We start from the raw sequence: 57,671 nt of genomic DNA, 5'->3' as shown, positions 1-57,671 counted from the left end.
GAAAATAACCCCGACTCAGGTAAAAATCCAGATTATCGCCAATCATTGTTCGTCGCTTATTTTAGTAACCCTTACCGTCTTTCACAACCCGTTTATCGCCCGCAAACCCTTTCGTTCAGGCCGTTGCCCGTACAAAAGCCATCGGCTTTACAGGGCTTCAGAGAAATTTATATAATTTATCCCGGGTGGAATGTCTCTACAAAGTAAGCGATTAGAAATTTATTCTGCGTTTTAAGTGTAAGCCAATAGTATTAATTGTTAGACGGCTAAATGACCACTGTTTTATTTCTTTCCTATTTTTGTGCGCGAAATAGGAAAGAAATCAGATTAGTTTCTGCCAGGCGAGCCTTCGACCCTTATTCATCCTGCCGAAAACAGCGGGAATAAAATGCACAAATTCATTTCTCTTATCTTTTTTATCAACAAGCGAACACCCACTCTAATTGTACTTTTCATGGAAAAAATAAAATCGCACTGGCTTTTGTGGGCACCCCTGGTTGCCCTGCTGCTGGCAACGCCTGGTCTGGCCCAGCGAAAAGCAAAAGCAGTTACCAAAAGCCGTACCGCACAATCGACAGACAGCCTGTTCAACGGGTTGCGGTGGCGCAACATCGGGCCGTTTCGCGGGGGTCGGTCGCTGGCCGTAGCGGGGCACGTTAGTCAGCCGTTGACGTATTATTTCGGAGCCACGGGCGGGGGTGTCTGGAAAACCACCGACAGCGGGGCCAACTGGGCATCCATCTCCGACAGCACGTTCAAATCCAGTTCCGTCGGCGCGGTGGCCGTAGCCCCCTCCGACCCGAACACGATTTACGTCGGTATGGGTGAAGCCGACATCCGCAGCAATATTTCCAACGGCGACGGTATCTACAAATCGACCGATGCCGGGAAGACCTGGAAACACAGTGGTCTGAAGAAAGCCGATGCCGTCAGTAACATCGAGGTTCACCCGACCAATGCCGATGTTGCCTACGTAGCCGCTCTTGGCAACCCGTTTGCGCCGAACAAAGAGCGCGGGGTATTCCGCACCACCGACGGTGGCAAAACCTGGAAACAGATTCTGGCCAAAAATGACAGCACCGGTGCCATCGTCGTTAAACTCGACCCGACCAACCCCAGCATCGTGTACGCGTCCATGTGGCAGGCGTACCGCAACAGCTACACCATGAGCAGCGGGGGCAAAGGATGCGGCCTGTTCAAATCCACCGACGGGGGCGATACCTGGACCAGCCTGAGCGAAAAACCCGGTATGCCCAAAGGACTGCTGGGCAAAATCGGCATCACGGTGTCACCCGTCAATCCGAACCGGCTCTACGCCATGGTCGAAAATGCAAAGGGGGGCCTGTACCGCTCCGACGATGCGGGCGAGTCGTGGCAGCTCATCAACGAAGACAAAAATCTGTGGCAGCGGCCCTGGTACTACATGATGCTGGCCGCCGACCCGCAGGACGAAAACGGCCTGATTGTGCTGAACGTGAACGCCCAGAAATCGTACGATGGGGGTAAGACCTTTAAAACCATCCCCGTCCATCACGGCGATACGCACGACATCTGGTGGAACCCCAAAAACCCACTGAACTACATCATCGGCGACGATGGCGGGGCCGAAGTCACCTACAACGGTGGGGCTACCTTCTCCGATGTCGATATTCCTACAGCGCAGTTTTACCACGTAGCCGTCGACAATGATTTTCCGTATAACCTCTACGGGGCACAGCAGGACAATTCCTCCATTCGGATTGCCAGCCGCACGACGGATTACGCCATCGGACCGGGTGCCTGGTACTCGGTGGCGGGGGGCGAATCGGGCTATATCACCCCCGACCCCACCAACCCACTCGTTACGTACGGAGGCAGTTACGACGGACTGATTACGCGCTACGACAAAGCCACCGACCAGAATCAGCGCATCAACGTGTACCCCGAATACTTTATGGGTTCCCCCTCGTCGGCCCGGAAGTACCGGTTTCAGTGGACGTACCCCATCGTTTTCTCCCCCCACGATCCAAAGACGTTATTCATTACCTCGCAGTACCTGCACCGCAGCACGGATAACGGTCATTCCTGGGAGGACATCAGCCCCGACCTGACCCGAAACGACCCCAAAACGCAGGGCGATGTGGGTGGTTTGATTACGAAAGACAACACCGGGGCTGAAACTTTCCCGACTATTTTCACCTTTGCCGAATCGCCGGTGGAGAAGGGTGTTTTCTGGACCGGTTCCGACGATGGGGTGATGCACATCAGCCGCGACGGCGGGAAAAACTGGACCAGCATCACGCCCCCGGCCTCCATGCTGCCCGAGATGGCCATCATGAGCATCGTACACCCTTCCGACCACACGGCGGGCAAAGCCTACCTGGCCGCCAAGCGGTACATGCTGGGTGACACGAAGCCTTACCTGTTCAAGACGACGGATTACGGCAAAACCTGGACCAGCATCACCAGCGGCATCCCGGCAGACGAGCATTGCCATGTGGTGCGCGACGATCCTAACAAGCCGGGACTATTGTATGCTGGTACGGAGCGGGGCGTTTATGTGTCGTTCAATGACGGCGGCTCCTGGCAGAAACTGAGCCTTGACCTGCCCGTTACACCCGTCCGCGATTTGCAGATTCACAAGCGCGAAAAAGACCTGGTTATCGCTACGCACGGCCGTTCGTTCTGGATTATGGACGATATCACGCCCCTGCACGAACTGATGGACCTAGAAACGGCGGGCAAAACAGCCGCCAGTATGCACCTGTTCAAGCCCCGCCATGCCTACCGCATGGAAGGCGGAGCGGGTAACCCCCGGCGCGGTCGGGCGGCCGCCACCGACCAGGGCGAAAATGCCCAGAATGGCGTGATTACGCGGTACTACCTGAAAAATAAGCCCGCCAAAGAATTACGGCTTATTTACATGACTCCGTCGAACGACACACTTATCAGCTACTCCAGTACCAAAGACAGGAAAGGACAGCCGCTAAAAATAGCGAAGGAGTTCTATCAGGACGAAACGGACGTGCGGCCCGGCAGCATTCCGGCGCTACCTGGCATGAACGTGTTTGTGTGGGACATGCGCTACCCGGATGCGGCCGCCGTTGAGGGTACCAACGTGATGTGGACGGGCCGGGGAACGGGCACCAAAGTAGTGCCGGGGATGTACAAAGTACGGATGCTGCTGGGTGATTCGTTGGTGGCCGAACAGCCCATCGAAATTCGGAAAGACCCGCGTCTGGCCATTACAGCCGCTGAGTATCAGGAGCAGTTCGACCTGTTACAGAAGATAAACAACAAACTGTCCGAGACGCACAAGGGTATCAATCAGCTTCGCCAGATTCGGACGCAGATTGAAGGGTACACCAAGAGTGTGAAAGACCCCAAAGCCGCCGAGAAGTTCAAGAAAGCGGCCAAGCCAATGCTGGACGAACTGGAAAAACTGGAGTCGACGCTGATGCAACCCAAATCCAAAGCCCCGCAGGATGCGCTGGCCTATCCGATTCAGTTGAACGACAAGATGGCGGGAGTAGCCTCGGTGGTTTCGTCAGCCGATACAAAGCCGACAAAGTCGTCCTTTACAGCTTACGATGATTTGGCCAAACAGATAGACACCGCGCTCGATAAGCTCAAGGAAATTGTCAATACGCAGGTTCCGGCCTTCAACCGCATGGTGACCGAGCAGCAGATTCCGGCCATCATTCCGAATTAATTAATCCAGCTTCCGTACCCCGCTTCCGTCAGCCCCGGAATTAATTCCGGGGCTGACGGAAGCGGAACGGCATTGACGGGTCTTTCACCAGTCCTTTTTTCCCATTAGCTCCGGAATCAATTCCGGGGAATACGTATGATTTCTGATAAAACCGTTTACAAGCTGCACCGCATTTCCGGATTAGTGGGTGGCCTGTTTATCCTGATTATTACCATTACCGGGTCTATTCTGGTTGTTGATCGGCAGGTCGACAATCTCCTGAACCCCAGCCAGACACAGGTTGAACCCGTTGGTCAGCCTATGAACTATGGTCAGGTATCGACCACTATTCATCGTCAGTTTCCGGATGCACAGGTCAGAGGGGTTCGTCTGCCGGAAACGGAGAATGAAGCCTTGCGGGTCGACATCAGTAACAAGGGCGTGTGGCAATGGATAACCATGAATCCGTACAGTGGGGCGATTACGAGCATCCGCAATACGGAGACCACCTTCGTTCGGCGGGCGCGGGAGTTGCACGAAAACCTGCTGCTGGAGCCCGTGGGGGGCTACGTGATGGGCCTGGCCGGTATCTGTCTGCTGGGGTCGGTGCTGACCGGAACGTGGTATTACCGGCGGTCCCTACTGAGCGTGTTCAAAATAGGAGTACGATGGAACAAACCAGCCCGCATCGTGTATGCCGACATCCACAAATGGCTGGGTGTAGTTGCTTTACTGTTCATGCTGATGATGAGCGCGACGGGTATTTTTTTCCATTGGGAGCAGCTGGAGCGGCAGTTCGGCGGAGGGGGCAGTCAGCCCCGGTCTCCATCGGCTGATTTATCATACCGCACCATTCCGCTTGATACAGCGCTGAGCAATGCTACAGCATCCATAAGCGATTTTCAGCCCCGGCAAATCGATTTTCCCAAACCGGGCGATACGACGCTGGTCATTCGGGGAAATCGGCCCAACAGTATTCGGTTGCTGGGTAAGTATACCATAGCGGCTACGCTGGATGCCCGTGATGGGCACTACATCAGCGGTTTTGATGCGCAGGATGCCGGTCTGGAATACATAGCCGAACACATTTTCGAAGAGTTGCATTTCGGTCGGTATCTCGGCTGGGTATCGCAGGTTATTTACATCCTGCTAGCCCTGTCTACCGCCGTTGTTACGCTGACGGGCCTGTTTATCTGGTGGCTGAAACGGTAAAAATCCAGTCATTGCTCTCAGGTCGGTTACGGTCCAGACTGTCAGTATATCCTTGCCTATAAGCCCTGACATCAGGCCAACCGGCTGTTTTTTTGCATCCCGGACGCTTCCAGGGCCAGCATTGGGTTAATTTTTGAGTAATCTATACCCATTAGTTTATATTATTTACCTAATTTGGTATCTGAGTCGAGTGAACGCCCGATACCTACGAATGGACACCGAATGATTTCCATTACCCCGGCCACTGAGAGTCAGCTATCCATTGTTCAGACGATTGCGTACCAGACATGGCCCGATACGTTCGCAGCTATCTTGTCGCCGGAACAGATTGACTATATGCTGGCGATGATGTACAGCGATGAGGCACTGAAAACGCAGGTGACCGAAAGAAACCACGTCTTTCTGCTGGCTCAGGAACGTGACAATGGGAGTTATCTTGGGTTTCTGTCGTACGAACTGAATTACAAAGGCGTTCCCCAAACCAGGATTCACAAGATTTACCTGTTGCCCGCCAGTCAGGGTAAAGGGGTAGGAAAACAGTTGATTGACAAGGTAACTACATTGGCGAAAGAAACGCAGAATGATACACTGTCGCTGAATGTAAACCGGCATAATAAAGCGATTCAGTTTTACGAACGACTGGGATTCAGGCACGTTGCCAATGAACAGATTGACATCGGGAATGGCTTCATCATGGATGATTATGTGATGGAAAAACCGTTATAGTACTAAGTACACTACTTCATCAGACTCAACAAACGCATTTGAAACCGTTCTTTTTCACCCGCATCCAGTACACCTCCGGCGATTGGGAAACCGACCAGCGGATGCCGTCAAACCTGATGCACTCGCTGGTTGAATACACCACCCTACCCGTCGACCAGAAGGAAAAGGTGGTTCAGCTGGGCAGCCCCGACTTGTTCAAAAGTCCGTTCTGTTACCTCAGCGGGCATAAACTGGTGGAGTTTTCGGCGGTGGAACGGGACAACTTCAAGCGCTACGTACAAAACGGCGGCTTTGTGTTTGTGGACGATTGCAACCACGATGTCGATGGGCTGTTTGCCAAATCGTTCGAGCAGGAGATGACCCGGACGTTCGGGCCGAAGGCGTTACAGAAAATCCCGAATACCCATCCTATTTACACCTGCTTTTTCAAGTTTCCAGAAGGGCCACCCACCACCTCGTTCGAGCTGAATGGCTGGGGCGACGATCTGGTGCATGATTACCTCAAAGGCATCACCGTTAACGGTCGCCTGGGTCTTTTGTACAGTAACAAGGATTACGGCTGCGAGTGGGATTACGACTTCCGGAACAAGCGCTTCCTGGCCGAAGACAACACTAAATTCGGCGTAAACATCGTAACCTACGCCCTGACAGCTTAGATGAATGATGAATGATGAATGATGAATGATGAATGATGAATGATGAATGATGAATGATGAATGATTTTACAACATACAATTCATAATTAATAATTTATCATTCATCATTAAACACGTACAACCTGAACGGATTAACTATTGGAATCTAACGAATTAGCCCACTACAAAGCGCTGGTAGGCAAGTTGCCTCAGCTACGAAACGAAATTGGCAAAGTAATCATCGGACAACAGGAGGCCATTAGCGAAGTACTTATTTCGTTGCTGGCGGGTGGACATTGCCTGCTTGAGGGGGTACCTGGATTAGCCAAAACACTCATGGTCAGCACGATGGCCCGTGCCCTTTCCATGCGTTTCAAACGAATTCAGTTCACCCCCGACCTGATGCCCGGCGACATTGTGGGTACGGAGGTGCTGGAAGACGACCACGAAACTGGTCATAAGGTGTTTGTCTTTAATCGGGGGCCGCTATTCGCGAATGTCGTGCTGGCCGACGAAATTAACCGGACGCCACCCAAAACGCAGGCCGCCATGCTCGAAGCCATGCAGGAGTACAAGGTCACGTACAATGGTACCGACTATGAGCTGCCTAAGCCTTTCCTTATCATTGCGACCCAAAATCCCATTGAGCAGGCGGGTACCTATCCCCTACCAGAAGCGCAGCTCGACCGGTTTCTGTTGTATATCAAACTCAGCTATCCTTCGGAACAGGAGGAGCTTACGGTCCTGAAAAGTACCACCGGCACCAACCGCCCGGTCCTGAATACGATTCTCTCCGACGAAGAAATTCTCCAGTTGCAAACGCTGACCCGGCAGGTACACATCAGCGACGAACTGATTGATTACATCAACCGGCTGGTGCGGGCCTCCCGGCCTCAAACCTCCCCTTCGGCGTTTGTGAAGCAGTGGGGCGAATGGGGGGCGGGCCCACGCGCCGGGCAGGCACTGGTCCTTTGCGCCAAGGCCCGGGCGGTACTGAACGAACGGTTCTCGGTTATTCCCGACGATATTCAGCTGCTGGCATACCCTATCCTGCGCCACCGAATCGCGCTGAATTTCCGCGCCGAAGCCGAAGGCATTACTACGGATAAGGTAATTGACGAATTATTAAAGTGTGTGAAGTAGGTATTCTGTTTAACGTATTCAGTTTACGGTTTGCTGGCGGCTAGCGGACCGGTATCATCCAGTCTACGCGTCAGCCAACCGAATACCACAAACCAAAAACCGTAAACCGCCCCCATGCTCACTATCGACCTCATCAAACTCAACAACCTCCAGCTGTCCGGCAAGCTGGTCAGTGATGAATCGTTTCTGGGCATTCAGACCAGCAAACGGTCTGGGATCGGGACGGAGTTTGAGCAGTACCGGCATTACGTTCCCGGCGACGACCCGAAGCGTATCGACTGGAAGCTATTCGCCAAAACGAACCACTACCTGGTGCGCGAATCGGCGACGGAAAGCAATCAGCAAATCCGGTTGTTGCTCGATTTATCGGGGTCGATGAATTACGAAGAAGCGGGCGTTAGTCGGTTGCAGTATGCTAAAATCCTGCTGGCTTCGCTGGCCTACCTGAGCAACCGGCAGGGCGACCAGTTGAGTTTGTACGCGCTGCAACAGGGCGCTGTTCAGCCACTGGTACCAGCGGGGAAACAGGCCTTTCAGAAAATAGTTTCAACGCTGCAAACGGCAACGGCGACCGGTGCGTGGGAAAACCGGGCGGGCTCGGTGCCGGAGTTCAGCCGGAAACAGGCCGAAATGCTCATTATCGCGTCGGATTTTTTGCAGGTTAGTGACGAGTGGATACGGCTGATTCAATCCGTAGCCGGACCACGCCGGGAAATTGTCCTGTTTCAGCTACTCGGCGACCAGGAAGTTGATTTTTCCCTACGGGGTTTTTACCGCTTTCAGGACCTGGAAACGGGCGCTACCCTCGAATTACAGGCCGATGCCATTCGGGAAACCGTCCGCGAACGGGCTACGGATTACCTGACCAACCTGGAAGAAAGTCTGCGCATACCGCACGTCCGGCTCATTCGCGTTCGACTAAGCGACCCGATTGCGCTGGTATTGAAGCAGTTTTTATTGACATGAAATCTGTTTGTAGTTTGTTGTTAGACGTTTGTTGTTGCGGTCCTCCCCTACTAAAAACGTCAAATAACAAACTACAAACATCAAACTACATAAATGCCCTTTATTGAGCCATTATTTTTGTGGGGTGCGCTGGCGGTCGTTATTCCGATTGCCATTCATTTCTGGCACCAGAAGCAGGGGAAGCCCCTGCCCTGGGCAGCCATGCAATGGCTCACCGAAGCGCGGCAACAGCAGAGTCGTGGGCTACGGCTGGACAACATTCTGTTACTCATTATTCGCTGTTTAGTCCTGGTGCTGCTGGCTATTCTGCTGGCAAAACCACTGCTGAACTGGTCTACCCAGTCGCCAACGATTCAGCGCGTGCATCTGGTACAGCCCAGTCAGGCCGTGCTGGACAACTTCCGGTTTGAGCTGACCGACGCACAGAAAAAAGGGGAGCGCGTTATCTGGGCCAATCAGGAACTGGCTCCCCTGACAGCAGAAACCAAATTGCCGGAGTCCCAAACAGCGTTCGGACCATTGTCCCTGCAAACGGCTATCAATCAGCTCGATGGCAGGAATACGGTGTTGCATCTATACCTCACCACTACCCAGACCCTAAGCGATGTACCGGCAATAACGGTTCCCCTCCGGTTTCGGTTGCACACGGCTATTGACTCAACGACTCAGCTTGGAGCGTACTTACCGGCAACCGGCAACCGAAACGTATTCATCAACCGGGCGGGCAAACTTATCGTTAGTCCGGCACTGGATGCAAGCCTGAAATTCCGGTCCGCACCCGCTCATTCCGGCCCTATCCAAACGGTAATTCAGTATCGGGATAAAGCGGAACAGCAAACGGTGGAAGCCGCGCTAACGGCCCTGACCGATGTGTATGGCCTTACTGTAGCCGTGACTAAAACGCCGGTAAAAAACCAACCCTACAACCTGGTCCTCACCGACCAGCTACCAGCCCAAGCATCACCACAAACGCTTTACATTGTTTCGGCGGTGCAGCAGTCAACCTGGCCGAATGTTGTTTTCAGCAATGAAACGCTGACGCCCCAAACCTCCGACCGGGTAGCAGCCGGGCAACTACCGGAGTGGCTGGGCGAACAGATTTTACGGCATTACGGGCTGGAAAAAAACACGAAGCCACTAAACAAACAGGAACTGGATGCCCTGTTTGTTCCAACTGATACGCCCCCAAAACAGCAGCACGCGGGCATCCAACAGGCATTATTGCTCCTGCTTATCGGTTTACTGATTTTCGAACGCTGGCTGGCACTGACCAAAAACGCATGAACGAACTCAAACGCCTTATCGCATCGGTTACCTACCAGTTGTATGCCAACGCTCTATTGCGCTGCCTGTTGCTGGCCGCAACGGTCTACTTGTTGGTAGCCACTTTTCTCGGCCCCTCCGGTTGGGCACTCGTGCTGAGTGTGGCCGGTTTCGGTGCGGGTGTTTTCCTGAGCCGGTTGTATCAGGACAAAAAGCCGCAGGCCGTTCGGCTGATTCACCAGCACGTGGGCGATGCCGAATACAGCCTGCCCCTTCTTACCAAACCAACCCTGAATCTGGCCGAACAACTCCAGCTCGACCGGTTGAATCAGCAGATTCAGCACGTGCCAACGCCGGTAGTTATCTGGTCGAAGGCGGGGTTGTACAGTTTATTTCTGCTGGCCGCACTGACCGTTTACGTCGGGTACCCGCTGATAGCGAAGACGCCAAAAGACAATCCCCGAAAGAAAGGCTTTCTGGCGGCCATCATGCCTGACAGGAAGCCTGAAGCACCTGCATTCCGGCGGGCTACGTTACGCATTCAGCCCCCCGCCTATACGCGGCTTCCGGTAACGAATTCAACCAGCCTGAATGCCGCATCAGTGGTGGGTTCTTCGCTGACCTGGCGGGTACAGTTCAGCGATAATCAAAACCTGACCGTGAAATTAGTGGGTAGCCGGGGTCAGGCCCTGGTGTTCAAAAACACGGGCGATGGGTTCACCCACCAGGACCGGCTTATCAATTCGGGCCTGTACGCCATCAAAGCCTACTGGCGGATGGAAAACAACCGCGACTCGCTCATATATCAGTCTGATTTTTACCGACTCGAAGCCCGGCCCGACCTGGCCCCCAAAATTGAGCCGACCTCAAAAGAACTGTACACCTATCATTACCTGAAAGACCCGAAAGCGCTGACCGTTTCGGCCCGCATCTCCGACGATTTCAGCGTGTCGCAGGCGTACATCGTCGCCACCGTAGCGCGGGGTTCGGGGGAAAATGTCAAGTTCCGCGAAATGAAATTCCCGCTGGGGCAGGCCAATTTCAAGGCAGCTAAACTCACCAAAACGCTCGACCTGAAGGCGTTGCAATTCGCCCCCGGCGATGAGCTGTACTACTACTGGGCCGCATTCGACAACCGCCGGCCGGAACCAAATTTCACCAAGTCCGACTCGTATTTTGTGGTATACAAAGACACGACCAAACTGGAAGAAAGCGAGTTGGCCACGATGGCGGTCAACATCATGCCGGAGTATTTCCGGAGTCAGCGGCAGATTATTATCGACACCGAGAAATTAATTGCGGGGAAGAAAAAAATGGCACTCAAAGCCTTCCAAAGCCAGTCGAACGAAATTGGGTTCGACCAGAAGGCACTGCGGCTACGCTACGGTCAGTTTCTGGGCGAGGAGTTCGAGAAGTCAATCGGGGGCGGTGGTGGCCCGCCCGACGGCGATGCCACGTCGGGGCTGGCGGCTTCAGTGGATTCCTACATGCACAAACACGACGAGGGCGAGGGTGACCACGGGGCACCCGCTGCCCAGCACGAAGACGAACACGGCCATGACCACGGTGGCGGGTCGAGTGCCGACGATGCTAAAGACCCTATTGCGGCCATGATGGAGCAGTATGTGCATAGCCACGATGATGCAGAGACCAACACCTTCCACGAACAATCGACGCGGGCGCTGCTGAAAATGGCCCTGGAGAACATGTGGCAGTCGGAGTTGCACCTGCGGCTGTACGAACCCGAAAAAGCCCTGCCTTTTGAACAGGAAGCCCTCAAATACCTGAAACAGTCGCAGCAGAAAGCCCGCTCCTACGTGAAGAAAACCGGCTTCGACCCGCCCCAGACGAAAGAAAAAGAAACCCGGCTCACCGGCGAGTTCAAGAACGTAACGGATCAGTTTACGCAGGAACGCACCTACAGTCAGGAACGACTGGCAATGCTGGTTTCCCGCGTACTGGGGTATCTGGAATTACCCCGACTTTCGGCACAGCAAAAGCAGGAAACGCTGCAACTCGGCAATGTGCTGGCCAATCGGGTGATGAACAGTAGGATAGCCAACTGGTCGGTGTTGGGTACCTTACAGAAACTGGCCTCTGGTAAACCGATTTCCCCAACTGAGAAAACGGGCTTAAAAACGAAATTGTATGCCCTGACGAACGCATCGGAACGAACCGGCCCGTCGTACGTCAGTGACCGAACGCTGGAAAAAGCCTTTTGGCGGCATTTGAACTAACCTGTATGCACACAACCGTCAACTGGAGCACCCCATTAACCTGGCTCATTGCCGCAGCTCTTTTTATCCTGCTGATGGTTCAGGTCTGGTTCGTCGTTCGCAATCAATCGCTCACGCCCGCCCGCAAAGGGGTTCGGCTGGGGTTGAATGGGCTGCTATGGCTCGTGCTGGCCGGGTATTTTGCCAACATTCACTGGGCCATCGACCGACCGGCCACGCACGTCCTGCTGGCAGGTAACGACGTACCCTCAGCGGTAGCGCAAAAACTGGCGGATAGCCTGCACATCCGGGAGCGGTTTTCCAGCAAAAACCTCGACGCGGTGTATGATTCGGTAACGCTCGTGGGGCAGGATTTTCCGACCGAAACATTAACGGGTCTCAGCCAGTCGGCCCTGTACTGGATTCCGTACAATCAGCCCGACCAGTTGCAGACTCTTCGCTGGAAAGGGCTGGTTCGGCAGGGGGAAATGCAGCGCGTAACGGCGCGGCTTCAATCAGCCCAGAAACAATGGCTCCGGCTCAAATTTGGCCGACAAACGGTTGATAGCGTATCCCTGCAAAAAGGCGATAATACGGTTGCTCTTCAGTTTCCGGCGTTTGCCAGCGGGCGCAGTCAGGTAACTGTTACCCTGGATAATGAGGTCCTGGATACCCTCCGTTATTTCGTCCGCCCAACGCAGCCCCTGACGGTTCAGTTTATCCTGAACAGCCCCGATTTCGAGAGTAAAACCCTGGCTAAGTGGTTAGGGAAGCAGGGCCATACGGTGACCGTTTCGGCCACGCTCTCCACCAATATCCGCAGTAACCTACAAATCAACAAGGGAGGGAAACAGGCTCCTGACCTCTTCATTACGGAGCCGGTCAATGCCGCCAACGCCACGATTCGGAAGGCCGTTGCCGAAGGAAAATCGGTGTTGTTTATTAACCTGACCAACCCCGAAGTCGATTGCCGGACTATCAATCAGCCCCTAAATAGTCGCTTCCAGGTACGAAAGACAACGAATGAAGCGCTTATTCCGGTCAGTACCGGGCTGAACGCCCTGCCCTATCGCTTCGCCGAAAGTCTGAATCAGCGGATGGTAGCGGGTTACCCGGTTGCGGTTCAGCGGGGTAGTGGGCGCGTGGGGGTCAGTCTGCTGAGTGAAACATTTCCGCTGGCCCTCAGTGGCGACAGTGTAGCGTACAGCCGCATCTGGACGGCGGTGCTGGCCCGCCTGTCGCCCCCCGACAAACAAACCATTCAGGCCGATGCCCCGGTCTATAGTCGGTTGCCGCAGGAAATCACGGTAACCAGTCCATTATCCAACCGGCCCGCTACCCTCCCAGTCGGGTCCGACACGGTTCAACTAACGCAATCCCCCCTGAACGAAGGAGCCGCAACGGGCCGGGCAGTATTCCCAACATCGGGCTGGCAACCCATGCAGGATTCATTAGCGTTGTACGTCGACTCACTCCGTGCCGATAACCCTCTGGCCAAACGGGCCGAAGTAAACCAGTTCCTGTTAGCCCACGCGCAGCATCAGTCGGCGGATAAATTACCAGACCGGGTAACCACCACGCAAGTCCCCGACTGGGTCTGGCTGTTGTTATTGCTAAGCTGCTTTACGGCTCTGTGGGTAGAGCCAAAGGTGCGGGTTGGGTGAGCCGTCCGGCTATTTCCGGTAGAAAGAAAGTTTATTGGTAGAGATTGTTAGCATGCATAATGCAGGGTATTCTGCGTCCCATCTTACGTTCTAAGAAGCTTATCGTTAAAAATGCACTGGTCTGGAACAACTTGAACGGAACAGCATTGCTGAGCGGCTGGTGCCGTATCACCAGGTGAAATGTGGCTTTGGCAGGCTGTTTGGTGACGTGTAGCGCCGGGCTAGTTTGCCTGTATTCAGAAGCATTCACGAAAAAAGTCAAAAAAATAGTAAAATGACGCAAGGGTATTTTACCCCTTTGCTACTCTATTGACTAGTGAAAGCACGCTAACCCCCAATCGGTATGGCTGATACCCATTCTGAATTCCTGTACAATACCCACCTGCGGCCCCTGCATCCTCGTCCCGACACGGATGTACCCCTTCCGCTGGTCACCGATTCAGAACTGTTGATTCGACAGGGGTTTGCACAAAGCCCTATTAAGGGGTATGAGTTGCTGTTCAACCGGTACTACAAACCCCTGTGCAGCCACGCGGCCCGGTTCGTGTATGACCGGCAGCTATCTGAAGACATTGTTGTCGATGCCTTCGCCCAGTTTTGGCAGAAACGGCTCGACCTGGTGGTTACTACCTCGTTCCGTGCCTACCTGTTCACGATTGTCCGGAACCGGGCCTTCGCCCACCTGCGGCAGGAGTTTGGCCACGAACCAGTGTCAGACCACCTGGTTGATACTGACCCGACAGCAGACGGGCCTACTCCGCTTCAGGTACTGCAGTTCAACGAACTGCAGCTTAAAATCAACGAGACCATTCAGGCGGCATCGGCGCATAGTCAGAAGGTGTTCGTGATGAGCCGGTTTGAGGGAAAGAAGAACGGGCAAATTGCCGATGAACTGGGCGTGTCAATCAAAACGGTTGAAGGGCACATAACGAAAATGCTGACCCTGCTGCGACAGGTTCTGCGACAGAACGGTTTGCTGACCACAGCCGCCATACTCAGTTTTGCGCTGGCGGAGCCCGGCATAAAGCCTCTTTTACGACTCATTCGGGACGTTACTCAACTAAACATCTGAAGCCGATGGTCACCAAAGACTTGATCCTGAAATCGTTCGACGGCCGTACCACTCCGCTACAAAGGGCGTTACTCGTCGATTGGCTCAACGAATCAGCTAACGTCGAGCAGTATTACGAGTGGCTTGAGGAGTGGGAACGGGCCAACCCCCAGTTTTTACCCAATGAGGTGCTGGCGTTTGAGCGATCACTTCGGCAACCCGGGTCCGATAGCAAACCATTGATCCAACCCAATGACAGAACTCCCTGGAGACGCTGGCTGCTGGCGGCATCCGTCCTGCTGGCCCTGCTGACGGGAGGAATCTGGCTGCTACAGGAGCCCCTGTTGTACGTCCGGCACCAGACCACCTTCGGGGAGCTCCGCACGCTAACCCTGCCCGACGGCAGCCAGGTTACCCTCAATGCCAATACCCAGTTGCGGTTACCCCGCTGGCAGTTTGGCAGTAAAACGCGGGAAGTATGGCTAACCGGAGAGGCTGAATTTTCGGTGCGTCACCTGCTCAGCAACCACCCGTTTCTGGTCCACACCCCGGACGGCCTGACGGTGCGGGTACTCGGGACCGAATTTGTGGTGTACAGCCGGGCCCGGGGCAGCAAAGTAGCGTTGACGAAAGGCAGTATCCAGCTTCAGGCCGACCAGCATGGCCTGACCAAGCCGCTCACGATCAAACCCGGAGACGTAGTGACGCTCCCCAACAAAGGCCGCTTTAGCCTGCGTCACCAACAAACAGCATCAACGTACACCGCCTGGAAAGACCACCAGTTTGTTTTTAAAAATACGCCCCTTACGGATGTCGCTCATCAGATTGCCGAGCAATTTGGGGTAACGGTCGATGTGCCCGATATGACCCTTGCCCAGAGTAAAATAGGGGGAACATTTCGGGCGCAGTCGGCCCCTGAACTGCTCGGCGTGATTGCTCAAATGCTGAATGCTCATGTCAATAAAACCGGACGGCAGCGGTATAGTCTGTCGGTAAACCCTTAACAAAACCCTATACCAAGATGCGAAAACCAATACCCATCCTTCTGCTCATGGCGGGTACATTGCTGAGTACCCCGCCAATCCAGGCTCAACTGATTGCCCGAAATCAATCAGGTACCCAACGTACCAACGGGCAGGACCACACCCGTCCAGTGGGTAGTATGTCTATGCGGGAAGCCCTGACTCAACTTGGCCGGCAGTACCACGTGGATATTCTGTTCGAGGAAAAAATACTCGAAGGCATCCTGGTTCCGGCCGGTCAACTCAAGACGGATATCCGCGTTGACCGGGCACTCAACAGACTGCTCGAGTCGTCGCCCCTGCGTTACCAGCAGATTCGCAAGGGAGCGTATATTATTTTGCCTGCTAAAACCCCCGTCATAGCTGTTAACCCCGCCATACCCTCACCAATCAACGTACCTGAACCGATCAACCCGATCGAGTCGGCTGCCCAGTTGCCATCCCGCGCAATGACTATTCAGGTGCAGGACCGTACTATTACGGGGCGGGTATTGGGCGAAACCGATGAGGGGCTTCCTGGCGTAAGCGTGGTAATAAAGGGTACGCAAAAAGGAACAACCACGGACAGCGATGGCCGCTACCAGCTTGTTGTTCCCAACCGCAGCGATGGTTCGGGTAACCTCACACTCGTCTTCAGCTTCGTGGGGTACGCGTCGCAGGAGGTTGTGGCCGGGAATCGGTCGACGGTCAATCTGACGATGGCTCCCGACGACAAAACGCTCAGCGAAGTAGTGGTGGTGGGGTATGGTCAGGTCAGGAAAAGTGACCTGACGGGGTCAGTGGCTTCGGTGAAGGCTAAAGACATTAATGCGTTTCCAATTACGACTGCCGTGCAGGGCATTCAGGGTCGGGTGGCGGGGGTGCAGGTACTGCAAAACTCCGGGGCTCCCGGCAGCGATATATCCGTACGCATTCGGGGAGGCAACTCACTACGAGCCAGCAATGAACCGCTGTACGTAGTGGATGGCTTCGCGCTGTCGGGCGGCTTGTCGGCGCTCAACCCTACCGATATAGAAAGTATGGAAGTACTGAAAGATGCGTCGGCAACGGCTATCTACGGTTCACGGGGTGCCAACGGGGTGGTTATCGTAACCACCAAAAAAGGAAAGTCGGGCCGTAATCAGGTCGACCTGGACAGCTACTACGGTGTGCAGTCACCCACCAAACTCATTGACTTGCTCAACGCCCGCGAAATGGCGGAGATTGCCAACGAACGGGCGGTGAATGACGGGGCTAAACCCTATTTCACTCCGGATCAACTGAACAGCTTTGGCGAAGGGACTAACTGGCAGAAGGAAGCGTATCAGTCGGCTCCGATTCAGAACCACGGGCTGACCTTTTCGGGCGGGGGCGACCGGATGCAGTACTCCGTATCGGGCAACTACCTCAACCAGCAGGGTATCGTACCCAACTCCGGCCTGAAAAAAGGAACCCTGCGGGCAAACATTAACCACAAGGTGCTGGATAAACTGACGTTCTCGCTCAGTACCATCCTCAGTCGCCAGTCGCAGAACCGCATCAGTGGCGAAAACGGCAACCGGGGTAATGGCGCCCTATCGGCCATATTGGTCTCTCCACCCACCATTACCCCCTACGATGCGGATGGACGATACAGCAACGTGATTCCTTACGCTTTCAGCTCCAACGTACTGCAAAACCCCTTCGCTTATATCTATGAGCGTTCCGATAAAGAAGTGCGTGATTACGTCCTGGCCAACTCATCGCTGACCTACGAGTTTGTGCCGGGCCTGACGCTGCGCGTATCGGGCGGTATTGAACTGGTTGACAGCCGACGGGACCAGTACTCGACCCGCCAGCTCAATGGGTCGCCCAACGGAAGTGGTTCCGTTTCTACCGGTCGCCAGACCAACGTGCTGAATGAAAATATCCTGAACTATACCCGCCAGTTTGGCCAGCGGCACAACCTGACCGTTACGGGCGGCTTCACGTACCAGACCCAGGAGAATAATTCCCTCGGCACGGGAGCCAGCGGCTTTGTGTCGGACGCGCTGACGACCAACTCGCTGGAAGCGGGTACTACGCCGGGCCTGCCCAACTCGTCGGCGTCGAGCTGGACACTGCTGTCGTACCTGGGCCGGGTCAATTACGGGTACCGCGACCGCTATCTGCTCACCGCCAGTTTTCGGGCCGATGGTTCGTCACGTTTTGGTGCCAGCAATAAGTGGGGCTATTTCCCGTCGGCGGCTTTTGCCTGGCGCGTAATTGAAGAGCCTTTCATGAAGGATCAGACCGTTTTATCGGACCTGAAGTTCCGGGCTTCCATTGGGCAAAGTGGCAATACGGCCCTGAGCCCCTACCAGACCCTTAACAGCCTGAGTTCGTACCAGACCATTTTTGGCAGTGACCTGGCCATCGGCTACGCGCCCAGCAGTACCCTCTCGAACCCGGATCTGAAGTGGGAAACGACGACCCAAACCGACATTGGCGTGGATGTAGCGTTTCTACAAAACAGGCTCCAGCTAACGGCCGACTATTACTTTAAAAAGACCAATGATCTGCTGGCCGTGGTGTCCCTGCCCACCTCGGCGGGCTACGCCACCACTACGCAGAATATCGGCACGATCCAAAACCAGGGCGTTGAATTTGGCCTGGACGCTGGCGTTCTGCGGGGAGGTGCGGTGCGCTGGGACGTAACGGCCAATGTATCTATCAACCGAAACAAAGCGGTGCGTTTAGTAGGCGGCAGCGATATCTTTGGTTCTGCCGTAAATCCACCCCTGGGAATAGCCGTGAATCTGGTGCGCGAAGGGCAGCCGGTGGGGGTATTTTATGGGTATCAGGAAGACGGACTGGATGATACCGGCGCCATAAAATTTAAGGATATCAACGGCGACAAAGCCATTACGGCAGCCGACAAAACGATTATCGGCAACCCGAACCCGAAGTTTATCTATGGCTTCAATTCAACCCTGTCGTATCGTAATTTCGATTTGACGTTCTTCTTGCAGGGCGTTCAGGGCAATGACATTTTCAATGCCAACGTAACCAGTTTTGCCAACAGCTTCAACTTTGGCGAGAACCAGATCAAAGAGCTGTACGCTAACCACTGGAGCGCGCAAAACCCCGACCCCAATGCCAAATACCCCAAGATCAGCGTTAACACCAAGTTTCGGGAGTCAGACCGGTTCATCGAGAGTGGGTCGTATCTGCGGCTGAAAAATATTCAGCTGGCCTACACCGTGCCCACTGCCAAACTGGGCATAAGCTGGATTCGGAAGCCTCAGATTTATGTGAGTGCCCAAAATGTGCTGACCATCACGAAGTATTCCTGGTATGACCCCGAGGTAAGCACCCTGGGCGGCTCTACCTCCATCAGCCCCGGTGTCGATGCGTTTGGCTACCCCGTAGCCCGTACCATAACACTGGGCGTACGGCTTGGTTTCTAACCTTTTTCGTTTCAATCATGAAAAAAATCATTCTTTTTTGCCTGGTTCTGGCGGCTACGGCCTGCTCAGACGTACTCCAGGAGGTACCGGTAGACCGGCTATCTCAGGAAAATTTTTACCGAACCAAAAGCGACCTGCTGGCCGGCCTCAACGCGGTGTATGCGCAGGTACGCGGAGCCAATTCGTACGGCACCAACTACCCGGCTCAACTCAATGGCATGGCCGACTACTGCATCTCGCGCGGTACCCAGATACCCGTCAGTGAGTTCAAAGGGCTGGATGGTACAAACGTGGGCCGTACCAATGGCATCTGGCGCGACCTGTTTCAGTCCATCAACTCGGCCAATATCATCATCAAACTAACGCCCGGTGTAGCGCTGAGCGAGGCCGACAAGAATGCGGTGCTGGGCGAAGCCCGGTTCCTGCGGGCCTTTAACTACTACAACCTGGTGCGTAACTACGGGGGTGTACCGCTGCGTACCGAACCTATAACCACCGCTGGCGAAACAAGTGGTAAACGCGCCCCTATCGACGAGGTGTATAAACTGATTGCAGACGATCTGCTCTTTGCCGAAACGGCCCTCCCCAGCACCCAGGCCGAAATTGGCCGACCCACCCGCTGGGCAGCCAAGCTGTTGCTGGCCAGCATGTACCTGACCCGGGAGAACTGGACGGTGGCCCGCGATAAAGCCGATGAGGTAATTAAATCAGGGCTGTACAGTCTGGTAGAAGTGAAAACGTCCGATGAATTTGAGAAGGTCTTCGGGGCCGACCTGACGACCAGCCCGGAAGAAGTATTTTATATCAAATACGCCCGCATTGCCGGGCAGGGCTGGGGCTACCCCAGCTACCAGCACCCCGCCGATGGCCCCTACACAACGGGGGTCCGGGCGCACTGGACAACAACGGCCATTCCGCTCATCAAAAACTGGAGCGACAAGGACTTGCGGAAAGATTATAACCTGTATTCATCCTACATAAACCGGTCGGGTAAGCTAACCACGTTTCCGGTAGCCGAACCGATTTGTTTTCGTAAGTACCGTGATGCTCCTGCCAACCCGCCGGGCAACGATTTTCCGTTCCTGCGCTACGCCGAAGCCCTGCTGATCTCCGCCGAAGCAGGCAGTCAGGCGGCTAACGGCCCCACGGCAGCCGCAGTGGAGAACCTGAACAAAGTACACCGCCGGGCGTATGGATTTCCTCCCAACACACCGGTTCCCTCAGTCGATTTTACGCTGGCGGGTCAAACGGCGGCTTCCTTCCGGGATTTGGTCCTGACGGAACGGGCCTATGAATTCATGATGGAAGCGGGTCGCTGGCTCGACCTGAAGCGGCTAGGGGTCGACAAACTCAAAGCCACCATTAAAGCCGCGCGGGGTAAAGACGTGGCTGATGCCCACCTGCTCTGGCCCATTCCCCAGCAGGAAATTGACAATAATCCCGATATTAGTATTACTGACCAGAACCCCGGCTACTAACCGCATTACCCCATGAACTTCCTATTCTGGTTGGCCTTCCTGCCCATTTTTTTTCAACAGCAACCCTCTGTTTCCGTCGACGTTTGCGTGTACGGGGGGACATCGGCGGGCGTTATGGCGGCTTATACGGCTAAAAAAGCTGGTAAATCGGTGCTACTCATTGAACCGGGAAAACACCTTGGCGGACTGACAACGGGCGGGCTGGGGTACACCGACATCGGTAACAAATATGCCGTAACGGGTTTGGCCCGCGACTATTACCGGCGCATCGGGCAGCATTATGGTAAGTTTGAGCAGTGGATTTTTGAACCCCACGTTGCCGAAAATTTATTTGGTGAGTACATCAAACGGGGACAGGTTACGGTGCTTTATAACCATCAACTGGTGTCGGTCGATAAAGTCAAGACAACGATTCAGGCTATCACCCTGGAGCAGTCAGGCCAACCCAGTGCCGCCACCAACCGCGTGATTCGGGCCAAGCAATTTATCGATTGTACCTACGAGGGCGACCTGATGGCTAAGGCGGGGGTAAGTTTCATCGTGGGCCGGGAAGCCAACAGCGTTTATGGCGAAACCATCGATGGGGTACAACTCATGAACGGCCATCAGCTTCCCGATGGAATCGACCCCTACAAAACACCCGGCAATCCGGCTTCGGGCTTGTTGTGGGGGATCAGCGATGCCAGACTGGCCCCCAACGGTACGGGCGATTCACTGCCACAAACGTATAACTACCGCATTTGCCTCACGGACGACCCCGCCAACCGCATCCCGATTACCCGCCCTGCCGGCTATGATTCAACGCACTACGAGCTGTTGCTTCGGCTTATGGCCGCGCAACCAAATCAGCGTAAGCTTGGCAATTATTTCATCTGGAGCCGGATGCCTAACCGCAAGACGGACATCAACAACCGGGGTGGTTTTTCGACCGACATGATCGGAGCTAACTACCGCTACCCGGAAGCCGGGTACGCCGAACGGGCGGCCATTGTCGCTAACCACGAACAGTACACCAAAGGATTATTGTATTTTTTTGGTCACGATTCGCGGGTGCCCGCCGAACTCCGGCAGGAAATGCTGGTCTGGGGTTACCCTAACGATGAATATACCGACACCGGAAACTGGTCACCCCAGCTTTACATCCGGGAAGCCCGGCGCATGATCGGCGACTATGTGATGACGCAGGATAACTGCGTTGGTAAAACGGTTGTGAATGATGCTATTGGTATGGCCGCCTACACCATGGATTCCCACAACTGCCAGCGTCTTGTTATCGAAAAAAATGGGGTGAAGATGGTAAAGAACGAAGGGAACGTTGAAGTAGGCGGCTTTCCTCCCTATCCAATCGCGTACCGGTCGCTGACGCCCAAACCCACCGAATGCACAAACCTGCTGGTACCCGTATGCCTGTCGGCGAGCCACATTGCCTACGGCTCCATCCGGATGGAGCCGGTCTTTATGGTGCTGGGGCAGTCGGCAGCAACGGCGGCCGTAATGGCTATTGACGCGGGAGTTCCCGTGCAGCGAATCGACGTGGTGAAGCTACAGAATCAGCTCAAAACCAATCCGCTGGCCGATGGCAGCACGCCCGAAATTCTGGTCGATGATGCCAGCGAAGGTAGTATTGACCGGGTGGGAAGCTGGAGTCAGGTCACCAAAAACAAGGGTAGCTATGGACCGTCGTGGCTGGCAGACAGCAGTCGGGGACAACCGCTCAAAACAGTTCGTTTTCGGCCCCGTGTTGTTAAAGCAGGCCGCTATGGGGTGTACGCCTATTTCCCGAAACTGGCCAACGGCAGCAGCCGCACAACACTCCTGGTTTCAAACGGGAAAGAGACCCGCGAGGTCGTTGTGAACGAAGCCGACATCCGGGTAGAAGGCCAAACCTCCGGCGAGTGGGTATCAGTGGGAAATGTAGCCCTGCCCGCCGGGCAAAAAGGCTACGTGGCCGTGTCAAATAAAAACGCGGATGGCATCGTCGTCGCCGACGCGGTGCTGTTCGTTCCAATGCCCTGAAAAACCCCGTTCAATTATATTTTTTTCCTACTCCTTGTCTCAATGAAACTTCTGATTTCTTTACTCACGCTAACAGTCCTGTGCTCGTGGTCCAGCCCGTTGAACCACGTCAGCCCCAAAGCGGTCACCCGAACCGCGGATGTCATTATCTACGGGGGTACTTCGGCCGCGGTGACGGCCGCGGTACAGGTCAAAAAAATGGGCAGGTCCGTCATCGTCGTTTCGCCCGACAAACACCTGGGCGGGTTGAGCTCGGGTGGGCTGGGCTTTACCGATACTGGCGATAAATCGGTAATTGGTGGGCTGGCGCGGGCATTTTATGGCCGACTTTATGATCACTACCAAAAACCCGGCTCCTGGACGTGGGAGAAACGGGAGCAGTTTGGCAACAAAGGTCAGGGAACGCCCGCCCTGGACGGAGCCAACCGCACCATGTGGATTTTTGAACCCCATGCGGCTGAGCAGGTATTTGAGGATTACGTTCGCGAAAACAACATCACGGTTTACCGCAATGAATACCTCGACCGGGCCACGATAGGCCGGGCTACGGGTGGGGTGCAGAAGCGGGGAAACGTTATCCAGTCATTCAGAACGCTGAGTGGTACTCTGTATGTTGGCAAAATGTTCATCGATGTGACGTACGAAGGCGATTTGATGGCCGCAGCGGGGGTGTCCTATCACGTGGGCCGGGAAGCCAACAGCGTTTATGGGGAGGAGTTCAACGGGGTTCAGCCCGGTGTGTTTCAGCACGGCCATTATTTCAAGACCAACGTCAGCCCCTATAAAACGCCGGGCGACCCGAAGAGCGGCCTGCTCCCCGAAGTATCACCGGAACCAATCGGCGAGAAGGGATCGGGCGACAATAAAATTCAGGCGTACTGCTTCCGCATGTGCCTGAGCAACCACCCTGACAACCGCATCCCGTTTGCCAAACCCGCTGGCTACGACCCGGCCCGTTACGAACTGCTGGCACGCGTATTTGCCAATGGGTACACCGAAACCTTCAACAAATACGACCTCATTCCGAACCGCAAGACGGATACAAACAATCACGGGCCGTTCAGTACCGACTACCTCGGTAAAAACTACGACTACCCCGAAGCCACCTACGAACGTAGGCGCGAGATTATCCGCGACCACGAGTTGTACCAGAAGGGATTGATGTATTTCCTGCAAAACGACCCCCGCGTACCGGCTGATGTTCATGAGCGGATGCAGCAGTGGGGTTTACCCAAAGATGAGTTTACCGACAACGGCGGCTGGCCCCATCAGATTTATGTGCGGGAAGCCCGGCGCATGATTGGTGAGTTTGTCATGCGCGAGGCCGATGCACTGGGCAAAACGACCGTACCCAACTCAATTGGTATGGGTTCGTATTCTCTGGATGCCCACAATGCCCAGCGGTACGTGAAAGCCGATGGCTTTGTGCAGAACGAGGGCGATATTGGCGTGCATCCCAAACAACCGTATTCGATTGCGTACGGCTCAATTTTACCCAAAGAAACGGAGTGCGCCAATCTGCTGGTGCCCGTGGCCATGTCGGCAAGTCACATTGCCTACGGTTCTATTCGGATGGAGCCCGTGTTTATGATTCTCGGGCAGTCGGCGGCAACGGCGGCTGTGCTGGCCATTCAGAGCAAGGTAAGTCCGCAAAAATTGCCGTATGAGAAGTTGAAGGCAGTACTGCTCAAGGACGGACAGCGTCTGACCTTATAGTCAGGCAATTGACACATCTCGAAAACAATTAATCCCAAATGAGTTACAACGGCTCAAAAGCTGGTGTCGTAGCTACCGGGTAACCAGCAAACGATGATTTATACCGCCCAGTCCCTGGTCAGGCGTTGCGGTACGGCGTAACGCCCGACCCGACTGCGTGCGGTTGCCCACTGTCATACACCTCGCAACGGTGCAGCTTGGTCTTACCGCCTAAGAGCCGTGTACAAGTGGGGTACGGTCGACACAACCTGTATTTTTTTAGCCGCGGGGAGGATGAATGTCAGGAACGCTCCTATTTCGGCAGTTTTATTTCAAAGTAAGCCCCTTCGCCTTCTTTTCCTTCCGCACGTATCGTCCCGTGATGCGAATCGATAATTTTTTTAACGATGGACAATCCAATGCCCGTACCTTCAGTCTGCTCCTTGGTATGCAGTCGATAAAAGATATCAAATATTTTTTCCGACTGATCAGAGCGGAAGCCAATACCGTTGTCGCTGTAAAATATCGTAACTGCTTCTTTTCCATTCAGCAGACCGTCTTCGCCGGTAATGCGAATATGGGGTGTTCGTTGCCCGTGCGAAAATTTCAGTGAATTGCTGATAAGGTTTTGAAACACTTGCTCCATCTGAATGGCCATACCCTGCACGGTTGGGAGATTGCCCAGTTCAATCCGGGCATCCTGTTCCTTTATCGGTATTTCCAGATTCTCGATTACCTCGTGTACAACTTCATTCAAATCAACGTCCTTAACCGGCAGTTCGCTGTTAGAAAGGCGGGAAATGGCAAGAAGACCGTCGATTAACAACACCATCCGGTCGGAGGATTGAATGATTTTCTGCAGATGCCTAAGCGATGTTTCATCCAGGTTATTTTCCAGCTTGTCCTGCAACATCTTGCTGAAGATGGATATTTTACGAACGGGCTCTTTAAGGTCGTGCGAAGCGATGCTGGTAAACCGCTGAAGTTCAAAATTGGTTCTCTCAAGGGCCTGCGTCCGTTCTTTTACTTTTTCCTCCAGCATTTGCAGGGTATGTTTTTCCTTGTTCCGCAAGGCTTCCTCAATTCGTTTTTCTTCGGTAGTATCCCTGGCTTCAATGACGGTTCCAACCGGTACTCCATTATCAATAATGGGACTGGCGGTAAAGGCAACCGGGTAGAAACGACCGTTTTTGTGGATGAAGACCCCTTCTCCTTTCGTATGGGCTTTCGTCGGCAGAGCCCGGTCTATCGGGCAGTCTTCAATGGGAAAGTGACTTCCGTCCGGATGGGTGTGATGAATATAATAGTGTAGGGGTTTGTCCTGTACTTCGTACATTTTAAAACCGGTCATCTGCTCGGCCGCTGGGTTCATGTAGGTGCAAACCTGCCGGTCATTCATCAGGAATAAAGCCTGCTGGGTATTGCTCGTAATGGTATTGATCAGGGTATTCTGGCTGGCCAGCTTTTGTTCGGCTGCTTTTCGTTCCGTAGTATCGGACACCGAACCGGCATAGCCACTAAACTTACCATCTTCATTGTAATAAGGACTGCCATTAGAAAGGCACCAGCGTACCTCACCATTCTTCCGACGGATGCGGAACTCGCTGACAAACGCTTTGCGGTTTTGAAAAGCGTAATCAAACGACTCCCTCATCCGACCTCTATCTTCCGGTATTACTGCCCTCGCCCACCCTTCTTCCAATTGCGACTTTATAGTGCCCCCTACCCAGTCTACCCACGTTTGGTTGATATAATTGGTTTGCCCTTCGCTGTCGGTCATCCAAAGCGTAATTGGCGAATTGCGGGTAATGATATGCGCCAGTGATTCGCCTTCCTGCAGGGCTTCTCGGGTTTGCTGTTGCAGGGTCGCTTCCCGGGAAACGGAAAGTACATGAGGCTTATCTTTAAAAATAAACCGCAGCCCTTTGAACTCCACCGAAATCAGCCTTCCATCCTTTCCTATCCTTTCGTGTACCCCGGCATATTCTCTTCCCGATAAAGCGATTTCCTTCAGTGCCTGAAAATCGCCCGGCATTTTGAAAAACGTACTGGCATTCAACCCTATCAGCTCCTCATAGGTATAGCCATACAACTGGCAGGCCGTTGGGTTGGCTTCTACGATGGTGCCATTTTCATCGTAAATAATGGCCGAATCGGTGATGGCATTGAAGATGCTTTTATATTGCTCCCGCTGTTCTTTCAGCCGGTCTTCATTGTATCTTTTTTCTTCAAAAAGGCGGGCATTCGTAATGGCAATGGCTGCCTGTACGGCAATGCCCTCCACTAATTTTTCCGAATCTTCGGTAAATATGCCGGGCTCCGGATGGCCAAAAAACAAACCACCGATCGCTTCTTTCGTAAACGGCGACACAACCGGCACGGCCAGATAGCTCCTTACGGGCAAATGTCCCCTGGGCATGCCCTGGTGCGGAGCGTTTTGCCCGTAATGAGGCTGCTGAGTTACATCATCATAACGCACCGTGCCGCTGGCCGTAAACGTAGGCTCAAATATATTCGTGTTGCGGGGCATGGGAAACTTGGAAAAAGCTTCCTTAGCCACACCCGATATGGTATAAAGGACCAGAGACTCCCCGCTCTGGTTAGTAACATTGTAGAAGAAGGCTCCAAACTGGGCATCGGTCAGCTCAGTAGCAATATCCGTAACTTTTTGAACGACGTTTTGTAGTTCAATTTCAGAGGTGATTGCTTTACTGGCTTCATAAAGCAATTCAAATACATTTTTCGTGCGCAAAGCAAACTGATTTTTGTCCGGGAGAATAAGGTTTTCAAAATTACAATACCCCCAGGCTTTACCAATTTTTAATTTTCACATTTTCAAGAGCCTGTCTTTGTTTGCTACGTTAAACCCGGATTTGGATGGAACCGTTGCTGGTGGATGATGAGGCTACCGATCGGGAATTGATTACGGAGGTATAAGCCTGGCAGGTGAACGTTATAATGCTGACCAGCCTTTTGACACTTTTTGGCAACTATGGTACGCTGCCCAATAAAACTCTTACTTGATCGAACGGGAATACGGGATCAGCTTTGCTCCGTACGGGGGCGCATACCCCACCTACCCTATTCCTACGCTGCTAGGACGGCATCGGCTGTCTGACCTATTGGGGGTGGTTTCTGATTTTGCATTCACAGTAGATCAGGTAATAAATGGCCTGCAATTCCTACCCACCCGCACCACCAGCTATTGACCTTATCCTACTTTTTATGTGACTTATACCCGATTAGGCGTCTGATAAATAGAGTTTTCCGTTACTTGTCCAATGAAACGTAAGAACATCATTCCCATGCCCGGTCCCTGGACGGTAGTGATTTTCATTACAGCTACGCTGGTTTATCTCCTTGTACGGGCTATTCTACACTAACATTTGCGATGAAAACCGGACTGATCTACTTCCTTTCCCGCTTTCTGTTGCTCATAGCGCTGCTCCTTGTGGGCTACACCGCTTTCCTGCTGTATCAATATAAGTTAACTTCTGCTATCCTTGCCTTTATCGCGTCTGTCGGCTGTTCCGTAGCCGGCACGTTTCTCTCGTCAAAAGAAGTCTGATCAGCAGCAACTCTCAGCATCGGCAGCTACCGTTCAGGAAAGTCGGCTGGTATTCTATCCGCAGGAGTGCTCCCCTCACGGCGTTAGTCGTTGCCGTTACCCATCAGCAAACGAAGGACACCAACTCGCTGAATTTCGGCGTGGGTGAGATACGGACGGCAGAAGGCTGCCCGTTCAGCGGGGCCGACTGGATGTAGACGTTACTCGCCGAATTGTTCTGCGGCTGACTGGTGAACGGCTTGCCCGGCCTGCGCCAGTCGTTCGGAGTTGGATCGTCACCGCATCAAGCGCAGGGCCACCCGGCACGTAGTAAGGCATGGTCGGATAACGGCCTTCACCCGTTTATCCGGCGATTGTCGGCGTAGCAATCCCGTACGTAGCCCGTAGCCGGGTCGGGCACAAAGCGGCATTCAGTCCCCTGCTCCGCTTTGCGCACCAGCCATTCCATCATCCCGCCCGACCGCCGGGGTATTGCTAAAAGGCCGGTCAGGGCCATTTCCTAATTCACGCGTTACGGTTCCAAACCCCAACGTAGCTGTTTTGTTAATTCGTTTTAAACGGATACGTATGGAAAGTAAAGCAAAGATAGTCGGGCACCCGGCCCACCCGATTCTCATCGTTTTTCCACTGGGCCTGTTAGCCACCTCGGTTATTTTCGATGGGGTATACCTGCTGAATGACCAGTCAGAAATGAGTCTGGTAGCCTACTGGATGATAACCGCCGGGCTTATTTCGGGGCTGGTGGCTGCCATTCCCGGCCTGATTGACTGGCTGGCCATTCCGGCGCATACCCGCGCCAAACGGATTGGTCTGTTTCATGGCGCAGGCAACGTGCTGGTGCTGGTACTTTTCGGGGTAAGCTGGCTTTTGCGCACCGACGAACCCGGCTACCAGCCACCAGCGTTGGCGCTGATCTGCTCGGGTTTGGCCTTTCTACTGGCGGGGGTAACAGGCTGGCTTGGCGGGGAGTTGGTTGATCGGCTGGGCGTTGGCGTTGACGAGAATGCGCACCTGAACGCGTCTAACTCCCTGACTGGCCAGCCAATTAGTAAAGCATCCGCTACCGACAGCCCGTACCCGTAGCAGGCATGAACGAACCGAAGCGGCTTGCCGAAACGGCCAGCTACCAGACCTGGCAGCACCGGTCTGCTTTACTTTTTTACGATGAACGCCGGATGGCGCTGACCGATATCAACGCCCTGGATGGTCGGCCGACAGGAAAAGAAGGAGCGAATGAGCACCCGCAGCTACACATGGCTACGTTTCCGGAAGCCCGGCAAGAGATACATAGAGAACAAGGGATGCCGAACAATACGGTCGTCAATGGAAGGCGGTTCGAAAAACAGGGCAAAAGGCTCGTCACCGGCAGTCAGCGATTAACTGACTTTTTTAAAAGGCGACAATCAACCTTTTTCGGGCAGGCAAAAACAGTTTTACCCAAAAGAAATTTATACTACTACAGGTTTATTACTGCCCGAATAGGTATGCAACCCATTAACAATACAAAAACGACTAACCACACGGTTAAGCAAATTACAGTCCTCGTTATTGAAGATAATGACGACATCTGGACAATTATCAGTATCCTGCTCAAACGACAACTGCCTGCCGTAAGCTTTCACCGCGTGGTTAATGCCCGGCAGGCGTTAGACTACCTTGATGAGGCCCTGATGCAGCCCCAGGCTTTTCCTCAGTTAATTCTTCAAAACCTGTACCTTCCTTTACTGACGGATGGGCTGGACCTGCTGCAGGAAATACGGACCAGATTAGCGGCTCAATCAGCCCCGCAACTTCCCATTTTAGTGATGAGCTCATCGAACAACCCCGACGATATTCGCCGGGCTTACCAGGCCGGTGCCAGCAGTTTTTACCATAAGCCAACCGATATGAGCCACTGGAACACGTATTTCGAGCGGCTGCGCCTGTTCTGGCTGGAATCCGTGACTTTACCCGATGTACTGGTTCCTGACGGCCTGGCTGACCCGCGTCAATGACGGGCCTGGTACGGCTGTCAGTCCGAGGGATGAATGGGCATTCGGATGCGGAACAGCGTACCCCGGCCGGCAATACTTTCGATCTCTAACGTTGCGTTGAGCAGCTCACTAAGCCGTTTGACAATCTGCAACCCTACTCCTTCTCCTTTGTTCCATTCGGGGGTTGGCGGCTGGTCGGTTAACGGATCGGCTGGCAGCTTATGGGCCAGACTGGGCCGCACGGCAACGGGCTGGCCTTCATCCGGCGACAGGACGCTGGTACCCTCAACAACGGGTTTAAGCTGTTTATGAAACAACTCCAGCAGACCATCCGGTAAGCCCGGCCCCGAATCCTGAACGCTGAACCCCCAGCGCCAATCGTTTTCCGTCGACCAGGATACCGATACCATACCCGGATGCTCAACACTGGATGGGGTATACTTTAACGCATTGACCACTAAGTTCTGAGCAATCCGGTATAGCTTGAGCCGATCCGTTTTTACCAGTAAAGGCGCTAAACCATCGGCCCGTAAAATAAGGCTTCGTTCGGCAGCCATGGGCTGAACGCCGGTTACCAAATCCGTCAGAAGCTTTGCGGCATCGAACTCTTCCAGCTGAAGCGGCTCATGGCCCGCTTCCAGGCGGGCCAGATCCATCAGGCCGGTCAGCAGTGCCTGAACGTTGGTCAGGTTTCGGTTTAACATATCCATGAACTGCTGCCGTTCCTCCGGACTTAAGTCCTCGGTCTGAAGCACGGAAGCGGCACCCAGGCTCACCCCCAACCCACTCCGCAGATCGTGGGACGAGGTGCGCAGCAAATCTCCCCGCTGGCGGGACAGCTCTTCCATTTGCTGTAGGGCCTGTTCCAGACTGGTGGCCCGGTTAGCCGCTTCCAGCCGCTGGAGTTCATCATGTTTGGTAATGCTGCCGCGAATAATGTCATTCATCAGCACCATAATTTGTTGCTGAGCCTGGATAACAATGTCCGGGTTTAGCTGCGGAAACAGCTGACGAAACTGGCGCAGTTCGTTGAACAAAATAACCGATAAATGACTGAACTCTTTCACGAGGTCAGGTAGCTCAATCGACTTCTGCCAGCGCTGCAATCCATGCGACTGGGCGGCCAGTATGGGGTTAGTGTCCGGCTGCTTACCCTGCAGCTGCTGCTCAAGCGAATCGAGAATAAGGGGCATAAGGTCGTTGAACTCTTCCCGGCTCAGAATCGCAATTTTTTTCAGGTCAGGGTCCATTTCGCAGGCCGTTCGCCAGTTATTCAACAGCGTTTCGCGCCGGTTAAACAGATAAGCCACTAATTCATCCGGCGACTGTTGATCGTCTGCAGCTTGAGGAGCCATACCAGTAGGGGTTTAGGTGTACGTGTTCAAACAACAACTGAGCGCCGGTATACCGCTGAGCAATCAAGCTGTAAGGCAACGGGCTAATCGGGTCAGCCTAGTTGGTAAAGGTTGTTTTTGAGCCTATGCAGTTCCGGGGTTGCTTACCCCGGAACTGCATAGGCTCCCTGCCGCAATAGGGACGGCAGTACAGCCTGGCCAAAATCATCAATAAACCGCTCGTGCTCCAGATTGACATTGTGCAGCAGGAGCTGTTCGAAGCCCAGGTCAATATATTCCTGGAGCCAGGCCAGGTGTTGACCCGTATCCGCCGAGATATGGATCATCTTATCAACTTCCTGCAGGTTAACCAGCGTCCCGAGCTGATCGAACTGTTCCGGCAGGCGCAGGTCGGTCAGTACCTGGTTCGGAAAAATATTGGCCCGCCATTGATCGTATGCGCCCTTACGGGCTATCTCCTCCGTTTTTCCGTACGAAAGCTGCACTTTCAGGTGCATGGGCTTACCGGCTCCCCCACCCCGCCGGAAAGCGGCTACCACCTCCCGCAGTTGGTCATGCGGCTGCGAAATGGTCAGTAGCCCGTCGGCCCAGCTGCCTACCCATCCGGCGGTCTGAGGGGTTACGGCCGCACCAAACAACAGGGGCTTTACCGCAGGCCGGGTGTAGAGGGTAGCTTCATCAACGGTAACGAGTCCCTTATGGGTAACGGTCTGCCCATCCCATAAAGCCCGCATAATAGCGACACATTCGGCCAAACGGGCGTTCCGGTCGGCTTTGCTGGGCCACTTCTCCCCGGTAATGTGCTCATTCAGAAATTGCCCGGTCCCCACTGCCATCCAGAACCGCTCCGGAAACATCTCGGCCAGCGTAGCAGCCGCCTGGGCTATAATGGCCGGGTGGTAGCGCTGGCCGGGCGCGTTAACAACGCCGAAAGATAGCGAGGTAGCCTGCAGGGCCGCCCCCAGCCACGACCAGGCAAAACCACTTTCGCCCTGCCGGTTACTCCAGGGGAGAAAATGATCGGAAGAAGAAGCCGCGGTGAAACCTGCCTCCTGGGCCCGTTGCACATACCCGAGTAAGGTACTGGGTTTGAATTGTTCGTGCGATGCGTGATAGCCAATTTTTATCATTGTCTATAGTTAGTGTTTAAATCCGGTAGCTACCGGTCGTATACCGTTGTCCATTCCCGAAGTTGGTGCTCAATAGCCGGACTGAGCTGCTCCGGCAGCAGTCGCCAGGTCCAGTTGCTGGCGGATGTCGCCGGCGTATTCAACCGCGCCGATTCATCCAGCCCAAGTACATCGGGTAGTGGCAGAATCACGGTGTTCGCTACGGAGCCGTAGGCCATACGGGCCAGCACGACGTGCACATCCGCTTCCCCGACCGCATGCCCCACGTAGCGCTCCAACTGGCGCACCTGTTCTTTGTCCGTATCCTGCCGATACCAGCCGCGGCTGGTGTTGTTATCATGGGTGCCGGTATAGGCAACCGAATGGGGCGTATGATGATGGACGCTGTTAACGCTCTGGGGCATGTCTTCGCCAAAACCGAATTGAAGCACCCCCATGCCGGGCAACCCAAATTCATCCCGCAGGGCATACACATCGGGACCAATTTCACCCAGGTCTTCGGCCACGAACGGCAGTTCGCCCAGTTTCCGCTGCACCGTCCGGAAAAAGTCGGCACCCGGCCCGGGCTGCCACTGCCCGTTTTTGGCCGATTGCTCGCTGGCCGGTACTTCCCAGTAGCCGGCAAACGCCCGGAAATGATCCAGCCGAAGCAGGTCATACCGTTCCTGATTTTTTCGAAGGCGTCGTACCCACCAGGCGTAGTGTTGTTTCTTCAGCGTATCCCACCGAAAAATGGGCATTCCCCAGCGCTGACCATCGGCATTGAAATAGTCGGGGGGCACACCGGCTACGTGGGTCATGGCCCCTTCGTTATCGAGCTTGAACAAGTGCGGATGGGCCCACACATCCACCGAATCGTAGTTCATGTAAAAGGGCAAATCACCAAACAGCTGAATACCCAGCCGATTGCAGTAGGTTTTCAGGGCTTTCCACTGCGCATCGAACACAAACTGCTGCCACTGTGCCTGGCGGATGGCGTCCTCCTGCCCGCGCCGGAAGGTGGCCAATGCGTTGGGCTCGCGGAGCTTGTACGCGTCGGGCCACTGGTGCCAGGGCTGGTCGTTGTGCGCCTGTTTCAACACGGCATACAAGGCAAAATCGTCCAGCCAGTCGGCTTCCTGCTGGCAGAACTGGCGGAAAGCCTGTTCCTGACTGGTAGGCAGGTTCTGTTGCGCCCGTTGCCAGGCTTTAGCCAGCAACGCCTGTTTGAGCCGACGAACGGCATCATAATCAACATGGGGAGTCGGCGGCTGCCGGTAGGCGGCCAGCTCTGCTTCGTCCAGTAGCCCGTCCTGAACCAGCAGATCGGGGCTAATCAGCAGCGGGTTCCCCGCCATACTGGAGGTAGCGCTGTAGGGCGAATACCCGCACTCGGCGCCCACGGGGTTCAGGGGTAATACCTGCCAGTAGGTTTGCCTGCTGCGGCTCAGAAAATCCGCAAAGGCCGTGGCCTGGGGACCAAAATCGCCGATGCCAAACGGGGCGGGCAGCGCGGTAATCGGCAGCAGGATACCGGCCCCGCGTTCGGTAGGTAGTTTTTCCAGGCGGAGTACCGCCAGGGGTACGTTTGTGAATAAATCAGCCACGGCAATCCCTCCTTCGGTTGCCCTGCCTTCGGTGTTCAGCAACCGATTCTGCCACCTGTCGGGGGCTTCGGGGGGTAATATTACGCGGGTATCGTTCCACGCGATGCTGCTTACATCGTCTGTTTGCTTTCTACACAAGTGGGCAACGCCCAGCGGCACCGCTATCACGTACCAGGTCTGCTGGTACCGTCGGGCAAAGGCCAGTACATGCTTTTTATAGCGCCCCTCCACCCGCAAGGGAACATACTGCCCCTGCGCAAAGAGTTCGGGATGCTGGTTGCGTTCGGCCAGCAGGGTGCGGATGAGCCCGAGTTTAATGCGGGCGTCGTACCGGTTTTTCCATAAGTCAGACCAGTTCGTTTCTGCCTGCGTGGCGGTCAGATTTTCCAGTCCTTGCTGGCGCAGCGTAAAATCGACGGGTCGGCGGTTATCGGGGTCCACCAGGCTCAGGTCCCAGCCTTCGCAGCCCTGGTAGACATCGGGCACTCCCGGACAGGTACATTTGAGCAGTACCTGCGCCAGCGAATTGATGATGCCGAAATCGGCTACCCGCCGGTGAAACGCCTGAAAGCTCTCCCAGAAAGGTCTTTTCTTGTCCAGTAGTTGTAGCGCAAACGCTTTGGTGGCTTCTTCATAGGCTTCGTTCGGCGCATCGTAGGTGGAGTTGCGCTTGGCTTCCCGCATTGCTTTTTGCAGGTACTCCGTCAGGCGATCCGGAAAATCGGCCTCGTCCACACTAGGCGCATCTACATCCGGCGTCGATTTGGTTTCCGGCCCGCCCGGCATGGGGAAGGCACCGACCAGTGTCTGGTAAATGAAGTACTCGTCATTGGCATCGGGTGATTCGACCCCATTGGCGTCTTTTTGTTTGAGCGGCTTATTGCCCTGCTGCCACTGCTGCACCAGGGCAATCCACTCATCGGTCAGGTCCGTCAGCACATTGAGTCGGCTTCGCACATCTTCGCCCCGCTTGGTGTCGTGGGTAGAGGTAGCATTGAGGGCCAGGGGCCAGTGCTGCTGCCGGTCCATCATCTTCTGGTGAAACTCTTCCACCGTTAACCCAAAATAGTCGGGCGAGTCGCCTACTTCATCGTGGCCAATAAAGCGGTTATAGGTGTACATGAGCGTATCTTCAACGCCCTTGGCCATGAGCGGACCGGTAAACTGCATACAGCGCTGGTAGAAACGCAGCGCCCGTTTGTTGTACTCCCTATTGCCCGCCTGGGGTTGCTGCAGGATAAGTTCATCCAGCAGGTCAATGGCAGCGGTCAGGCTTTTTTTCTTTTTTTTGATCCGGTCGAAAATCATCTGCATCGCGGTTGTTTCCGTCTGGCCCAGTGGAAACTGGTTCCCGTAGTACCGATACACAGGGCACTGAACCAAAAATTCACCAATGGCGGCTTTCCACCTCTCCGGCGACACCTCCGCCAGCCTATGCTCATCCATCAGGTTTAATGACCGGGAAAGGGCCACCAGGTTATCCAGCTCCCCGTTCATGTGCTGGAAGAGAATATACGCCTTCTTGTCGTGCAGCTCCTGACGGACCGCCACGTGCTCCCCCAGCAGGGACCGATAAAACCGGGTAAAGGCCACCCCGCTGCTGGTGCGGGTAAACAGGTTATTGACCATAGACAGGTAACCGTACCCAGTTGTGCCCTGCACGGGCCAGTCTGCCGGCAGCGCTTCGTCGTTTTGCAGGATCTTCTCCACCACGATATAGGCGTCGTCGCCCGCCAGTTTCCGCAGTCGCTCCAGGTATTGGCGGGGGTCATACAGCCCATCGATATGATCGACCCGCAGCCCGTGAAAAATACCCGCTTCCAGCAGCGCCTTTGGGAGTTGATGCACGGCCTCAAAAACAGCCGGGTCCTGGATGTTCAGACAGATGAGCGAATTAACGGTGAAAAACCGGCGATAATTAATGCGCTCGTTGGTTTCTGCGTGATAACACAATCGGTAAGCCTGCTCATCGGCAATTTGCCGGATACAGGCCGGGTCGGTGTTGACCGCGTTTAGGCAGCGCCTGATGTACGCCTTACCCGCAGCGTCCTTCGTCAGGTTGGCCAGCGCCTGCTGGCACTCGGCGCTTTGCTGGGCGTAGGTAGCTGGCTTGCGGAGTTTCTGCACCTGACGGATATGGTCAAGCAGTGTCTGAATGTTCCCAGAGGGCCCTCTGGGGTCGGCCGTCAGAATGGTGGCGTAGGAGCGCAGGTGCAGCGGATAAGCCGTTTCAAAATAGGTAATAACGAACCTGCCGTTCTGGTAATCAACGGCCAGGTCGCCCTGGTCAATAACCTCGTTCAGCGGAGCGCCCAGGAACGGGACCATCAGGCGGCCTTCGTGGACAGGGCTGTGCCAGTCGATGTCAAAAAACGGCGCGTATTCGGAACGTGTTCCTTTCTCCAGCACATCCATCAGCCAGCTATTGTGCGGGTGGAAGGCCATGTGGTTGGGAACAATATCCTGAAGCCAGCGCATTCCCCGCCGGGTAAGCTGGGCACTGATCGATTTTAGCTGCGCTTCGGTACCGATTTCGGGATTAATGCGCTGCGGATTGACTGAATCATAGCCATGAACACTACCCGGCACAGCCTCTACTATAGGTGACGCATAAATGGTTCGAACGCCCAGGCCATCCAGGTAGGGAATAATACGCTCGAAATCACGAAAGGTAAAGCCGCGGTGAAATTGGATCCGGTAGGTGGAAACGGGATTGGTCATGGTGTTGCGCGTAAAGAATAAAGGACTCAGGTTGTAGCCTGATGGATTCAGCATTTACTACAGAATCGGGGGCCGAGTGGGGTTGCCCCTGGGTGCCGGGCTGCCAGCACGCGTCGGCGGAGTCGAGCAGCTTTTGCCAGGGCAGGGGGTCTTCGCCGACAGCAGGGACCTGTAGCGTTTGGGGGTTCTTCGAAAAATTCATCAGACACAGCACATGCTGGTCCCCATGCCAGCGGTGAAGCACCAGGGTGTTCATCTCCTCATTAGCCACGGCCGTTAGCTGCCGACGGTCCAGCTGCGCGAGGGCCGGTAGCTGCTGACGCAGGGCAATCAGGGTCTGATAATACCGGAGCATGGTTTTATGGGGCTCTTCGGCCAGCCGATTCCAGGGCAGTTTCGCCTGGTCAAAGGTTTCTTCGCTCTGTGGGTCGGGCACCTCTTCACCGGAATGAAAGGCCGCAAATTCCTCCTTTCGCCCCTGCCGGACGGCTTCCACCAGGTCTGGTTCGGAATGACTGACAAAGTATAAAAACGGATTGGTTTCGGCCCATTCTTCGCCCATGAACAGCAGCGGGATGTATGGGCTGACCAATACTGCTCCGGCCATTAGTTTGAGGGCCTCAAAACTGTAGAGTGCGCTGGAACGTTCGCCCAGCTTGCGATTGCCGACCTGATCGTGGTTTTGCGAGAAGACAATAAACTGCTCGCCCGGATTATGCTCGGCTTTAAGCCCAAATAGTTTCTGGCGAACGGGCGAGAACTGCCCATCGTACACATAGCCATCCTGGTACGCTTTTGCCAGGTGCGTAACTCCTTCAAAGTCAGCGTAATATCCTTTTTTCTCTTCCCCAATTGCCACCCGCAGGGCGTGGTGAAACTCATCCATCCACTGCGCATCCATGCCGTAGCCCGATGCCGCCCGCGACTTGATGTACCGGGGGTCGTTCAGATCACTTTCTACCAGGACGTAATGACGCCGTCCGGTCACGTCCATGAGTTGGTCAACCGCTCCCCGCAGCTCCTCCAGGATGTGGACCGGACTGAAATCTTTAATGGCGTGAACCGCATCCAGTCGCAGGGCATCCACGTGAAAATCCCGAAACCACATGAGGGCATTTTCAATGACAAACCGCCGGACGCCATCGCACCAGGCATCGTCGAAATTAACGGCCTTGCCCCAGGGTGTACAATATTTATCCGTCAGGTACGGACCAAACTTGCTCTGGTAATTCCCTTCGGGCCCAAAGTGATTATACACGACGTCGAGCACTACGGCAATGCCCTTCTCGTGGCAGGCATTGATCAGGTGTTGCAGGCCCCTGGCGCCCCCGTAGGAGTTCTGCACGGCATACGTGTAGACGCCATCGTAACCCCAGTTGCGGGAACCCGAAAATTGGGCCACTGGCATGATTTCAATGGCATTGATGCCCATTGCCTTCAGATAATCCAGTTTGCTTTCCAGCGCCTGGAAGGTACCCTCGGACGTAAAGGTGCCGGTGTGCAGTTCATAGAGCAGGTACTGGTGAAGGGGTGGGTTCACCCAGTTCTGGTCACTCCAGGCAAACGATGCCGTGTCAATTGCCTCAGAAGGTCCATGCACCCCCCGCGGCTGGCAGAGCGAAACCGGGTCCGGGTAATCCTGCCGGCCATCCAGTAAAAACGTGTATAAATCGCCCGGGTTTAGCTGGTCTGTAGTAAGACGCCAGTACCCCAGCACTTCCTTTTTCAACGGGATGGCTGCGGGCTGCCCATATATTTTCAGGGCCACGTGTTTGACCAGTGGAGCCCACACTTCCACCTGGGCGTAATCTGTTCCGGGAAAGCTTACGCCAATTGATCGGTTGTTGAGTTGGTAATTCATTGGTAACTAAATACATATGTAATGGACCATTCTGCCACAAGGCATGGATCGCTATGCCTTGTGGCGGTAAGGGTTGCACCTGTATAGGAAAACTCGTAGGGGGTTAGCTGTACCCGGCAAGCCAGCCGGTTAATAAGGCAACGGCCAGCAGCGGTGGTTTACGGGGCTCGCCCGGACTGGCCCATCGGGCTGTTTTCCGCGGGTTAGTTTTCCAGTGCATCGCATTGACTGCGTCGTATCCGTTCAATGGGTTTCCCCTGCGCGCCTATTTCAATGTATCAAGCCAGTTGAAAACCGACTCAAATAAAGCCTTATACTCAGTAAGGCTATAGGCTAATAGGCCACCCATACAAAGGGCTGCCAGCAGAATAAGTAGTCCTATGTTATGCCGGGTCCGCTTCATCCAGCTATCCTTTAGAAAATAAACTCGTCAGGCTGCCTGCCCGTCGGAACCGGGCCATGGACCGGTAGCGATCAACGCTGATGTGCGGGGCAAAACCACTGGCCAGGCCACGCGTACTAAACAGAATTTTCATACCGTTTCAGAGAGTTACTAAACAAGGTTGAACAGCCTCTTAGACCATCCAGCCGTGTTTAGTAACTACCCGGCCGAGTTGATTGGTGATGGCGCCGGAAAATAAGTGAGGGAAAGGGCATTGGGGTGAACAGGGCCGGTTTTTGAGGGCCATTTCCTCACAACACAATGAATACATCGGCCTACTGCCCGTTTGCACGCGTTAGCTGTCCGTGCGTTTAGCGCGAATTGTGACGTTGGTGTAGGTAATAATCTGTTAACAGCTAACATCGTATGGATCCAAGCATACAAGTACTCTGGGGACTGATTGTCTTATTGATTGGGGCGGGTCTGCTTACGCGCCTACCGCATGACCCGGATCAGGTAATCAGGTATGAATTGGGCAGAAAAAAAAAGGGCAGGAAAAAACGTCGAAAGAAGCTCCAGCATCAGGTATCTGTATACAAAGACGAATTAGAATCCGACCCAACCAATGCCCCGCTCTCGGTAGCACACCCTGCTGACCCGAATAATCCGGCTTAACTGTAAAGACGAGTTACCTATGGCAGCTACATTGTAGGTTTACTGAATGGAGTGGGCAGGTACCTGACCGGACATCAAAAATGGCTGTTTACGTCGCTCAGCGGGCCAGCCGTACGGATGATAGGACGCTAAATGGGCAGTCGAAAGTAACCGACACGCCCCTGATTGCCCCACTTGCTCATTCGTACATTTTTTCCTGAAACTTTTCAATTTGCCTGCCGTTTCAACGCAACATCTGCCAGAGAATCAATCAACTTACGCGTACCGGATTTTCTAAAAACGAATTAAAAGCAGTTAAAAACACAAACGTATCCAGTACAGTCAACGCGGTCTCAAACGGCCGGTTAAGCTGGTTTAACGGCTCTATCAACTATGAAAATTATAGACATCCGTGCCTTGAAGGGGCCAAACTACTGGTCCATCAAGCGTCATAATCTAATCGTGATGCGGTTAGATTTAGAAGAACTGGAAGAACGTCCTTCCCACAAAATCGACGGCTTCTACCACCGCCTGCGGGCGCTCATGCCCAGTCTGTATACGCATGAATGCTCGGAAGGGCGGCCGGGGGGCTTTTTTCACCGGGTGGAGCAGGGGACCTGGATGGGCCACATTATTGAACATATCGCCCTGGAAATTCAGTCGTTGGCGGGTATGGACTGTGGGTTTGGCCGCACCCGAAGCACCGGCGACTATGGCGTGTACAATGTGGTTTTTGCCTATCAGGAGGAGCGGGCCGGGCTTCATGCCGCCCGGTGTGCTGTTGCCATCGCTCAGGCGCTCATTGATGCCAAAGAGTATGATTTGCAGGCGGATATCGACTACCTCCATCAACTGTATGAAAAATATCGGTTGGGTCCCAGCACGTCGGCCATTGTCACGGCCTGCGTCCAGAAAGGCATTCCTTACCTCCGGCTCGACGCCGACTCAACCGTTCAGCTTGGGTACGGAGCCCGGCAGAAGCGTATACAGGCTGCCGTAACCAGCCAGACCAGCAGCATTGCCGTTGAGCTGGCGGCCGATAAAAGTGAAACCAAACGCCGACTAGGCAATGCCACTATTCCGGTACCCGACGGAGAAGTGATCCAGACCGAAACTGACTTGCAGGACGTGCTCCGTCGATTGTCCTTTCCATTGGTCGTTAAACCACTGGATGGCAACCACGGCCGGGGTGTAACCACCAATATCCAAACCACCGAAGCACTCACAGCCGCTTTCCGGATGGCAAAGGGACATAGTGACCAGGTGCTGGTCGAGCAGTTTGTGCCGGGCAATGATTACCGGCTGCTGGTCATTGACTACACACTGTGTGCGGTGGCGCTTCGGGTGCCGGCCCGGGTTGTTGGCGACGGTTCATCCACGATTCAGGCGCTTGTTGATCAGGTCAATTGCGATTGCCGACGCGGGGAGGGTCATGTTAACCTGTTGACCAAAATCGTCGTTGATGAAGCTACGCTCACCCTCCTGAAAGAACAGGCATTAACGGTTGATTCTGTGCTTCCGGTGGGCCAGGCGCTGTATTTGAAAAAGACAGCGAATCTGAGTACGGGCGGTACGTCCATTGATGTAACGGACACGGTTCACCCCGAAATCAGGGCGATGGCCGAACGGACCGCCCGGGTTATTGGCCTGGATATCTGTGGCATCGACCTAGTTGCTCAGGACATTACGCAACCCCTGAAAAAGTCGGGAGCCGTGGTTATTGAAGTAAATGCCGGACCGGGTTTGCGCATGCATACGCACCCCTCAGAAGGCAAGCCGCGTGATGTTGGCAAAGCGGTAGCAGCTATGCTCTTTCCCGAACCTACTGCTGGTCGATTCACGCTGGGAGTATCCACTCCGGGCGAATCCACCGCACCGGCGGACCGGCCGGGCGAATCAACCGCACCGGTGGACCGGCTGGACGAATCCACGCGGGGAGCATCCACTCCGGGCCGTATTCCGGTAATTGCCATTACGGGGACGAACGGCAAAACCACCACTACCCGGCTCACGCAGTACCTGATTCGGCAGGCGGGATTTACAGTTGGGTTTACCACCACCGAGGGTATCTACATTGGCGATTCGCTCATTGAAGAAGGCGACTGCACGGGGCTACAGAGTGCCCGCAAAGTACTTCAGGATTCTTCTGTGGAGTGTGCCGTACTGGAGTGCGCACGCGGGGGGATGCTGCGTTCCGGTCTGGCCTTCGATCAATGCGATGTGGGGGTTGTGACCAACGTAGCAGCCGACCACCTGGGCCTGCGGGACATCCATTCTGTAGAGGACATGGCCCGGGTGAAAGCCATTGTGGCCGAAAGCGTGAAGCGGGATGGGTACGCCGTTCTGAACGCGGATAATGACCACACGTATGCCATGCGCCAGCGGCTGACCTGTCAGGTTGCGCTGTTTAGCATGCACCCAGCCAGCGAACGCGTTGTGGCGCATTACCGCGCCGGAGGGCTGGCGGCTGTTTATGAAGACGGGTACATTGTCCTCCGGCACGGTGATGACCGGATTCGGGTGGCGCCCATCAACGACATTCCGCTGGCGTTTGAGGGCAAAGCGCCGTTTATGATCGAGAATATCCTGGCGGCTGTGCTGGCGGCTTACTGCCAGCACATACCGGTCGCGCTGATTGCCCAGGGGCTGAAATCATTTGTACCATCCTTTGAGAACACCCCCGGCCGAATGAATCTGTTCTGCTTCCAGAATTATTGCGTCCTGGTGGACTATGCCCACAATCCGCATGGGCTTACGGCTTTGGGTGAGTACATCAAACAGGCGGGTGCCGTGCGTAAAGTGGGGATTCTAACCGGCGTTGGCGACCGTCGGGATGAGGACATCCGGACGCTGGGCAAGGTAGCAGGTAAGGTATTCGATGAGCTCATCATTCGCTTTGATGAAGACAGCCGGGGCCGGAATACAGACCAGATTGCCGGGCTAATCACGGAGGGTGTCCGGGAGGTTGACCCACTGAAACCCATGCACGTCATACCCGATGAACTGACTGCCTTAACCTATGCCATTGAGCATGCGCAGGTGGCTACCCTGATTGTTCACCTGACGGAGCAGATTCACCGGTCGGTTGAGCTGGTCCGTGAGTTTAAACAACTGGAAGAAACGGCGGAGCTGCACCCCGAACTGCTCCTGTAAGCAGCCAACTGACGCCCAATGAAGAGCAGGCTGATTGGCCGGAGTAAGGATGAACTCCAATCCTGCCAATCAGTCTGCTGTTGGCATCAGGAAAAACCTTTTTCTTCCGTTCGTGTAAAGAGCCGGTCTTTCAGGTAGTACGACGCCCCTTTAGCCAGTACGTTGACGCGCAGGCCATTCACGTAAACGGACTGAAGTTCAGGAACCTCGTAGTAGTTGGTATCCCGTACGTTGTCCGTATCAATAATAAAGACACTCCCGGAGCCAATGGCCCTTAGCACATCCCCGCGGGAAATAACAACGCCGGAGTCGGTGCAAAGCCCGATGCCCAGCAGGCCGGGATTACGCATGAGGGCTTCCGTTAACCGGGGAAAGCGGCTGCGTTGCATAAAGTGGGTGTCGATGATGGCCTGGGGTAGTAGTGAGAGCCCTTTTTCGGTTTCTACCATGCCTTTAACCAGGGACTCCGCACTTTTCCCTTCCTTGATGGCCAGGGCGGGCATAGCGGCTGCCCCGGCACTCGTACCCGCAATCACGAAGTCGTCGTTCTCGTAGCGTTCGTGGATTCGGGCCAGCAGCGCGGTATCCAGCAACTTATCAACCAGCGTTGTTTGATCACCGCCCGTAAAGTAGACACCGTCGGCCTTGTCAATGCGCTGCAGGTTTTCCCGGTTGTCGGCCTGGTTATGGCTGTTTATGGGCAGCACGTGTACGTGGTTACAGCCCAGTTCCCGGAACGCCTTTCGGTAACTTTCGCCCATCTCATCGGGAATATCCGAAGCTGCGGGTATCACCTCAATTCGGGACGCTGGTCCGTTCACTTCCGTTAAGAATTCGGCCAGGATGCCCAGTTTAAAAAAGTCGACCTTGCGAAGTTCGCTGGAAACCGCCTTGTCATCCGGGTCTTTTGCTTCCCCACCGCCGATAAGAATAAGTTTTCCTTTAGGTACTGTCATGCTTGTTTATGTTTACTTGTGGATTTATAAAAACAATAAAACCAATAGGCGGGCCGTGTGTTAAATAGCGGGGCCATTTTTCGGCAACGAATGACCGTACGTTCCCCCAACCAGCCTAACCCCCTGCACCATGCATATACGAGGTACCCTGATTGCCATTGGCGGAAATGAAGACAAGGGAGCCAAAACCAGGCCACTCCACGTTCACGATACCGTTCATGCCTTTGTTAACGCGGGCATTTTATACCGAATCATCGCCGAAATCAACAATGCCGATGCGTGTCTGGAACTCGTAACGACGGCTTCCAGCATTCCTAAATCCGTTGCGTATCAATACAGCCGGGCGTTCAAAAAACTGGGCCATACCAACATCCGGCCCATGCACATTACGTCGCCCCGGGAAGCGGACCATCCCGACATACTGGCCCGTATCCGAACCTGCGGGGGCATTCTGTTTTCGGGCGGGGATCAGCTGCTGTTAACCTCCGTGTTTAGCAATACCGCCTTTTGTCAACTCCTGCACGAACGCTACGTTCAGGAACACATCGTCATTGCCGGAACCAGTGCCGGGGCCATGGCGATGTCGGACCTGATGATTTACCCGCGTGCGGACGAGAACACACAACAACCGGATGTCGACTTACTGCCCGGCCTGGCGCTGGTGCATGATGCCATCATTGATACTCATTTTATGGTACGGGGCCGTTTTCGACGCCTGGCCTTCGCCGTAGCGCAAAACCCAACCCACATCGGTATCGGCCTGGAAGAAGATACCGGCATTATTATCCGCAAAGGCAACAAACTCGAAGCCATTGGTTCTGGCCTGGTTACGCTCATTGATGGGCGCAGCCTCAAAGAAGCGAACCTCACCGTAGCGCAGGTCAAGCACGATATTTTCATCGAGAATCTACTGGTGCACGTGCTTAGCCACGGGAACAACTTCACCCTGCGCAACAAAAAGTTTTCGTAATACTCAGGCAAAGATGGCCACCTCGCCCTGGCCCATCTGGTTACGCCAGGCCCGGTACATCCCCTCTGAGTTGAAGGGCAGTTCGACATTCCCGGCCCGGTCAACAGCAATCAAACCCCCTTCCCCACCCATTACGTTCAGCTTATCCTGTACAACGTAGGCACAGGCTTCTTTCAGCGACAACCCTTTGTAGGCCATCAGGCAGGAAATATCATAGGCTACCACCGACCGGATAAAAAACTCCCCGTAGCCCGTGCACGACACCGCGCAGGTTTCATTATTGGCGTAGGTACCAGCGCCGATAACGGGGGTATCGCCCACGCGTCCGTATTTTTTATTGGTTAACCCGCCGGTGGAGGTGGCCGCGGCCAGATTGCCGTGCTGGTCGAGCGCTACGGCACCAACCGTTCCTTTGCCGGTGTTCCGCTTGCTGTGGTCCAGCTGCGTTTTCTGCGTTTTATTGGCCTGCTGCGCTTCGGCAAGCTGCTGATAACGGAGTTCAGTAAAGAAGTACTCATCCGGCTCAATGGGCAACTTCTGGTCCCGGGCAAAGTCTTCGGCCCCGCTTCCCAGCAGAAAGACGTTCTCCGATTGCTCCATAACGGCCCTGGCCAGGGAAATGGGGTTGCGGACATTGGTGACGCCGGCCACGGCGCCGGCGTTCAGCGTCTGGCCACACATGATGGAAGCATCCAGTTCGTGCCGGCCACTGGCCGAAAAAACCGCGCCTTTACCCGCGTTGAAGCGTTCATTGTCTTCCAGGCTCCGAACGGCCTGTTCTACGGCATCGAGCGCACTGCCGCCCTGCTTTAATACCGCATACCCCGCATTGAGTGCCGCTTCCAGTCCGACCCGAAAGGCGCTTTCCTCTTCCGGGGTAATTTCGGTTCGGTTAATGGTTCCCGAGCCGCCGTGGATGGCCATTGTATACATAGGTGAAAAGTTGACTAAACAGGCATACAACCCGGATTGATTCCTTTAGGTTGTTGGGAGGGTTGTTCAGCATTGCCTGTGGGCTGCCACTGGCCAGGCATTATGGCTTCTGGAGATTGGTTTAGCCCACAACCAATTTAATTGAGCGTAACCAGCCATACGCCTAATGAGGGAATGGTCCGGCGTAGTCAGTTCATCCATCCTGCCACGCCCCTCAGGATAGGGCCCCAATCCTCACTTTCGGAGCCCGCTTTATTCCTTTTCGGCCCAACCGGAGTTAGGCCTGATAAACTATTCAGGCTAAAACACAAACCAACGATCATCATGACATCAACGAGCAGACAACCCAATCCGGACCAGACGGCAGAACCAACCGGCAGCCGTTTAAATAACGAGGCTGCTGCCGAGGAACATACCATAGACGCACCACAAGGTACGGCGGCCCTGAGCGACAATGACAATGCGGTTGCTGCGCAGCATATCATGGATACGGAGGCCAACGAAACAACAGATAGCAAGGATGATTCTACAATTCTGGGGGCAGATGGCCTGGCCGGTGGCCTGTCGGGCGACGGAGAACGGACTAATGAATACGATGCCGCGGTGATGGGCCTGGACGATTAAGCAGGGTTGTCGAGTTACACGTAGTCTCTCCGTTTCCGGCTGAATTTTTCAGCCCCTGCAAAAATACCATCCGCCCGTATTAACCCGATTTGTGACCAGCGCCCGGCAGGGAGCTTCCAGCCAGCAACGGGCTGAGTACCCCCTAACTGGCAGCGTACTAAAAATACGGATTGACTGAATCCCTTCGGCGGGGCCAGAACCTCATTCCTAAACCGCCTTCAGAACAGTAGCCAATGGCTTTAGTTTTTCCGCTAAATCAACGTAAACAATTTCTTAAACACGCAATAAAATGGCAGATAAAACACTGGAGAAAGTCGAAAAAGAATACGAAGGCCAACGCATTACCGGCAATCAGGACAATGGCACGGGCCACGGCAGCAAAGGAAATGGGCGCAGTTCCACCTCCCACAAAAGTTCGTCGAAAGGGAGCCGAAGTGCGGGTGGTTCGACGGGAGGAAGCAAATCGGGACACAGTAAATAAGGAACAAATCCTTACGGCAATGAACATAGGTATTAAGTACTACTCCCCGCAAATCAGCGGAGGCAACAGCCATAAAAACCAGCAGGAAGAAGGGCAGGCTGGCAAATCGGGCAGTCGACAGCGCTCCACGAAGAAAACCACGGAGAAGAGCGATTCAGCTAAGAAGAAGCAAACCAAGGCTAACGCAAACAGCGTGGATTAATACCAGCAAAGGTCTGCCATTGGCAGACCTTTGCTGAATACACTAGTTAAACACGCATTTCCTGCTCCAGTATGCTGTTTAAACGCGCTGCCAACGTGGATCTAGCAGGCACGTAACTGTTGATTTGCGCGGAGGAACTCGAGCAGATCAAAAGGTCGTCGACTCAGAAAATGATCGGTTAAAAATGCTACATCCAGTTCAAACTGGTAATGCTCAACCGCTGGATTGTACTCCCCCAGCAAAATCCGTTCGTAAGCCGCCTGCATTTGCTCGACATGGGAAGCCAGCCGCTTATACATTGCTTTCCAGACGAGTACTTCCAGCTCAGCACTCGTTTTATTTCCAGGATCGATACCCAGCAACGGGCACGCACTTAAAATCAAATCAAACGTAGCGTCCATCATCCTGCTAGTAAGGCCAGCAATAAGAAAAGCAGATAGCACTCCCGGTAAACCAGCACAACTGGTTTACTCCTGAGCCGCCTGCTGATTCACTGACTGCGTAGCAATAGTGGTTAGTTTTTCGTCGGTTGCTTTCTCCTCCTGAAGGGTAGTCTGCAGCAGATCGGCAATCTGCGTTTGACCGGCCTGCGCGGCCAGGGTTCGGGCGGTTCCGTACGAGGCAATCTCGTAGTGTTCCATCTTCTGGGCAGCCCCAATAATGGCCGCATCGGCAACGGGTCCGTCGTCCAGTTGACCCAGTAAGTCCTGGGCTTCCTCAATTAGCCCCTGCATAGCCATACACGTTTCCCCTTCGGGATCAATGCCCAATTGCTGAGCAATCTGTTCCAGCCGGGAAACCTGGTCTTCCGTTTCCCGCTGGTGGCGCTGGAAGGCCTCCCGGAGTTGATCGTTTTGTACGCGCTGGGCCAGTTGAGGCATCGCTTCCAGGGCTTGTTGTTCAGCCGAATACAGATCCTGAATTGTGTGGATCATTAGTTCATCCATTGTGTTCATAGCGTTTTAACGGTTTATTGTGAAAGCCTTATTGATACTACCTGTCCCGTTTAACCCGCGTAGGCTTTGGTAGTTGGGTGCTGATTATGGAGAGTGAGGAAACGGGCATGCCAGGCGAATGCCGACAGGAACGTAAGCAGGGTAAGTACTACATTTCATACAGGCCAGCCTTTCTCCGTCGCAATGCGGTTTACCTTAAACAGCCTGTGCACCCGGTTTAGAAGAAATCGACTATCACCTAATACGGTGGTCAAGGCTATTTAAAACAGAAGCTCCTCCAAACCAGCTGGTTTGGAGGAGCTTCTGTTTTAAATAGTGGTATGGAGTACAGTTACACCGCTACACTTTCCTCCTTCTCCTTTTTCTTACCTTTCTTTTTCAACGCTTCCAGACCTTTCTTGCCATAGGCCAGCCGGGTGATGCCCACATACAGTACGGGCACAACGAAGATAGCCAGTGAGGTAGCCGCCAGCATACCGCCCAGCACCGTGCGGCCAATGGTGGCCCGGGCCACTCCCCCGGCTCCCGTAGCGATAGCCAGCGGCACCACGCCCAGAATAAACGCCAGCGAGGTCATCAGAATCGGACGAAGCCGCAACCGGACCGCTTCAATGGTCGATTCGAGCAGGTCCTCTCCTTTATCGACGCGTTCTTTGGCAAATTCAACAATCAGGATGGCGTTCTTGGCGGCCAGCCCGATGAGCGTGATGAGGCCAATCTGCGCGTACACGTTGTTACTCAGGTACGGAAATAGCGTGAGGGCGAGGATGGCTCCCAGCGCCCCAATGGGTACCGACAGCAACACCGAGAATGGAACCGACCAGCTTTCGTACAGGGCCGCCAGAAACAGGAATACAAAGGTGATGCTCAGGGCAAAAATGAAGATGGAACTGTTGCCTGCGTTGATTTCCTCACGGCTCAGCCCCCCAAAATCGTAGGCGTACCCGGCAGGCAGCACCTTGGCCGCTACCTCTATCAGCGCATCGTTGGCCTGACTACTGCTGAAACCCGGTTTGGCCGACCCATTAATCTCCACCGACCGGAACAGGTTGAAGTGCGAGATAAGGGGAGCATTCTCTATAACCGTCGTTTTCACCACGCTGCTCAGCGGAATTAACTGCCCGCCCGCGTTACGCACGTAAAACTGGTTTAGCTTTTTGATATCATCCCGGTACATCGTGTCCGCCTGCGCCACCACCCGGAATTTACGGCCGTAAATAATGAAATCATTAACGTAGCGACTGCCCAGCAGCGTCTGGATGGTCTGGTAAACATTGGCCACGTTCAGGCCCAGCTTTTTGGCCTGCTCCCGGTCCAGGTCCACCCGGTAAGCGGGCGACTGCGCCGTGAAGTACGAATAGGCCCGGCCAATTTCGGGTCGTTGGTTGAGCTCGGTGAGGAAGTTTCTCACTACGCCCTCAAACGCCTGTACATCGTCCTGCGTTTCGCGCTGCTGAATCTCGAAGGTAAAGCCCGAACTCTGCCCCAGACCCGGAATGGCGGGGGGCAGGATGGCCTGTATCTTTGCATCGGTCAGGCCCGCAAACGCGCGTTGCAGTTTCGGCACCAGCGAGTCGGCCTGCATGCCTTCGCCGGTGCGTTCGTCCCACGGTTTTAGCTGAATGAACACCGTACCACTGTTCGATTTAGACGCGAACGTAATGGCATTCAACCCGCCCAGCGCCGTGAAGTGCGCCACGTAAGGCTGCTTTTTGAGGATAGCCATCATCTCCGTCAATACCTCCAGACTCCGCGCCGTTGAGGCCGCTTCGGGAATTTCGTAGGTCACAAAAATACGGCCTTCGTCTTCCGTTGGGATGAAGCCGGTCGGTTTGGCCCGAAACAGCATCCCCGTGCCGATGTACACCACCACCAGCCCGACAATGACCAGGGGGGTAGCCTTAATCAGTCGCCGGACCCCGTTCGAGTAGGAGTCCGTCATCCGCCCAAACCACTGGTTGAATTTGTAGAAAAACTTATTTAGCCCGGTCGCTTTTTCGTCGATGTGCATCGGGCGCAGCATCAGTGTGCAGAGTGCGGGGGTGAGCGAGAGGGCCACAAAAGCCGAAATCAGCACCGATACGGCAATGGTAATGGCAAATTGCTGATACAGTCGGCCCACAATACCGGGAATAAAGCCCACCGGTACGAATACAGCCGCCAGAATGAGAGCAATGGCAATAACCGGGGCCGAAATTTCGCGCATGGCCGACAGCGTCGCATCGCGGGGCGACTGGCCTTTGTCGATGTTGGCCTGCACGGCTTCCACCACGACAATGGCATCATCCACCACAATACCGATGGCCAGTACGAAGGCAAAAAGTGTGAGGTTGTTGATGGTAAAACCCAGCGGCACAAACAGGGCAAACGTACCGATGATGGATACCGGAATGGCCAGCAGTGTTATGAGCGTAGCCCGCCAGCTTTGCAGAAACAGAAACACCACTAAAATGACCAGCACCAGTGCTTCGAGCAGCGTTATGACTACTTCCTCAATCGACACCTGAATAACCGACACCGATTCGAACGGTACCACATAATCCACATCGGGCGGGAAGGTTTTTTTCAGCCGGTCCATCGTTTCGTACACCCCTTTGGCCGTTTCCAGCGCGTTGCTGCCGGGGAGTTGATACACCAGCAGGTAGGAGGCCCGCTTACCGTCCACAAACGAGTTGCTGGCGTACGAAAACTTGCCCAACTGCACCCGTGCCACATCGCTCAGGTGCACCAATGCCCCCAGTGACGGATTGGACCGGACCACGATGTTTCTGAAATCTTCCTCTTTGGTGAGCTGGCTATTGGTAAAGACACTGTATTCAAAGGCCTGCGAACTGGGTTGGGGCGGTCCACCCACCGACCCACCGGCAATCTGCAGATTCTGCTCCTGCAAAGCTGCCAGCACCTCATCGACGGTCAGGCCAAGCTGAGCCAGGCGGTCGGGTTTGAGCCAGATACGCATGCTAAAATCGTCGGCCCGGCTAAAGATATCGCCCACCCCCGGCACCCGCAGCAGCGCGTCGCGAATGTAAATGTTGGTATAGTTATCCGTAAACGACACATCGTGCGTTCCCTTCGGCGAAAAGATGGCCACCAGCATAAACAGCGACGGGTTCCGCTTGCGCACCGTTACGCCCAGCCGGGTTACGGCTTCGGGCAACTGTGGGGTGGCAATACCGGCACGGTTCTGCACATCGAGGGCCGCAATATCAACGTCGGTGCCTACTTTAAAGGTCACGTTCATCGTCATCCGGCCGTCGTTGGTAGCGTTGGTCTGAATGTAATCCAGTCCGGGTGTACCGTTCACCTGCGTTTCAATGGGCGTAGCCACGGTTTGCTCCACCGTTTGCGCATCGGCCCCGGTGTAGTTGGCCGTCACCTGCACCACCGGGGGCGTAATGGATGGGTACTGACTAACGGGCAGACTCAGCAGAGCCAGCACGCCCAAAGCCACAATGACAATGGAAACAACGATAGCCATTACAGGCCGGTTGATGAATACTTCTGCGAACACGTTCTTCTTTAATTATGAATGATGAATGATAAATGATGAGTAGAGTGCCCACACTGGCAGACATTTATAATTTATCATTCATCATTATTTCTCACTGATTTTCACCTTACTTCCATCCTTAATCTTCTGCGTACCACCGGTTACGATGGTCTGCCCTTCGGTGAGGCCGTTTTTTACGACTACGTTGCCCTGAATACGCGCGCCGAGGGTCACTTTCTTCTGGGTCACCTTGCTGCTGTCGCCCACAACGAATACGAAGTACTCACTCATCTGTTCGGTTACGGCTTTGTACGGAATCAGAAGCTGAGGCTCGTCGGTGCTGTTTTTTACGCGAATGTTGGCGTTCAGTCCTACTTTCAGCGTTTTGCCGGGGTTAGGAAACGCCACCCGAACGCGCAGGGTACCGGTTTGGGGGTCCACCGCCCGGTCGATGATGCGTACCGAGCCGGGGTATTTGTACAGACTTCCATCGGGCAGCTGGAGCATAAGCGTGGAGTCACGCACAACACCGGACTTACTCTGTAGCTTCGTAAACCGGGCGATATCAGCCGCGTCTGCCTGTACATCGGCGGCAATGGGATCATCGGCCGAAATGGTGTTCATGGGCGTAGGACCGGGCGCCACGGCCGAGCCAAGCCGCACCTGCGAAATACCGATGGTGCCATCCATAGGCGCGTAAATGGTGGTGTATTTGAGGTTGGTGGACACCTGCCGGATATTAGCCTGAGCGGCTTCAACCTGCATTTTAACTGCTTCGAGGGTTGCGTTGGCATTATCCACCAGTTGCGTCGCTACGGCATCCTGCGAGGCCAGCATGTTGTAGCGGCTGGCATCTTTCTGGGCGCGGTTGAGGTTGGCCTTCTGCACGTTCAGGTTGGCTACGGCCTGGTCGTACGTGGCGCGGTACTGCTGCGCATCGATGGTGTATAGTTTCTGCCCTTTACTTACGTGCTGACCATCCTGAAAGAATATACCCGTCACGTTGCCGGACACCTGCGGCTGAATTTCTACTTCACGCAGGGCCGTTACCGTAGCCGGGTATTCATCGTAATACGTAGCGTTGCCTTTCGTCACCTTTACGGCCGTTACGGGTGTGGGGGGCGGAGGCCCCTGCTGTTCGTTTTTCTTGTCACCACAGGCAGTGAGCAACAGGGTTGTACCGATAAATATAAGAATTGATCGCATTTATGTAGTTCGTAGTTCGTGGTTTGTGGTTTGACGTTTTCACCTGACGGCTGCCGGAGGAACGACAAACAGGCAAACCACAAACTGCAAGTAATTAAAAGTTAAACAGCTTAAAACGTTATTTCCCCCAGTGCCTGCTGCACATCCAGTTTGCTTATCAACACCTGATAGAGGGCGTTGAACACGTTGATGCGCGCGGTGCGGAGGTCGGCTTCGGCAATGGTCACGTCCAGGTACGTTTTGATACCGTTCCGGTATTGCAGATTGATAATCCGGTACACATCCTCGGCCAGTGCCAGGTTTTCGTTCAGTGCCTGATAAGCAGCCAGATTCCCTTTGTAATTAGCCAGTGCCTGGGCATATTCGGCATCGACCGCACTGGTCAGCTCGGCTTCATCCCAGGTTAACCGCTGCACCTGTAACTCTGCTATTTTGGTTTGCTGAATACGACGACCGCCCTGAAAGATGGGTAGGGCGACCGACAGACCAATCAGTGAGTTAGGGAACGTCTGGGCGAAAAGCTGCCCGAATGCGTTATTCTGATACAGCAGGTTATAGTTTCCGAATGCCGACACCGTCGGCAGATACGCCCACCGGTTGTAACGCACGTTAGCTTCCAGCAACCGCCCCTGACTGAGCAGAAGCTGGTATTCGATTCGGTTTCTGGGATTGACCCGCTGGTTTGTATCCAGTGCAATTTCATTCACCAGCTGGAGCGTATCGTAGGTTACGTGCAGAATGTCGTTGGGCGGGTAACCCATCAGCTGTTTCAGGGTCTGGTATTTGGCCCCGATAAGGTCGCGGTACTGCTTTTGCTGGGCGCGACTGTTATTGAGCGCAATTTTAGCCCGCTGCGGGTCCGTTTTATCCACGATACCACTCTGATACTGGTTGGTAGCATCCTGCAAACTGCGCTGTAGCCGGGTAATATCTTCGGTAAGAATGTCCACCTGCCGCTGGGTCAAAACCAGGTCGTAAAACGCTTTACTGACGTTCACCACCACATCGATTTTGTTTCTCACGGTTGTCTGACTGGCCTGTACCCGGTAGGTATCGGCCGTCCGGCTGGCCAGCAGCAGGTCGCGGCTGAATACGCTTTGGGTTAGCGAGAGGGATGCCGTCGAGGTGTTTCTAGCCCCAATTACGCGGGGAACGGGTTCGCCGGTGGTGGGATCGGGAAAAATAGTGACGGGTTGTTTCAGGTAATGCTGTAGGTTATAGCCAGCACCAAGCTGCGGATACCAGGCCGCCAGGGCACTCTGCACGGTACGTTCGGCAATTTCCTGGTCGATGATCGACTGCCTGACCAGTGGCCGGTGCGCCAATGCGTACTGAATACAATCGGTCAGGTAGGCTTGTTTGGCCAGTGAATCGGTAGTCTTCTGCGCCAATCCATCCATTGCCCCAAACAGACCAGGCAAAAACAGAAGGTATAGTAACGTTTTTTTCATTTGCGATAAGCCCCAAAACGCCATTGAACAATGTCCGGTAAGGATACTAGGGCGGGATAGTCAACAGCGTGTACTATGCCACAACTCGTGTAGGTACCTGTTTTGTTCGCTCCCGGCCAAGATTTTACACACTGTGCCTGAACTACTTGAGTAATTCTACACGCTCTCCTTGATGTAAAAACCTGACAAATCCGGCAGTCAGCAGGGGATTACGCAAAACTTTATTTTTTACATCCTATTTCCGTCTTTATCCAGCCGGTAATCAAAAAAAATGGCTACATCTTTCTAAGGAGCAATTATCGTCTCCGTACTGGCTTTGTGGGTGACTGGTTTGCCAAAGCGGGGCAAAGGCCGTAATTTTCGGTCTGTTTATCTGTTTGAAAGCAACATGACCGACCTACATAAAGAATCAGAGGGGACAAATAGTGAGTCTACCCCCACCGGTACCTCCCGCAATTTTATCGAACAAATTGTGGAAGCAGACCTGGCGGCCGGTAAAAACGACGGACGTGTCCACACGCGCTTTCCGCCCGAACCGAATGGCTACCTCCATATTGGCCACGCCAAATCCATCTGCCTGAATTTCGGTCTGGCCGACGAATACGGCGGACAAACCAATCTCCGCTTCGATGATACCAACCCCGTTACGGAAGATACCGAATACGTCGATTCCATTAAGAACGATGTGCGCTGGCTGGGCTTCGAGTGGGAGAATGAATTTTACGCATCGGACTACTTCGACCAGCTGTACGCCTTCGCCGAAACACTGATTCAGAAAGGGTTAGCCTACGTTGACGATTCGACCCCGGAGGAGATAGCGGCCCAGAAAGGGACGCCCACCGAGCCGGGTTTGATGAACATATACCGCGACCGGTCGGTGGACGAAAACCTCGATATGTTTCGGCAGATGAAGGCGGGGGCGTATCCCGACGGGGCTAAAGTGCTGCGGGCCAAAGTGGATATGGCTTCGCCCAACATGCAGTTGCGCGACCCGATTATTTACCGGATCAGGCACGCCCACCACCACCGTACGGGCGACACCTGGTGCATTTATCCGATGTATGATTTTGCCCACGGGCAGTCGGACAGCATCGAGCGCATCACCCATTCGCTCTGTACGCTGGAGTTCGAAGTTCACCGCCCGCTGTATGACTGGTTTATCGACAAACTGGCTATTTTCCCCTCCCGCCAAATTGAATTTGCGCGGCTTAACCTCACCTACACGGTGATGAGCAAACGGAAGCTCAGGCTGTTGGTTGAAGAGGGCCACGTGAACGGATGGGACGACCCCCGCATGCCCACCATTGCTGGACTTCGGCGCCGGGGGTACACACCCGCCAGCATCCGTCAGTTTGCCGACCGGATCGGCATTGCCAAACGGGACAACATGATTGACGTTGGTCTGCTGGAATTCTGTATCCGCGAGGAACTTAACAAAACGACCCACCGGGTCATGGCCGTACTGACGGATGGCCAGCCCGACGCCAGGCCGTTGAAACTCGTCCTGACCAATTATGAGGTGGGTCGGGAAGAGATGATGCGGATTGAAAACAACCCCGAAGACCCCGATGCTGGTGAGCGTGAAGTGCCCTTCAGCCGCGAAGTGTACATCGAGCGGGACGATTTTATGGAGAATCCGCCGAAGAAATTCTTCCGCCTGTTTCCGGGCGGTATGGTTCGGCTGAAAGGTGCCTATATCATCAAATGTGAGGAGGTGGTGAAGGACGACGCGGGCGAAATTATCGAACTCCGCTGCACCTACATCCCCGAAAGCCGGAGCGGTTCGGATACATCGGGTATCAACGTAAAAGGCACCATTCACTGGGTGTCGGTTCCTCACGCCATCGAAGCGGAAGTACGTTTATATGACCGGCTTTTCTCGGTCGAGAACCCGGCGGCTGATGAACGCGAACTTGGTGAGTTATTAAATCCTACTTCCCTGGAAGTAATACGTGCTTTTGTGGAACCGGCGCTGGTAGAAGCCGCCCGGTCGGGGTCACAATCCAACTTCCAGTTCATGCGCAAGGGGTACTTCGTCCTCGATGCGGATTCAACGGCTGAACGGCCCATCTTCAACCGGACGGTGACGCTGAAAGACGGTTGGGCGAAAGAGCAGAAAAAGGGGTGACGGTAGGAAGGGGTAATAGATAGAAAGGGTAATTTTCGAAGTACAAGTTAATGAAGTATTTGTCATACATACACCACAAGTATTTGCGATGTATGTATGACATTATTAGCCTTAGAAATCATGGCAGTTAATAATTTATTAGATACTAGCACTGTAAGTTTCAGCGATATTATTGGCAACGGCAAGATCTACCAAGTTCCATCGTATCAAAGAGATTACTCATGGAAAGAAGATCATTGGGAAGACTTGTGGAGTGATATAGTATCTATAACAGACAATGACTCTATACACTACATGGGTTCAATTGTACTACAAAATCAAGGTGATAAAAAATACACTATTATTGATGGACAACAAAGACTGGCTACTTTAAGTATCATAGCTTTAGCTACAATAAGGCTTATCCAAGATTTAGTTAATAATGACATTGAGAAGGAGAAAAATGAGGAAAGAATAAAAATTTTGAGCAACAAATTTTTAGGAGATAAAGATCCAGCATCTTTAACTTACTCCGAGAAATTATCGTTAAATGAAAATAACAATAGCTTTTACCAATCTCACTTAATGATTTTCAGGCCACCAATTAATGAAAGAACATTGAGAGATTCTGATAAACTACTGTGGAGATCCTACAATTTTTTTAGAACAACTTTACAAAAACATTTCGATAAGAATCTCAATGGGGAACAGATCGCAACGTTTCTGAATAAAAGGGTAGCCGAGAGGCTCATGTTCATACAAATTGTAGTAGAAAATGAGGTTAGTGCTTATACAGTTTTTGAAACGTTAAATTCCCGTGGTGTCGATTTAACTGTAACAGACTTACTGAAAAATTATCTCTTTTCCGTTTCTACTCGAACAGATTTGGTTCATGTCAAGGAAAAATGGCAGAGGATTGTAGATACCGTAGGTCTCGACACATTTCCAGCTTTTCTACGCCATTATTGGATATCAAAGCAAAAGCTAATTAGGCAAGAGTATTTATTTAGAGCCGTTAAAGAAACGGTAAAAACATCTATTGAAGTTATTATATTACTAGAAGATCTTGAAAAAGATGCTCAAATTTATATTGCATTAATTAATTCTTCAGATCCATACTGGATTGGTCTGAGAGAAGCACGAAAAAAAATAAAGGAACTTGAATTGTTCAAAGAGCGTCAAAGTCTTCCTTTACTATTAGCAGCTCATAATAATCTTAATACAGAAGAGTTCTTAAAAGTTCTTCGGATGGTCAGCATTATAACTTTTAGATACACGGTGGTTAGTGGTCTAAATACTAATCCTAAAGAGCAATACTACAGCCAAACAGCAATAAAGATAAGTCGTGGTGAATGTAAAAACGCAAACAGTATATCTCAGGAGTTAAAACCTCTATATGTAAAAGATTTAGACTTTGAGAATGATTTTTCAACCTTGTCGATTAAGACAAAAGGAAGAAGTAGAAAACTAGCAAGATATATTTTATTTGCTCTGGAAAATCATTTGAACCAAACAGATATAGATTACGAAGAAAGTCCTGCTACAATTGAACACATTCTACCTGAAAACGCAGATCTTGAATGGTCTTTAGAACGTGTTTGGGAATTGAAGAGGATTGAGAATCGTGTCAACTTTGTATCGACCAAAATGCAAAGTAATGACCAAACAGTGGGAGCCACTGACCGACCCTCAATGGGCCGCAATTTCGCCTTTTTTTAATCTCAAACGCAAACGAAAAGTTGACCTTC

General features: G+C 53.8%; 40 protein-coding genes and 2 pseudogenes (1 of these 42 running past the window's edge). 27 read left to right on the top strand and 15 right to left on the bottom strand.

Annotation, left to right across the window (positions count from 1 at the left end):
- Nucleotides 1-46: the beginning of a hypothetical protein gene (locus B156_RS0114470; RefSeq protein WP_018620458.1), read on the bottom strand. 644 nt of this gene lie to the left of the window's left edge; only the first 46 of its 690 coding nucleotides appear in the window; the start codon lies at nucleotides 44-46; its stop codon lies off the left edge, out of view.
- A gap of 408 nt (nucleotides 47-454) precedes the next feature.
- Here B156_RS0114470 and B156_RS0114465 point away from each other — a divergent pair, with 408 nt between their 5' ends.
- The 15 genes from B156_RS0114465 (at nucleotide 455) to B156_RS0114390 (ending at nucleotide 24,185) form a co-directional block, all read left to right on the top strand.
- The gene (locus B156_RS0114465) at nucleotides 455-3,691 is read left to right on the top strand and encodes a WD40/YVTN/BNR-like repeat-containing protein (RefSeq protein ID WP_040585656.1); all 3,237 of its coding nucleotides are present in this window, start codon (nucleotides 455-457) and stop codon (nucleotides 3,689-3,691) included.
- Between the two features lie 135 nt (nucleotides 3,692-3,826).
- Complete coding sequence (locus B156_RS0114460; RefSeq protein WP_018620456.1) at nucleotides 3,827-4,882, top strand: PepSY-associated TM helix domain-containing protein; 1,056 nt, start codon at nucleotides 3,827-3,829, stop codon at nucleotides 4,880-4,882.
- 222 nt (nucleotides 4,883-5,104) lie between these two features.
- A complete protein-coding gene (locus B156_RS0114450; RefSeq protein ID WP_018620455.1) occupies nucleotides 5,105-5,608 on the top strand; it encodes a GNAT family N-acetyltransferase in 504 nt (167 codons plus the stop codon).
- Between the two features lie 38 nt (nucleotides 5,609-5,646).
- Nucleotides 5,647-6,264 carry a DUF4159 domain-containing protein gene (locus B156_RS0114445; protein WP_018620454.1) on the top strand — a complete coding sequence of 206 codons (618 nt, stop codon included), beginning with the start codon at nucleotides 5,647-5,649 and terminating at the stop codon, nucleotides 6,262-6,264.
- 138 nt (nucleotides 6,265-6,402) lie between these two features.
- Nucleotides 6,403-7,386 (top strand): AAA family ATPase, encoded by a 984-nt coding sequence (locus B156_RS0114440; RefSeq protein ID WP_018620453.1) that lies wholly within the window; start codon nucleotides 6,403-6,405, stop codon nucleotides 7,384-7,386.
- A 114-nt stretch (nucleotides 7,387-7,500) separates the two neighbouring features.
- Nucleotides 7,501-8,352, top strand: a complete 852-nt coding sequence (locus B156_RS0114435; protein WP_018620452.1) for a DUF58 domain-containing protein — start codon at nucleotides 7,501-7,503, stop codon at nucleotides 8,350-8,352.
- A gap of 93 nt (nucleotides 8,353-8,445) precedes the next feature.
- On the top strand, nucleotides 8,446-9,636 hold the full coding sequence (locus tag B156_RS0114430) for a BatA domain-containing protein (protein WP_018620451.1): 1,191 nt from the start codon (nucleotides 8,446-8,448) through the stop codon (nucleotides 9,634-9,636).
- Nucleotides 9,633-11,852 (top strand): DUF4175 family protein, encoded by a 2,220-nt coding sequence (locus tag B156_RS0114425; RefSeq protein WP_018620450.1) that lies wholly within the window; start codon nucleotides 9,633-9,635, stop codon nucleotides 11,850-11,852. The genes B156_RS0114430 and B156_RS0114425 overlap by 4 nt, the downstream gene beginning before the upstream one ends.
- Nucleotides 11,853-11,857: 5 nt before the next feature.
- Nucleotides 11,858-13,495 (top strand): hypothetical protein, encoded by a 1,638-nt coding sequence (locus tag B156_RS0114420; protein ID WP_018620449.1) that lies wholly within the window; start codon nucleotides 11,858-11,860, stop codon nucleotides 13,493-13,495.
- A 343-nt stretch (nucleotides 13,496-13,838) separates the two neighbouring features.
- Nucleotides 13,839-14,567 (top strand): RNA polymerase sigma-70 factor, encoded by a 729-nt coding sequence (locus tag B156_RS0114415; protein ID WP_018620448.1) that lies wholly within the window; start codon nucleotides 13,839-13,841, stop codon nucleotides 14,565-14,567.
- 5 nt (nucleotides 14,568-14,572) lie between these two features.
- Nucleotides 14,573-15,550 (top strand): FecR family protein, encoded by a 978-nt coding sequence (locus B156_RS0114410; RefSeq protein WP_018620447.1) that lies wholly within the window; start codon nucleotides 14,573-14,575, stop codon nucleotides 15,548-15,550.
- Between the two features lie 17 nt (nucleotides 15,551-15,567).
- Nucleotides 15,568-18,975, top strand: a complete 3,408-nt coding sequence (locus B156_RS0114405; RefSeq protein ID WP_245563745.1) for a SusC/RagA family TonB-linked outer membrane protein — start codon at nucleotides 15,568-15,570, stop codon at nucleotides 18,973-18,975.
- A 17-nt stretch (nucleotides 18,976-18,992) separates the two neighbouring features.
- Nucleotides 18,993-20,453, top strand: coding sequence for a RagB/SusD family nutrient uptake outer membrane protein (locus tag B156_RS0114400; protein ID WP_018620445.1), 1,461 nt, complete (start codon nucleotides 18,993-18,995; stop codon nucleotides 20,451-20,453).
- A 12-nt stretch (nucleotides 20,454-20,465) separates the two neighbouring features.
- Nucleotides 20,466-22,469 carry an FAD-dependent oxidoreductase gene (locus B156_RS0114395; RefSeq protein WP_018620444.1) on the top strand — a complete coding sequence of 668 codons (2,004 nt, stop codon included), beginning with the start codon at nucleotides 20,466-20,468 and terminating at the stop codon, nucleotides 22,467-22,469.
- A 42-nt stretch (nucleotides 22,470-22,511) separates the two neighbouring features.
- Nucleotides 22,512-24,185, top strand: coding sequence for an FAD-dependent oxidoreductase (locus B156_RS0114390; protein WP_026260836.1), 1,674 nt, complete (start codon nucleotides 22,512-22,514; stop codon nucleotides 24,183-24,185).
- A gap of 292 nt (nucleotides 24,186-24,477) precedes the next feature.
- On the opposite strand, the gene B156_RS0114385 is transcribed toward B156_RS0114390, so the two are convergent.
- Nucleotides 24,478-26,916, bottom strand: a complete 2,439-nt coding sequence (locus B156_RS0114385; RefSeq protein WP_018620442.1) for a GAF domain-containing sensor histidine kinase — start codon at nucleotides 26,914-26,916, stop codon at nucleotides 24,478-24,480.
- 639 nt (nucleotides 26,917-27,555) lie between these two features.
- On the opposite strand from B156_RS0114385, the gene B156_RS31770 reads away from it, so the two are divergent.
- The gene (locus B156_RS31770) at nucleotides 27,556-27,732 is read left to right on the top strand and encodes a hypothetical protein (protein WP_018620440.1); all 177 of its coding nucleotides are present in this window, start codon (nucleotides 27,556-27,558) and stop codon (nucleotides 27,730-27,732) included.
- Between the two features lie 334 nt (nucleotides 27,733-28,066).
- Here the strand turns inward: B156_RS31770 and B156_RS31420 are convergent, their stop codons facing one another.
- Complete coding sequence (locus tag B156_RS31420; RefSeq protein WP_018620439.1) at nucleotides 28,067-28,228, bottom strand: hypothetical protein; 162 nt, start codon at nucleotides 28,226-28,228, stop codon at nucleotides 28,067-28,069.
- A 71-nt stretch (nucleotides 28,229-28,299) separates the two neighbouring features.
- Here B156_RS31420 and B156_RS0114365 point away from each other — a divergent pair, with 71 nt between their 5' ends.
- Together B156_RS0114365 and B156_RS30315 are read left to right on the top strand one after the other, a co-directional pair.
- Nucleotides 28,300-28,815: a DUF2231 domain-containing protein gene (locus B156_RS0114365; protein WP_018620438.1), complete on the top strand. Its 516-nt coding sequence runs from the start codon at nucleotides 28,300-28,302 to the stop codon at nucleotides 28,813-28,815.
- Between the two features lie 5 nt (nucleotides 28,816-28,820).
- Nucleotides 28,821-29,726, top strand: coding sequence for a response regulator (locus B156_RS30315; RefSeq protein ID WP_018620437.1), 906 nt, complete (start codon nucleotides 28,821-28,823; stop codon nucleotides 29,724-29,726).
- 17 nt (nucleotides 29,727-29,743) lie between these two features.
- Here B156_RS30315 and B156_RS0114355 read toward each other — a convergent pair whose 3' ends face one another.
- The 5 genes from B156_RS0114355 to B156_RS32400 form a co-directional block, all read right to left on the bottom strand.
- Nucleotides 29,744-31,060 (bottom strand): sensor histidine kinase, encoded by a 1,317-nt coding sequence (locus B156_RS0114355; protein WP_018620436.1) that lies wholly within the window; start codon nucleotides 31,058-31,060, stop codon nucleotides 29,744-29,746.
- A gap of 143 nt (nucleotides 31,061-31,203) precedes the next feature.
- Nucleotides 31,204-32,190, bottom strand: coding sequence for a TIGR03885 family FMN-dependent LLM class oxidoreductase (locus B156_RS0114350; RefSeq protein WP_018620435.1), 987 nt, complete (start codon nucleotides 32,188-32,190; stop codon nucleotides 31,204-31,206).
- 29 nt (nucleotides 32,191-32,219) lie between these two features.
- Nucleotides 32,220-36,497, bottom strand: coding sequence for a malto-oligosyltrehalose synthase (gene treY / locus B156_RS0114345; protein WP_018620433.1), 4,278 nt, complete (start codon nucleotides 36,495-36,497; stop codon nucleotides 32,220-32,222).
- On the bottom strand, nucleotides 36,439-38,358 hold the full coding sequence (gene treZ, locus B156_RS0114340) for a malto-oligosyltrehalose trehalohydrolase (RefSeq protein ID WP_018620432.1): 1,920 nt from the start codon (nucleotides 38,356-38,358) through the stop codon (nucleotides 36,439-36,441). Before treZ ends, treY begins: the two co-directional genes overlap by 59 nt.
- A 407-nt stretch (nucleotides 38,359-38,765) precedes the next feature.
- Nucleotides 38,766-38,894, bottom strand: coding sequence for a hypothetical protein (locus tag B156_RS32400; RefSeq protein WP_018620430.1), 129 nt, complete (start codon nucleotides 38,892-38,894; stop codon nucleotides 38,766-38,768).
- 272 nt (nucleotides 38,895-39,166) lie between these two features.
- Here B156_RS32400 and B156_RS0114325 point away from each other — a divergent pair, with 272 nt between their 5' ends.
- Together B156_RS0114325 and B156_RS0114320 are read left to right on the top strand one after the other, a co-directional pair.
- A complete protein-coding gene (locus B156_RS0114325; RefSeq protein WP_018620429.1) occupies nucleotides 39,167-39,415 on the top strand; it encodes a hypothetical protein in 249 nt (82 codons plus the stop codon).
- A 372-nt stretch (nucleotides 39,416-39,787) separates the two neighbouring features.
- Nucleotides 39,788-42,547, top strand: coding sequence for a cyanophycin synthetase (locus B156_RS0114320; protein WP_018620428.1), 2,760 nt, complete (start codon nucleotides 39,788-39,790; stop codon nucleotides 42,545-42,547).
- Nucleotides 42,548-42,633: 86 nt separating this feature from the next.
- Here the strand turns inward: B156_RS0114320 and B156_RS0114315 are convergent, their stop codons facing one another.
- Nucleotides 42,634-43,503, bottom strand: a complete 870-nt coding sequence (locus B156_RS0114315; RefSeq protein ID WP_018620427.1) for a cyanophycinase — start codon at nucleotides 43,501-43,503, stop codon at nucleotides 42,634-42,636.
- Between the two features lie 130 nt (nucleotides 43,504-43,633).
- On the opposite strand from B156_RS0114315, the gene B156_RS0114310 reads away from it, so the two are divergent.
- Nucleotides 43,634-44,473 (top strand): cyanophycinase, encoded by an 840-nt coding sequence (locus B156_RS0114310; protein WP_018620426.1) that lies wholly within the window; start codon nucleotides 43,634-43,636, stop codon nucleotides 44,471-44,473.
- A 3-nt stretch (nucleotides 44,474-44,476) separates the two neighbouring features.
- Here B156_RS0114310 and B156_RS0114305 read toward each other — a convergent pair whose 3' ends face one another.
- The gene (locus tag B156_RS0114305) at nucleotides 44,477-45,406 is read right to left on the bottom strand and encodes an isoaspartyl peptidase/L-asparaginase family protein (protein ID WP_018620425.1); all 930 of its coding nucleotides are present in this window, start codon (nucleotides 45,404-45,406) and stop codon (nucleotides 44,477-44,479) included.
- 324 nt (nucleotides 45,407-45,730) lie between these two features.
- Between B156_RS0114305 and B156_RS0114300 the strand changes: the two genes are divergently transcribed.
- The 3 genes from B156_RS0114300 (at nucleotide 45,731) to B156_RS0114295 (ending at nucleotide 46,713) form a co-directional block, all read left to right on the top strand.
- Nucleotides 45,731-46,030, top strand: a complete 300-nt coding sequence (locus tag B156_RS0114300; RefSeq protein ID WP_018620424.1) for a hypothetical protein — start codon at nucleotides 45,731-45,733, stop codon at nucleotides 46,028-46,030.
- 289 nt (nucleotides 46,031-46,319) lie between these two features.
- A complete protein-coding gene (locus tag B156_RS30850) occupies nucleotides 46,320-46,511 on the top strand; it encodes a hypothetical protein (protein ID WP_084757749.1) in 192 nt (63 codons plus the stop codon).
- Between the two features lie 19 nt (nucleotides 46,512-46,530).
- Nucleotides 46,531-46,713 (top strand): hypothetical protein, encoded by a 183-nt coding sequence (locus B156_RS0114295; RefSeq protein WP_026260835.1) that lies wholly within the window; start codon nucleotides 46,531-46,533, stop codon nucleotides 46,711-46,713.
- A 101-nt stretch (nucleotides 46,714-46,814) separates the two neighbouring features.
- On the opposite strand, the gene B156_RS0114290 is transcribed toward B156_RS0114295, so the two are convergent.
- The 5 genes from B156_RS0114290 to B156_RS0114270 form a co-directional block, all read right to left on the bottom strand.
- Nucleotides 46,815-47,117 carry a hypothetical protein gene (locus tag B156_RS0114290; RefSeq protein WP_026260834.1) on the bottom strand — a complete coding sequence of 101 codons (303 nt, stop codon included), beginning with the start codon at nucleotides 47,115-47,117 and terminating at the stop codon, nucleotides 46,815-46,817.
- 63 nt (nucleotides 47,118-47,180) lie between these two features.
- Entirely contained in the window at nucleotides 47,181-47,660 is a 480-nt protein-coding gene (locus B156_RS0114285; protein WP_018620421.1) for a YciE/YciF ferroxidase family protein, read from the bottom strand.
- Between the two features lie 340 nt (nucleotides 47,661-48,000).
- Nucleotides 48,001-51,180, bottom strand: coding sequence for an efflux RND transporter permease subunit (locus B156_RS0114280; protein WP_026260833.1), 3,180 nt, complete (start codon nucleotides 51,178-51,180; stop codon nucleotides 48,001-48,003).
- An 84-nt stretch (nucleotides 51,181-51,264) separates the two neighbouring features.
- Complete coding sequence (locus B156_RS0114275; RefSeq protein ID WP_018620419.1) at nucleotides 51,265-52,365, bottom strand: efflux RND transporter periplasmic adaptor subunit; 1,101 nt, start codon at nucleotides 52,363-52,365, stop codon at nucleotides 51,265-51,267.
- Nucleotides 52,366-52,475: 110 nt separating this feature from the next.
- On the bottom strand, nucleotides 52,476-53,816 hold the full coding sequence (locus B156_RS0114270; RefSeq protein ID WP_026260832.1) for a TolC family protein: 1,341 nt from the start codon (nucleotides 53,814-53,816) through the stop codon (nucleotides 52,476-52,478).
- A gap of 388 nt (nucleotides 53,817-54,204) precedes the next feature.
- Here B156_RS0114270 and B156_RS0114265 point away from each other — a divergent pair, with 388 nt between their 5' ends.
- The 3 genes and pseudogenes from B156_RS0114265 to B156_RS32605 form a co-directional block, all read left to right on the top strand.
- Nucleotides 54,205-55,944, top strand: a complete 1,740-nt coding sequence (locus B156_RS0114265) for a glutamine--tRNA ligase/YqeY domain fusion protein (protein ID WP_026260831.1) — start codon at nucleotides 54,205-54,207, stop codon at nucleotides 55,942-55,944.
- A 96-nt stretch (nucleotides 55,945-56,040) separates the two neighbouring features.
- Nucleotides 56,041-57,531 (top strand): annotated as a pseudogene (locus B156_RS29215) (DUF262 domain-containing protein); the annotation flags it as partial.
- Between the two features lie 49 nt (nucleotides 57,532-57,580).
- Nucleotides 57,581-57,671 (top strand): annotated as a pseudogene (locus B156_RS32605) (IS5 family transposase); the annotation flags it as partial.

The organism is Spirosoma luteum DSM 19990 (genome assembly GCF_000374065.1).
Lineage (GTDB): Bacteria > Bacteroidota > Bacteroidia > Cytophagales > Spirosomataceae > Spirosoma > Spirosoma luteum.
The sequence above is the reverse complement of the archived record's forward strand: the minus strand, read 5'-3'. Positions and strand labels throughout refer to the sequence as shown.

Excerpts from the sequence above, each read along its gene's own strand:
- B156_RS0114465 (WP_040585656.1), top strand. The coding sequence starts at position 455 with ATGGAAAAAATAAAATCGCACTGGCTTTTGTGGGCACCCCTGGTTGCC.
- B156_RS0114460 (WP_018620456.1), top strand. The coding sequence starts at position 3,827 with ATGATTTCTGATAAAACCGTTTACAAGCTGCACCGCATTTCCGGATTA.
- B156_RS0114450 (WP_018620455.1), top strand. The coding sequence starts at position 5,105 with ATGATTTCCATTACCCCGGCCACTGAGAGTCAGCTATCCATTGTTCAG.
- B156_RS0114435 (WP_018620452.1), top strand. The coding sequence starts at position 7,501 with ATGCTCACTATCGACCTCATCAAACTCAACAACCTCCAGCTGTCCGGC.
- B156_RS0114430 (WP_018620451.1), top strand. The coding sequence starts at position 8,446 with ATGCCCTTTATTGAGCCATTATTTTTGTGGGGTGCGCTGGCGGTCGTT.
- B156_RS0114425 (WP_018620450.1), top strand. The coding sequence starts at position 9,633 with ATGAACGAACTCAAACGCCTTATCGCATCGGTTACCTACCAGTTGTAT.
- B156_RS0114420 (WP_018620449.1), top strand. The coding sequence starts at position 11,858 with ATGCACACAACCGTCAACTGGAGCACCCCATTAACCTGGCTCATTGCC.
- B156_RS0114415 (WP_018620448.1), top strand. The coding sequence starts at position 13,839 with ATGGCTGATACCCATTCTGAATTCCTGTACAATACCCACCTGCGGCCC.
- B156_RS0114410 (WP_018620447.1), top strand. The coding sequence starts at position 14,573 with ATGGTCACCAAAGACTTGATCCTGAAATCGTTCGACGGCCGTACCACT.
- B156_RS0114405 (WP_245563745.1), top strand. The coding sequence starts at position 15,568 with ATGCGAAAACCAATACCCATCCTTCTGCTCATGGCGGGTACATTGCTG.
- B156_RS0114400 (WP_018620445.1), top strand. The coding sequence starts at position 18,993 with ATGAAAAAAATCATTCTTTTTTGCCTGGTTCTGGCGGCTACGGCCTGC.
- B156_RS0114395 (WP_018620444.1), top strand. The coding sequence starts at position 20,466 with ATGAACTTCCTATTCTGGTTGGCCTTCCTGCCCATTTTTTTTCAACAG.
- B156_RS0114390 (WP_026260836.1), top strand. The coding sequence starts at position 22,512 with ATGAAACTTCTGATTTCTTTACTCACGCTAACAGTCCTGTGCTCGTGG.
- B156_RS31770 (WP_018620440.1), top strand. The coding sequence starts at position 27,556 with ATGAAAACCGGACTGATCTACTTCCTTTCCCGCTTTCTGTTGCTCATA.
- B156_RS31420 (WP_018620439.1), bottom strand. The coding sequence starts at position 28,228 with ATGGCCCTGACCGGCCTTTTAGCAATACCCCGGCGGTCGGGCGGGATG.
- B156_RS0114365 (WP_018620438.1), top strand. The coding sequence starts at position 28,300 with ATGGAAAGTAAAGCAAAGATAGTCGGGCACCCGGCCCACCCGATTCTC.
- B156_RS30315 (WP_018620437.1), top strand. The coding sequence starts at position 28,821 with ATGAACGAACCGAAGCGGCTTGCCGAAACGGCCAGCTACCAGACCTGG.
- B156_RS0114355 (WP_018620436.1), bottom strand. The coding sequence starts at position 31,060 with ATGGCTCCTCAAGCTGCAGACGATCAACAGTCGCCGGATGAATTAGTG.
- B156_RS0114350 (WP_018620435.1), bottom strand. The coding sequence starts at position 32,190 with ATGATAAAAATTGGCTATCACGCATCGCACGAACAATTCAAACCCAGT.
- treY (WP_018620433.1), bottom strand. The coding sequence starts at position 36,497 with ATGACCAATCCCGTTTCCACCTACCGGATCCAATTTCACCGCGGCTTT.
- treZ (WP_018620432.1), bottom strand. The coding sequence starts at position 38,358 with ATGAATTACCAACTCAACAACCGATCAATTGGCGTAAGCTTTCCCGGA.
- B156_RS32400 (WP_018620430.1), bottom strand. The coding sequence starts at position 38,894 with ATGAAAATTCTGTTTAGTACGCGTGGCCTGGCCAGTGGTTTTGCCCCG.
- B156_RS0114325 (WP_018620429.1), top strand. The coding sequence starts at position 39,167 with ATGGATCCAAGCATACAAGTACTCTGGGGACTGATTGTCTTATTGATT.
- B156_RS0114320 (WP_018620428.1), top strand. The coding sequence starts at position 39,788 with ATGAAAATTATAGACATCCGTGCCTTGAAGGGGCCAAACTACTGGTCC.
- B156_RS0114315 (WP_018620427.1), bottom strand. The coding sequence starts at position 43,503 with ATGACAGTACCTAAAGGAAAACTTATTCTTATCGGCGGTGGGGAAGCA.
- B156_RS0114310 (WP_018620426.1), top strand. The coding sequence starts at position 43,634 with ATGCATATACGAGGTACCCTGATTGCCATTGGCGGAAATGAAGACAAG.
- B156_RS0114305 (WP_018620425.1), bottom strand. The coding sequence starts at position 45,406 with ATGTATACAATGGCCATCCACGGCGGCTCGGGAACCATTAACCGAACC.
- B156_RS0114300 (WP_018620424.1), top strand. The coding sequence starts at position 45,731 with ATGACATCAACGAGCAGACAACCCAATCCGGACCAGACGGCAGAACCA.
- B156_RS30850 (WP_084757749.1), top strand. The coding sequence starts at position 46,320 with ATGGCAGATAAAACACTGGAGAAAGTCGAAAAAGAATACGAAGGCCAA.
- B156_RS0114295 (WP_026260835.1), top strand. The coding sequence starts at position 46,531 with ATGAACATAGGTATTAAGTACTACTCCCCGCAAATCAGCGGAGGCAAC.
- B156_RS0114290 (WP_026260834.1), bottom strand. The coding sequence starts at position 47,117 with ATGATGGACGCTACGTTTGATTTGATTTTAAGTGCGTGCCCGTTGCTG.
- B156_RS0114285 (WP_018620421.1), bottom strand. The coding sequence starts at position 47,660 with ATGGATGAACTAATGATCCACACAATTCAGGATCTGTATTCGGCTGAA.
- B156_RS0114275 (WP_018620419.1), bottom strand. The coding sequence starts at position 52,365 with ATGCGATCAATTCTTATATTTATCGGTACAACCCTGTTGCTCACTGCC.
- B156_RS0114270 (WP_026260832.1), bottom strand. The coding sequence starts at position 53,816 with ATGAAAAAAACGTTACTATACCTTCTGTTTTTGCCTGGTCTGTTTGGG.
- B156_RS0114265 (WP_026260831.1), top strand. The coding sequence starts at position 54,205 with ATGACCGACCTACATAAAGAATCAGAGGGGACAAATAGTGAGTCTACC.